The organism is Pseudomonas peli (assembly GCF_050563605.1).
Lineage (GTDB): Bacteria > Pseudomonadota > Gammaproteobacteria > Pseudomonadales > Pseudomonadaceae > Aquipseudomonas > Aquipseudomonas peli_A.
The window spans coordinates 226,322-280,431 of the sequence record NZ_JBNXUH010000001.1; the positions used below are offsets into that span (position 1 = coordinate 226,322).

The 54,110-nt window shown below is 61.8% G+C and carries 56 protein-coding genes (2 of these 56 running past the window's edge); 37 read left to right on the forward strand and 19 right to left on the reverse strand.

Translation table 11 applies throughout. The features are described 5' to 3' along the window. Positions 1-1,109, forward strand: partial view of a M66 family metalloprotease gene (locus ACQ4LH_RS01040; protein ID WP_430695457.1) — the end only. 1,474 nt of this gene lie to the left of the window's left edge; the window shows 1,109 of its 2,583 coding nt (coding positions 1,475-2,583); the start codon falls outside the window, past its left edge; it ends in the stop codon at positions 1,107-1,109. Next, the gene (locus tag ACQ4LH_RS01045) at positions 1,106-1,621 is read left to right on the forward strand and encodes a hypothetical protein (protein ID WP_430695458.1); all 516 of its coding nucleotides are present in this window, start codon (positions 1,106-1,108) and stop codon (positions 1,619-1,621) included. Before ACQ4LH_RS01040 ends, ACQ4LH_RS01045 begins: the two co-directional genes overlap by 4 nt. An 8-nt stretch (positions 1,622-1,629) precedes the next feature. Here ACQ4LH_RS01045 and ACQ4LH_RS01050 read toward each other — a convergent pair whose 3' ends face one another. Both ACQ4LH_RS01050 and norR read right to left on the reverse strand, forming a co-directional pair. Then, positions 1,630-2,865, reverse strand: coding sequence for an HD-GYP domain-containing protein (locus tag ACQ4LH_RS01050; RefSeq protein ID WP_430695459.1), 1,236 nt, complete (start codon positions 2,863-2,865; stop codon positions 1,630-1,632). Between the two features lie 179 nt (positions 2,866-3,044). Further along, positions 3,045-4,598, reverse strand: coding sequence for a nitric oxide reductase transcriptional regulator NorR (norR, locus tag ACQ4LH_RS01055; protein WP_430695460.1), 1,554 nt, complete (start codon positions 4,596-4,598; stop codon positions 3,045-3,047). Positions 4,599-4,772: 174 nt separating this feature from the next. Between norR and hmpA the strand changes: the two genes are divergently transcribed. The 3 genes from hmpA to ACQ4LH_RS01070 are packed head-to-tail and all read left to right on the forward strand — an operon-like array spanning position 4,773 to position 7,416. Beyond that, on the forward strand, positions 4,773-5,954 hold the full coding sequence (gene hmpA, locus ACQ4LH_RS01060; RefSeq protein WP_430695461.1) for an NO-inducible flavohemoprotein: 1,182 nt from the start codon (positions 4,773-4,775) through the stop codon (positions 5,952-5,954). Positions 5,955-5,984: 30 nt separating this feature from the next. After that, complete coding sequence (locus ACQ4LH_RS01065) at positions 5,985-6,239, forward strand: transmembrane sensor/regulator PpyR (protein WP_430695462.1); 255 nt, start codon at positions 5,985-5,987, stop codon at positions 6,237-6,239. Next, a complete protein-coding gene (locus ACQ4LH_RS01070; protein ID WP_430695463.1) occupies positions 6,226-7,416 on the forward strand; it encodes an NnrS family protein in 1,191 nt (396 codons plus the stop codon). The genes ACQ4LH_RS01065 and ACQ4LH_RS01070 overlap by 14 nt, the downstream gene beginning before the upstream one ends. 150 nt (positions 7,417-7,566) lie before the next feature. On the opposite strand, the gene ACQ4LH_RS01075 is transcribed toward ACQ4LH_RS01070, so the two are convergent. Continuing rightward, positions 7,567-8,790: a CaiB/BaiF CoA transferase family protein gene (locus tag ACQ4LH_RS01075; protein ID WP_430695464.1), complete on the reverse strand. Its 1,224-nt coding sequence runs from the start codon at positions 8,788-8,790 to the stop codon at positions 7,567-7,569. Between the two features lie 166 nt (positions 8,791-8,956). Continuing rightward, positions 8,957-10,135: an acyl-CoA dehydrogenase gene (locus ACQ4LH_RS01080; RefSeq protein WP_430695465.1), complete on the reverse strand. Its 1,179-nt coding sequence runs from the start codon at positions 10,133-10,135 to the stop codon at positions 8,957-8,959. A gap of 196 nt (positions 10,136-10,331) precedes the next feature. On the opposite strand from ACQ4LH_RS01080, the gene ACQ4LH_RS01085 reads away from it, so the two are divergent. The 9 genes from ACQ4LH_RS01085 to ACQ4LH_RS01125 all read left to right on the forward strand — a co-directional run bounded on the left by ACQ4LH_RS01085 (position 10,332) and on the right by ACQ4LH_RS01125 (position 18,668). Beyond that, complete coding sequence (locus tag ACQ4LH_RS01085; protein WP_430695466.1) at positions 10,332-11,240, forward strand: LysR family transcriptional regulator; 909 nt, start codon at positions 10,332-10,334, stop codon at positions 11,238-11,240. Positions 11,241-11,794: 554 nt separating this feature from the next. Continuing rightward, on the forward strand, positions 11,795-12,916 hold the full coding sequence (locus tag ACQ4LH_RS01090) for a Re/Si-specific NAD(P)(+) transhydrogenase subunit alpha (RefSeq protein ID WP_430695467.1): 1,122 nt from the start codon (positions 11,795-11,797) through the stop codon (positions 12,914-12,916). 14 nt (positions 12,917-12,930) lie between these two features. Continuing rightward, entirely contained in the window at positions 12,931-13,248 is a 318-nt protein-coding gene (locus tag ACQ4LH_RS01095) for an NAD(P) transhydrogenase subunit alpha (protein ID WP_090378897.1), read from the forward strand. Further along, entirely contained in the window at positions 13,248-14,684 is a 1,437-nt protein-coding gene (locus ACQ4LH_RS01100; RefSeq protein WP_430695469.1) for an NAD(P)(+) transhydrogenase (Re/Si-specific) subunit beta, read from the forward strand. The genes ACQ4LH_RS01095 and ACQ4LH_RS01100 overlap by 1 nt, the downstream gene beginning before the upstream one ends. Before the next feature lie 381 nt (positions 14,685-15,065). Then, positions 15,066-15,281 carry a DUF1127 domain-containing protein gene (locus tag ACQ4LH_RS01105; protein WP_090254359.1) on the forward strand — a complete coding sequence of 72 codons (216 nt, stop codon included), beginning with the start codon at positions 15,066-15,068 and terminating at the stop codon, positions 15,279-15,281. 265 nt (positions 15,282-15,546) lie between these two features. Further along, complete coding sequence (locus tag ACQ4LH_RS01110; protein ID WP_430695471.1) at positions 15,547-15,753, forward strand: DUF1127 domain-containing protein; 207 nt, start codon at positions 15,547-15,549, stop codon at positions 15,751-15,753. A gap of 79 nt (positions 15,754-15,832) precedes the next feature. Further along, complete coding sequence (locus tag ACQ4LH_RS01115) at positions 15,833-16,150, forward strand: DUF2388 domain-containing protein (protein WP_430695473.1); 318 nt, start codon at positions 15,833-15,835, stop codon at positions 16,148-16,150. A gap of 248 nt (positions 16,151-16,398) precedes the next feature. Further along, positions 16,399-16,719 (forward strand): DUF2388 domain-containing protein, encoded by a 321-nt coding sequence (locus ACQ4LH_RS01120; RefSeq protein ID WP_167146067.1) that lies wholly within the window; start codon positions 16,399-16,401, stop codon positions 16,717-16,719. Then, a complete protein-coding gene (locus ACQ4LH_RS01125; RefSeq protein ID WP_430695475.1) occupies positions 16,716-18,668 on the forward strand; it encodes a DUF4105 domain-containing protein in 1,953 nt (650 codons plus the stop codon). Before ACQ4LH_RS01120 ends, ACQ4LH_RS01125 begins: the two co-directional genes overlap by 4 nt. Here the strand turns inward: ACQ4LH_RS01125 and ACQ4LH_RS01130 are convergent. Continuing rightward, complete coding sequence (locus tag ACQ4LH_RS01130; protein ID WP_430695477.1) at positions 18,665-19,069, reverse strand: GFA family protein; 405 nt, start codon at positions 19,067-19,069, stop codon at positions 18,665-18,667. The two genes, ACQ4LH_RS01125 and ACQ4LH_RS01130, sit on opposite strands and share 4 nt — an antisense overlap. 81 nt (positions 19,070-19,150) lie before the next feature. Here ACQ4LH_RS01130 and ACQ4LH_RS01135 point away from each other — a divergent pair, with 81 nt between their 5' ends. The 3 genes from ACQ4LH_RS01135 (at position 19,151) to ACQ4LH_RS01145 (ending at position 22,073) form a co-directional block, all read left to right on the forward strand. Beyond that, on the forward strand, positions 19,151-20,089 hold the full coding sequence (locus ACQ4LH_RS01135; RefSeq protein WP_430695745.1) for an AEC family transporter: 939 nt from the start codon (positions 19,151-19,153) through the stop codon (positions 20,087-20,089). Positions 20,090-20,183: 94 nt separating this feature from the next. Next, positions 20,184-21,242, forward strand: a complete 1,059-nt coding sequence (locus ACQ4LH_RS01140; protein WP_430695479.1) for a PA0069 family radical SAM protein — start codon at positions 20,184-20,186, stop codon at positions 21,240-21,242. Positions 21,243-21,344: 102 nt separating this feature from the next. Continuing rightward, on the forward strand, positions 21,345-22,073 hold the full coding sequence (locus tag ACQ4LH_RS01145; protein WP_430695481.1) for a carbonic anhydrase: 729 nt from the start codon (positions 21,345-21,347) through the stop codon (positions 22,071-22,073). A gap of 31 nt (positions 22,074-22,104) precedes the next feature. Here ACQ4LH_RS01145 and ACQ4LH_RS01150 read toward each other — a convergent pair whose 3' ends face one another. Beyond that, positions 22,105-22,761, reverse strand: coding sequence for a hypothetical protein (locus tag ACQ4LH_RS01150; protein WP_275959939.1), 657 nt, complete (start codon positions 22,759-22,761; stop codon positions 22,105-22,107). Between the two features lie 361 nt (positions 22,762-23,122). On the opposite strand from ACQ4LH_RS01150, the gene coxB reads away from it, so the two are divergent. Genes coxB through ACQ4LH_RS01170 form a run of 4 tightly spaced genes read left to right on the forward strand, consistent with a single transcriptional unit; the run spans position 23,123 to position 27,345 of the window. Next, the gene (gene coxB, locus ACQ4LH_RS01155; protein ID WP_430695483.1) at positions 23,123-24,247 is read left to right on the forward strand and encodes a cytochrome c oxidase subunit II; all 1,125 of its coding nucleotides are present in this window, start codon (positions 23,123-23,125) and stop codon (positions 24,245-24,247) included. Positions 24,248-24,251: 4 nt separating this feature from the next. Beyond that, entirely contained in the window at positions 24,252-25,892 is a 1,641-nt protein-coding gene (ctaD, locus tag ACQ4LH_RS01160; protein ID WP_430695485.1) for a cytochrome c oxidase subunit I, read from the forward strand. Next, positions 25,885-26,436, forward strand: a complete 552-nt coding sequence (locus tag ACQ4LH_RS01165; protein ID WP_430695487.1) for a cytochrome c oxidase assembly protein — start codon at positions 25,885-25,887, stop codon at positions 26,434-26,436. Before ctaD ends, ACQ4LH_RS01165 begins: the two co-directional genes overlap by 8 nt. A gap of 12 nt (positions 26,437-26,448) precedes the next feature. Continuing rightward, positions 26,449-27,345 (forward strand): cytochrome c oxidase subunit 3, encoded by an 897-nt coding sequence (locus ACQ4LH_RS01170; protein ID WP_430695489.1) that lies wholly within the window; start codon positions 26,449-26,451, stop codon positions 27,343-27,345. A gap of 5 nt (positions 27,346-27,350) precedes the next feature. Here the strand turns inward: ACQ4LH_RS01170 and ACQ4LH_RS01175 are convergent, their stop codons facing one another. Continuing rightward, complete coding sequence (locus tag ACQ4LH_RS01175; RefSeq protein ID WP_275959934.1) at positions 27,351-27,554, reverse strand: twin transmembrane helix small protein; 204 nt, start codon at positions 27,552-27,554, stop codon at positions 27,351-27,353. Positions 27,555-27,642: 88 nt separating this feature from the next. Here ACQ4LH_RS01175 and ACQ4LH_RS01180 point away from each other — a divergent pair, with 88 nt between their 5' ends. From ACQ4LH_RS01180 to ACQ4LH_RS01200, 5 genes are read left to right on the forward strand one after another with little or no spacing between them, the layout of a single operon-like run. Further along, complete coding sequence (locus tag ACQ4LH_RS01180; RefSeq protein ID WP_430695490.1) at positions 27,643-28,374, forward strand: SURF1 family protein; 732 nt, start codon at positions 27,643-27,645, stop codon at positions 28,372-28,374. Continuing rightward, the gene (locus ACQ4LH_RS01185; protein WP_430695492.1) at positions 28,349-28,933 is read left to right on the forward strand and encodes a hypothetical protein; all 585 of its coding nucleotides are present in this window, start codon (positions 28,349-28,351) and stop codon (positions 28,931-28,933) included. Before ACQ4LH_RS01180 ends, ACQ4LH_RS01185 begins: the two co-directional genes overlap by 26 nt. A 25-nt stretch (positions 28,934-28,958) precedes the next feature. Beyond that, the gene (locus ACQ4LH_RS01190; RefSeq protein WP_430695494.1) at positions 28,959-29,999 is read left to right on the forward strand and encodes a COX15/CtaA family protein; all 1,041 of its coding nucleotides are present in this window, start codon (positions 28,959-28,961) and stop codon (positions 29,997-29,999) included. A gap of 24 nt (positions 30,000-30,023) precedes the next feature. Next, positions 30,024-30,923 carry a heme o synthase gene (gene cyoE / locus ACQ4LH_RS01195; protein WP_430695496.1) on the forward strand — a complete coding sequence of 300 codons (900 nt, stop codon included), beginning with the start codon at positions 30,024-30,026 and terminating at the stop codon, positions 30,921-30,923. A gap of 11 nt (positions 30,924-30,934) precedes the next feature. After that, positions 30,935-31,567: an SCO family protein gene (locus ACQ4LH_RS01200; protein ID WP_430695498.1), complete on the forward strand. Its 633-nt coding sequence runs from the start codon at positions 30,935-30,937 to the stop codon at positions 31,565-31,567. A gap of 146 nt (positions 31,568-31,713) precedes the next feature. On the opposite strand, the gene ACQ4LH_RS01205 is transcribed toward ACQ4LH_RS01200, so the two are convergent. Continuing rightward, positions 31,714-32,139: a VOC family protein gene (locus ACQ4LH_RS01205; RefSeq protein WP_430695500.1), complete on the reverse strand. Its 426-nt coding sequence runs from the start codon at positions 32,137-32,139 to the stop codon at positions 31,714-31,716. A 110-nt stretch (positions 32,140-32,249) separates the two neighbouring features. Here ACQ4LH_RS01205 and ACQ4LH_RS01210 point away from each other — a divergent pair, with 110 nt between their 5' ends. Beyond that, positions 32,250-33,170 carry a LysR substrate-binding domain-containing protein gene (locus tag ACQ4LH_RS01210; RefSeq protein WP_430695501.1) on the forward strand — a complete coding sequence of 307 codons (921 nt, stop codon included), beginning with the start codon at positions 32,250-32,252 and terminating at the stop codon, positions 33,168-33,170. Positions 33,171-33,309: 139 nt separating this feature from the next. Here ACQ4LH_RS01210 and ACQ4LH_RS01215 read toward each other — a convergent pair whose 3' ends face one another. From ACQ4LH_RS01215 to ACQ4LH_RS01245, 7 genes are all read right to left on the reverse strand, one after another. Further along, positions 33,310-34,080, reverse strand: coding sequence for a MetQ/NlpA family ABC transporter substrate-binding protein (locus ACQ4LH_RS01215; RefSeq protein WP_430695502.1), 771 nt, complete (start codon positions 34,078-34,080; stop codon positions 33,310-33,312). Positions 34,081-34,159: 79 nt separating this feature from the next. Then, on the reverse strand, positions 34,160-34,837 hold the full coding sequence (locus tag ACQ4LH_RS01220) for a methionine ABC transporter permease (protein WP_090254404.1): 678 nt from the start codon (positions 34,835-34,837) through the stop codon (positions 34,160-34,162). Beyond that, entirely contained in the window at positions 34,837-35,844 is a 1,008-nt protein-coding gene (locus ACQ4LH_RS01225) for a methionine ABC transporter ATP-binding protein (protein ID WP_430695504.1), read from the reverse strand. Before ACQ4LH_RS01225 ends, ACQ4LH_RS01220 begins: the two co-directional genes overlap by 1 nt. Before the next feature lie 201 nt (positions 35,845-36,045). Next, complete coding sequence (locus tag ACQ4LH_RS01230; RefSeq protein WP_430695506.1) at positions 36,046-36,900, reverse strand: PA5502 family lipoprotein; 855 nt, start codon at positions 36,898-36,900, stop codon at positions 36,046-36,048. A gap of 159 nt (positions 36,901-37,059) precedes the next feature. Beyond that, positions 37,060-37,848: a zinc ABC transporter permease subunit ZnuB gene (znuB, locus tag ACQ4LH_RS01235; RefSeq protein WP_430695508.1), complete on the reverse strand. Its 789-nt coding sequence runs from the start codon at positions 37,846-37,848 to the stop codon at positions 37,060-37,062. Next, positions 37,841-38,647, reverse strand: coding sequence for a zinc ABC transporter ATP-binding protein ZnuC (gene znuC / locus ACQ4LH_RS01240; protein ID WP_430695509.1), 807 nt, complete (start codon positions 38,645-38,647; stop codon positions 37,841-37,843). Before znuC ends, znuB begins: the two co-directional genes overlap by 8 nt. Further along, a complete protein-coding gene (locus ACQ4LH_RS01245; protein ID WP_305593311.1) occupies positions 38,644-39,129 on the reverse strand; it encodes a Fur family transcriptional regulator in 486 nt (161 codons plus the stop codon). Before ACQ4LH_RS01245 ends, znuC begins: the two co-directional genes overlap by 4 nt. Positions 39,130-39,195: 66 nt before the next feature. On the opposite strand from ACQ4LH_RS01245, the gene znuA reads away from it, so the two are divergent. After that, on the forward strand, positions 39,196-40,173 hold the full coding sequence (gene znuA / locus ACQ4LH_RS01250; RefSeq protein ID WP_430695510.1) for a zinc ABC transporter substrate-binding protein ZnuA: 978 nt from the start codon (positions 39,196-39,198) through the stop codon (positions 40,171-40,173). Between the two features lie 156 nt (positions 40,174-40,329). Here the strand turns inward: znuA and ACQ4LH_RS01255 are convergent, their stop codons facing one another. Both ACQ4LH_RS01255 and ACQ4LH_RS01260 read right to left on the reverse strand, forming a co-directional pair. Next, entirely contained in the window at positions 40,330-41,280 is a 951-nt protein-coding gene (locus tag ACQ4LH_RS01255) for a homoserine kinase (RefSeq protein WP_430695511.1), read from the reverse strand. A 15-nt stretch (positions 41,281-41,295) separates the two neighbouring features. Next, complete coding sequence (locus tag ACQ4LH_RS01260) at positions 41,296-41,580, reverse strand: DUF2782 domain-containing protein (RefSeq protein ID WP_430695512.1); 285 nt, start codon at positions 41,578-41,580, stop codon at positions 41,296-41,298. A 74-nt stretch (positions 41,581-41,654) separates the two neighbouring features. On the opposite strand from ACQ4LH_RS01260, the gene polA reads away from it, so the two are divergent. Further along, positions 41,655-44,510 (forward strand): DNA polymerase I, encoded by a 2,856-nt coding sequence (polA, locus tag ACQ4LH_RS01265; protein WP_430695513.1) that lies wholly within the window; start codon positions 41,655-41,657, stop codon positions 44,508-44,510. A 307-nt stretch (positions 44,511-44,817) separates the two neighbouring features. Here the strand turns inward: polA and yihA are convergent, their stop codons facing one another. Next, positions 44,818-45,471, reverse strand: coding sequence for a ribosome biogenesis GTP-binding protein YihA/YsxC (gene yihA, locus ACQ4LH_RS01270; protein WP_430695514.1), 654 nt, complete (start codon positions 45,469-45,471; stop codon positions 44,818-44,820). A 246-nt stretch (positions 45,472-45,717) separates the two neighbouring features. On the opposite strand from yihA, the gene ACQ4LH_RS01275 reads away from it, so the two are divergent. The 5 genes from ACQ4LH_RS01275 (at position 45,718) to ACQ4LH_RS01295 (ending at position 50,211) form a co-directional block, all read left to right on the forward strand. Beyond that, positions 45,718-46,008 carry a c-type cytochrome gene (locus ACQ4LH_RS01275; protein WP_275959915.1) on the forward strand — a complete coding sequence of 97 codons (291 nt, stop codon included), beginning with the start codon at positions 45,718-45,720 and terminating at the stop codon, positions 46,006-46,008. 46 nt (positions 46,009-46,054) lie between these two features. Further along, the gene (locus ACQ4LH_RS01280) at positions 46,055-46,660 is read left to right on the forward strand and encodes a c-type cytochrome (RefSeq protein WP_430695515.1); all 606 of its coding nucleotides are present in this window, start codon (positions 46,055-46,057) and stop codon (positions 46,658-46,660) included. Between the two features lie 153 nt (positions 46,661-46,813). Further along, positions 46,814-47,443 carry a thiol:disulfide interchange protein DsbA/DsbL gene (locus ACQ4LH_RS01285; RefSeq protein ID WP_430695516.1) on the forward strand — a complete coding sequence of 210 codons (630 nt, stop codon included), beginning with the start codon at positions 46,814-46,816 and terminating at the stop codon, positions 47,441-47,443. Positions 47,444-47,466: 23 nt separating this feature from the next. Continuing rightward, a complete protein-coding gene (locus ACQ4LH_RS01290) occupies positions 47,467-48,330 on the forward strand; it encodes an endonuclease/exonuclease/phosphatase family protein (protein ID WP_430695517.1) in 864 nt (287 codons plus the stop codon). Positions 48,331-48,345: 15 nt separating this feature from the next. Continuing rightward, positions 48,346-50,211, forward strand: a complete 1,866-nt coding sequence (locus ACQ4LH_RS01295) for a diguanylate cyclase (RefSeq protein WP_430695519.1) — start codon at positions 48,346-48,348, stop codon at positions 50,209-50,211. Positions 50,212-50,217: 6 nt separating this feature from the next. Here the strand turns inward: ACQ4LH_RS01295 and ACQ4LH_RS01300 are convergent, their stop codons facing one another. Continuing rightward, the gene (locus ACQ4LH_RS01300; protein WP_430695520.1) at positions 50,218-51,636 is read right to left on the reverse strand and encodes a DASH family cryptochrome; all 1,419 of its coding nucleotides are present in this window, start codon (positions 51,634-51,636) and stop codon (positions 50,218-50,220) included. A 181-nt stretch (positions 51,637-51,817) separates the two neighbouring features. On the opposite strand from ACQ4LH_RS01300, the gene ACQ4LH_RS01305 reads away from it, so the two are divergent. The 3 genes from ACQ4LH_RS01305 to ACQ4LH_RS01315 form a co-directional block, all read left to right on the forward strand. Further along, positions 51,818-52,411, forward strand: coding sequence for a MarC family protein (locus ACQ4LH_RS01305; RefSeq protein ID WP_430695521.1), 594 nt, complete (start codon positions 51,818-51,820; stop codon positions 52,409-52,411). Then, entirely contained in the window at positions 52,408-53,184 is a 777-nt protein-coding gene (locus ACQ4LH_RS01310; protein ID WP_430695522.1) for an N-acetylmuramoyl-L-alanine amidase, read from the forward strand. Before ACQ4LH_RS01305 ends, ACQ4LH_RS01310 begins: the two co-directional genes overlap by 4 nt. Positions 53,185-53,391: 207 nt before the next feature. After that, positions 53,392-54,110, forward strand: partial view of a nucleobase:cation symporter-2 family protein gene (locus ACQ4LH_RS01315; RefSeq protein ID WP_430695523.1) — the beginning only. It continues 817 nt past the right edge of the window; only the first 719 of its 1,536 coding nucleotides appear in the window; the start codon lies at positions 53,392-53,394; its stop codon lies off the right edge, out of view.

Below are 54,110 nucleotides of genomic sequence, written 5' to 3' on the forward strand. Positions count from 1 at the left end.
CCAACAACGGCGTGCTCTACCCGGCGCTGCGCGGCAACTGGGGCCAGGTGTATGTCCTGCCTGCCCCCAATGACGCAGCGGCCAGCAAGCAGTGCTGGCTGAAAGTGGATTTTGTCGGCGGTGCCAGCCAGCGCATAGCCGTTGCCCCACTGCGCATGGGCAGCAACGCCAACAAGCTGCATATCAACCTGGCGCAGGCCGAGCGGCCGCTGGCGGCTACCCTGCAGTGCCGCGAAGCGCCGGGTGACAACCCGGTTGATTTGGCCAGCCTCGCCATTGCCCAGGGCATGCCCGCTATGCCGGCTCCCGTAGTGGTGGGCCGCGAGGAGCGCTTCAAGGCGCTGTTCAACGAAGAGCGGCCGAAGTTGCAAGCGGCGTTGGAGGCGATTGCCAATCAGCCTGTGCTGGCCTTAACCGGCGACGCTCGTCTGCTCTATGACAGCTATGCCGAGCAAACTGATGGGCTGTCGGCGACTGCTCAGCAGGTTATGCAGCGGCTGAAAAGTCAGGAGGAGCGTGCACTACGTTTGAACCGCTGGCTCGATGCCCATGGCGCGCAACTGGCGAGCAGCGATGCCGCACGCAGTGCCCTCGACGCGCTGCTGGTAACCCTGCAGTTTGATCAGCGCCCCCTGCTCCCCGCGCCGCAAAGCTTCACCATGAATAATGGCAACTGTGTACGCGCGGAGCTGAAGGAGGGTGTTTGGAGCCCCTACGTAGCGGCCAAGGCGCAGTGCACCGGTGCTGCGGATGAGCAGTGGTTGGTCGATGCCAGCGGGCGTATTCGCAGCGTTGCACAGCCGAGCAAATGCCTGACGGCAACCAATGACATCAGCCTCAGCGACTGCGATGCGCTGCGCGATACACAAGCCTGGGACTTTGCTGCCTTGCCCCAGTTGAAGTACGCCGGGCGCTGCGTGGACCTGTCCCAAGGCTTCCTCACCAACGGCCGCGGCAAGCTGATCCTGTACGGCTGCACCGGTGGGGTTAATCAGAAGTGGTTTGGTTTATCGCTGAATGACCACGCGTTGCTGCCGCTGCTGAAGAGCCGCAACCTGGTGAGCTTTATCGACTACGCACAACGGCGAGACACCGTGCCGAGCTTATGACCGAGTGCAGCGTAACCACCCGGCGTATCTGGATTGCTATGAGCCGAGCGGTGCTGGGTTTGTGCCTGGCATTTCCGGTGGGCGCGGTGCAGCTGCCGAGTGATCTGCTGCCTGCCGATTCGCTGTGGATACTGCCTTCGTCAAAGCCCCTGACTGGCCTTGAACATTGGCAGCTGCATGGTCTGTTTCGCCAGAGCAGTGGCGGCGGCTGGGCACTGCTCAGCATCGGTCAGGCGGCTGCGCAACGGGTTGAGTTCGGCGCGGTATTGCCGGGTGGCATACGCCTGGCTGCCATCGAGAATGAAGGTGTTTGGCTGCAGCGCGGTCAGACGCGAGCATTTCTGCGACTCGGCGGCACGCTGCAGGCGAGTGTGGCCAGCGAGGTTGTCACCGATGTTTCTCCGCCGCCTGCTGCGCCTTCAGCAGCATGCCAGCAGTACATCTCCGGCGGGGTGCCGCTGGAGGAGCTGGCAGCCCTGGGAGTGTGCCCGGCGGGCATCAGCGATTTTTAGCCATTGCGCTATAAATGCGTTGGGATTACCAGCCCCTTCCTGCGGAAAGCATCGATATCGATACCAAAGGCTCCGCAGCTGTGCACTTCGTGGATCCGGTAGGGTTTGCCGTTGGGGTCTTTGGCCGTGTTGGCCAGGTCGATAATGCTTTCCTTGCAGGTTTTTTTCTCGGCATCCAGTACGCGCAGCACTCTGGGTTTGAGCTTGTTGCCGGGTGGGCAGCCAATGATGATGCCGACTTCGCCGTTGGTGAGTTCGACGATTTCTCCCGGTGGATAGATGCCGATCAGGCGGATAAAGCAGCCAACGATCTCTTCGTCGAAATGGCTGTTGACCGCTTCCAGCAGGATGCGCAGCGATTCCAGGCTGGATTTTCCCTTGCTGTAAACCCGGTCGCTGTTGATCGCGTCGTAGCTGTCAGCTACGGCGATGATCTTGGCGAAGTAAGGGATTTTGCTGGCGTCCAGGCCGCGTGGGTAACCTTGCCCATCCAGGCGCTCGTGGTGTGAATAGGCGACGTCGACCGTGGCGGCAGTCACCTGCTGATTGCTCATTAGCAGCTTGCGCCCTTCGGCCGCGTGGCCCTGCATGATGCACAGCTCTTCGGCGGTGAGGGCGCCGGGTTTGTTGAGGATCTCGTTGGGTACCTTGATCTTGCCGACATCGTGGAGCATGCCGCACACGCCGATCTGCTCGAGCTGATAAGCCGGCAAGCCCAGCTCTTTACCCAGGGCAATCGAAAGGATGGATACGCGCAGTGAGTGCTCGGCGGTGTACTCGTCGCTGTTCTTGATGCGCGCCAGCCAGAGCATGGCTGCCGGGTTGCGCAGGATACTTTCGACACAGTCCTTGATGATCGCTTTGACCGCATCGACATCCAGCTCCTGGCCCAGTTTGACCGCCTGCAGAATTCGCAATGACTCTTCGCGAGCGGCATGCCAGGTGGGAGCGGCCTGGAGCATTTCCAGGTTGAAGTCGACCTTGGCGATAACCGGTTGCAGTGCTTCCGGCTGGGCGATATTGGCCGTGACCTGATCATGCACGGTGACGGATTGCCGCGCATCAACCCAGACGTAACTGCAGACTTCCTGTAGCAGGCGAATGTCCTGCTGCTGGCGAATGCGAAAGCCTTGAAAAAGAAAGGTGGTGTCCGTCCATGGGCGATCCAGTTCGACCACATACATGCCGATGGTCAGTTGCGCTGCGTCGACTTTGATGCGGTCCGGTTTGGCTTCGTCGGCCATGGATGCTCTCCAGAGGGAGTCGCTGAGTGCTGGCCATTAGCTACCCCTGCTGTGTGGGCAGCAAATTGCATTTGCCTATTGATGGAGGGGGATTTCAGCATCGCTCGCAAAGCGAGCGCGATGTGCGGATAGAAGGTTAGCCATGTAACTGCCGTTGTGTAGGGCTGAGTGCTAGGCGGTTACTTTTCCAACCCCAGGCGCTTGGCCAGGCGGATCAGGTTGGCGCGGTCGATGCCCAGTTCGCGGGCGGCGGCGGCCCATTTGTTTTGGTGGCGGGTCAGCGCCTGGCTGATCAGCTGTTTCTGGTAGGCGTCGAGGGCTTCGCGCAGCGGCAGTTCGTTGTGCGGCTCTGCTGTGCTTTGAGTCGCAGGAGCTGCGATGGCTTGGCTGGTCGGCAGATCCAAGTGCGCGCTGTCGATGCTGAGGATGCGCGGGCGCTCGCTGCAACCGGCCAGGGCCTTGAGGGCGGCGCGGCCGATCAGGTGTTCGAGTTCGCGCACGTTGCCCGGCCAGTTGTACGCCAGCAGGCTGGCCTGAGCTTCGGCAGTCAGGCGCAGGCTGCGCAGCCCTAGGCGTGCGCGGTTTTCTTCGAGGAAGTAGCCGGCTAGCAGCAATACATCGCGGCCGCGTTCGCGCAGCGCCGGGACTTTCAGGGGGTAGACGCTGAGGCGGTGATAGAGGTCGGCGCGAAAACGCCCGGCGCGTACTTCCTCGGCCAGGTCGCGGTTGCTGGCGGCCAGCACGCGCACGTTGACCCGCTGCTCCTGGTCGGCGCCGACCCGTTGCAGCTGGCCGCTCTGCAGCACGCGCAACAGCTTGGCTTGCGCGGCCAGCGGCAGTTCACCGATTTCATCGAGAAACAGGCTGCCGCCGTCGGCCAGTTCGAACTTGCCGCGCCGCTCGTTGTGCGCACCGGTAAAGGCGCCGCGTACATGGCCGAACAGTTCGCTTTCCACCAGGTTGTCGGGCAGCGCCGCGCAGTTGAGGCTGATCAATGGCTTGGTCGCGCGGGGCGAGGCGGCGTGCAGGGCTTCGGCAACCAGCTCTTTGCCGACGCCGGTTTCACCGCTGATCAGCACGCTCAATTCACTGTTGCCGACTAGCGCAATCTCCGCCGCCAGACGCTTGTGCACGGCGCTCTGGCCAATCAGCTCACGTGGGCGTTGCTGGCCGGCGGCCTGTTTGTAGGCTTCGGCTAACTGGTGCTGATCCTCGGCGCGTTGCAGCAGCGCGTTGATCCGCTCGCTGGCCATCACGGTAGCGGCGGCCAGGCTGGCGAAGGCCTGCAGGTTGTCCAGATCGACCCGGCCGAAGCTCGCCGGATCGAGCGAGTCGAGGGTCAGCAGGCCCCAGGGCTGGTCCTGCACATACAGCGGGCAGCCGAGGCAGTCGTGCACGGGCAGGTGGCCGCGATGGCCGTCGACCAGGCCGTCGTAGGGGTCGGGCATCTCGCAGTCAGTGGCAAAACGGGTCGGTCCACGCTGCGCCAATATCGCCTGCAGGCGCGGGTGTTCGTCGAGCTTGAAGCGCCGGCCGAGCGTGTCGGCGCTCAGCCCTTCAACGGCCAGTGGAATCAGTACATCGCCGTCGAGTTTGAGCAGCGCCACGGCGTCGCACGGCAGCAACTGCCGCAGCGCTTGCAGCAGGCGGCGATAGCGCTCGACTTCCGGCAGCTCGCGGGACAGATCAGCGACCAAGGGAATCAGCGCGGTAAGCAGTGGATTTGCTGTCATAAGGACACGCTAGTTGTCATTAAGACTCAAAATTATTGCTGTCATAAAGACACAATAATTCGTAAGCCTATGATCTATATAAATAAAATAATTGGCACGCTTCCTGTAATAGTCAGGGTGATATGAACCGAACCGCTGCGCAAGTGCAGCGTGTCGCCCTGACGAGGAAGCGCTATGTTGACCCCTGCCCAATCCGCCCTGATCAAAGCCACCGTACCCCTGCTGGAAAGCGGCGGTGAAGCCCTGACTCGGCACTTCTACCAGATGATGCTCAACGAGTACCCCGAGGTGCGTGCGCTGTTCAACCAGGCGCACCAGGCCAGTGGCGGCCAGCAGCGTGCCCTGGCCAATGCGGTGCTGATGTACGCCCGGCATATCGATCGGCTGGAGGCGCTGGGGCCGTTGGTTGGGCAGATCGTCAACAAACATGTGTCGCTGCAGATCCTGCCGGAGCATTACCCGATTGTCGGCAGCTGCCTGCTGCGGGCGATTCGTGAAGTGCTCGGTGAGGAGATCGCCACCGATGCGGTGATCGAGGCCTGGGCCGTGGCGTATGGGCAGCTGGCTGACATCCTCATGGGTGCCGAAGAGGCCGCGTATAGCGCCAACGCCAATGCCGAGGGTGGCTGGCGCGGGGCGCGCAGTTTCCGCCTGAGCCGCAAGGTGCAGGAAAGCGAGGAGATCGTCTCGCTGTACCTGGTGCCGGCCGACGGTGGCGCGCTGGCGGCATTCCTGCCCGGCCAGTACATCGGCCTGCGCCTGCTGCTGGACGGTGGCGAGCAGCGCCGCAACTACTCGCTGTCGGCCTTAAGCAATGGCCGCGAGTACCGCATCAGCGTCAAGCGCGAGGTCGGCGGCAAGGTCTCCAATTACCTGCATGACCAACTGCAGGTCGGCGACAGCCTGGAGCTGTTCGCGCCGGCAGGGAATTTCGTCCTGCGTGAGTCGGCCAAGCCGCTGGTGCTGATCACTGCCGGCGTCGGCATCACCCCGGCGCTGAGCATGCTGGAAGCGGCGCGCGACACGGGCCGTGATATCCACTTTATCCATTGCGCCCGCCACGCCGGTGTACACGCTTTCCGCGACTGGGTTGAGGCGCAGCGTGCTGAGCGTCCGCAGCTGCGCCATTACGTGTGCTACAGCGAGCCGCGTGCGGGCGATCAGGCCGATGCCGAAGGTTTGCTCAGCCTCGAGCAGTTGGAGCAATGGCTGCCTGAGCAGCGCGATCTGGATGCTTACTTCCTCGGCCCTAAGCCGTTTATGGCGCAGGTTAAAGGGCACCTGCACAGCCTCGGCGTGCCGGCGGCGCAGAGTCATTACGAGTTCTTTGGTCCGGCCAGCGCGCTGGATAGCTAAAACAGAGGCTTAACAGCCTGGGAGGTGATTATGTTGGCGTATCTGTCCTGCCCATCGCGGGCACTGCAACTGGCGAACCGCATGCTGCTGGCCGGCGTGCTGCTGTTGCTTAGCGGCCTGCTGGGCGCCTATGGCCTGGAGGCGCAGCTGAGCATGGGCAGCCTGGTCACGGCGCACTCGCTGACGATCATCGGCCCAGGCCTGCTCAAGCTCGGTTATGTGCTGCGCCTGGCCGCGCAGCAACACCTGCGTAAGCAACAGGAGCCCTGCTGTGTGGCTGCGTGACCGGCAGCGCGAGCTGAGCATTGCGCCGCTCTGGCGGCTGGGCTTTCGCCCGTTCTTTCTCGGTGGCGCGCTGTTTGCCGTATTGGCGATTGGCCTGTGGGCGGCGGCATTGCTGGGTTATCTGCCGGGTTGGCAGCCGGTGGGCGGCAGCCTGGCCTGGCACCGGCATGAGCTGCCGTTCGGCTTTGCCGTGGCGATCATTGCAGGCTTTCTGCTCACCGCCGTGCAGAACTGGACGGGGCGGCCGGGCCTGAGTGGTTGGCCGCTGGCGGCGTTGTTCGGCTTGTGGTTGCTGGCGCGACTGGCCTGGCTGTTCGGTGCGCCGTTGCCACTTTTGCTGGCGCTGCAACTGCCTTTTCTACCGTTGCTGGCGCTGTTGCTTGGGCGACAGCTATGGACGGTGCGCCAGTGGCGCAACTACCCGCTGGTGGTCGTGGTGCTGCTGATGGCCGGCTGCGAGTGGCTGCTGCTGTATGGCCTGGCGTTGGGTGATGATGCCCTGCAGCGGCGCGGTGCCTTGGCCAGCTTATGGCTGATTGCGGCGCTGGTGAGCATTATCGGCGGGCGGGTGATTCCGTTCTTTACCCAACGCGGCCTTAATCGAGCGGAGCCTGCTGCACCGCGGCCGCGCCTGGATCTGCTGGTGCTGCTGTTGTCGCTAAGCCTGGCGCTGCTGTTTGCCAGCGGCCTGGCCATGCAGTCGTCGCTATGGCTGCTGCCGCTGTTGCTGGCTCTGGTTGCGCTGCATGGTTTGCGTTTGTGGCACTGGTACGACGGCGGGATCTGGCGCGTACCGCTGCTCTGGTCGTTGCACCTGGCCTATGCCTGGTTGCCGCTGGCGTTAGTGGGCCTGGCGGCCTGGCATGCGGGCTGGCTGAACAACGTCAGTCTGGCCTACCACGCCCTGGCGCTGGGTACGGTCGGCGGGGTGATTCTGGCGATGCTGGCGCGGGTCAGTCTTGGGCATACCGGTCGGCCGTTGCAGCCGCCGGTCGCGATGGGCTGGGCGTTTGCCAGTCTGCAGCTGGCGGTCGTGGCACGGGTGCTGCTGGTGCCGTTTGCGCCGGCAACGGGGTTGGGCCTGTCCAGTCTGTTGTGGATCGTGGCCTTTGCCCTGTTTGTGCGTCATTACGCGGTGATGTTTTGCACCGCGCGGGTGGATGGGCAGCCGGGTTAGCAGGTCGTTGAAAAACTACCTGCGTTGGCAATACTGCGTTAAAAACGGCCTCGGAATGCTCATTTACAGCCAGTAAACTCCGCTTCCTCGGCCGTTTTTGCCTTGTCTTGCCTGCCTCGCCTACGTTTTTCAACGGCCTGCTAGCTGCCTCTACAACACCCCAGCCTCACGCAGCACGGCGATCTGCTCTGCGCTTAGACCCAGGTGGCGGGTCAGTATTTGCTCGGTGTGTTCGCCGAGCAGCGGCGGTGCGTTGCGGTATTCCACCGGGGTCTCGGACAGGCGCAGTGGGCTGGCGACCTGGGGTGTTGTGCTGCCCAGGCTGTTGGGCAGGTCGAGGCGTAGGCCGCGCGCTTGTACTTGAGGGTCGGCAAATACCTGGGCCAGGTCGTTGATCGGTCCACACGGCACGCCGGCGGCTTCTAGCAGCGTCACCCATTCAGCGGTGGTCTTGAAGACCGTGGCCTGACGCAGCAGCGGGATCAACTCGGCGCGATGGGCGACGCGCGCCTTGTTCGAAGAAAAACGCGGGTCGTCGGCCAACGCCGTCAGGCCGGCGACCTCGCACAGTTTGCGGAATTGCCCGTCGTTACCCACGGCGATAATGAAATTGCCGTCGGCCGAGGGGAAATCCTGATAGGGCACGATATTCGGGTGAGCGTTGCCCAAGCGTTTGGGCGCGACCCCGGTATTCAGGTAGTTCATCGCTTGATTGGCCAGGCAGGCGACCTGCACGTCGAGCAGTGCGACGTCGATATGTTGGCCGAGGCCGGACTGTTCGCGCTGGTTGAGTGCCGCCAGCACGCCGACCGTGGCGTACAGGCCGGTGAGAATGTCGGTGAGGGCGACGCCGACCTTTATCGGCCCTGCGCCCTCCTCGCCGTCGGGTTTGCCGGTCAGGCTCATCAGCCCGCCGAGGCCCTGGATCATAAAGTCATAACCCGCGCGCTTGGCGTAGGGCCCGTTTTGCCCGAAGCCAGTGATGGAGCAATAGATCAGCCGTGGGTTGAGGGCTTTCAGCGATGCGTAGTCGAGGCCGTAAGCCGCCAGGCCGCCGACCTTGAAGTTCTCCAGCAGCACGTCGCAGTTCTGCACTAGCTCGCGCACCAGGCGCTGGCCTTCGGGCTGGGTGAAATCCAGGGTCACCGATTGCTTGTTGCGGTTGGCGCTCTGGAAATAAGCCGCCTCGCGCGAGTCATTCCCTTCGGCATCCTTCACATAGGGCGGACCCCAATGGCGGGTGTCGTCGCCGCTGCCGGGACGTTCGATCTTGATTACCTCGGCACCGAGGTCACCGAGAATCTGCCCAGCCCAAGGCCCTGCGAGTACGCGGGACAGATCGAGAACGCGGAGATGCGATAGGGCGCCGGGCATGGTGAGCCTCGTAAAAAATGAAGGGGGTGAATCGGTTTAAGATCGTCGCGAGCGCAGGTCAGGCAAGGCGAAAACAGGTGAGGAAGCGGAGTTGACTGTAGTCAATGAGCATTCCGAACCTGTTTTCAACGCAGCATTACCAAGCGCAGCAGATCTTCAACCGATTCTAGAAGAACGCCTGCAGGCCGGTCTGAGCTCTGCCCAGGATCAGCGCGTGCACGTCGTGGGTGCCTTCATAGGTATTGACCACTTCCAGGTTGACCAGGTGGCGGGCCACGCCGTACTCGTCGCTGATGCCGTTGCCGCCGAGCATGTCGCGGGCCATGCGCGCGATATCCAGGGACTTGCCGCAGCTGTTGCGTTTCATCATCGAGGTGATTTCCACCGCAGCGGTGCCTTCGTCCTTCATCCGGCCGAGGCGCAGGCAGCCTTGAAGGGCCATGGTGATTTCGGTCTGCATATCGGCCAGCTTTTTCTGGATCAGTTGGGTCTGCGCCAGCGGGCGGCCGAACTGTTTGCGGTCGAGGGTGTACTGGCGCGCGGTGTGCCAGCAGAACTCAGCGGCACCCAGGGCGCCCCAGCTGATGCCATAGCGGGCGGAGTTGAGGCAGGTGAACGGGCCTTTCAGACCGCGCACATCGGGGAAGGCGTTCTCTTCCGGGCAGAACACGTTGTCCATGACGATTTCACCGGTGATCGATGCGCGCAGGCCAACCTTGCCGTGAATCGCCGGGGTGCTCAGGCCCTGCCAGCCTTTTTCCAGCACAAAGCCGCGGATTTCACCCGCATCATCTTTGGCCCAGACCACAAATACATCGGCGATCGGGCTGTTGGTGATCCACATCTTTGCGCCGGTCAGGCGGTAGCCGCCGTCGACCTTCTTCGCGCGGGTGATCATCGAGCCTGGGTCGGAGCCGTGATCCGGCTCCGTGAGGCCGAAGCAGCCGATATATTCGCCGCTGGCCAGTTTGGGCAGGTACTTCTGCTTGGTCGCTTCGTTGCCGAATTCGAAGATCGGCACCATCACCAGAGACGACTGCACGCTCATCATCGAGCGGTAGCCGGAGTCGACGCGCTCGACTTCGCGGGCGATCAGGCCGTAGCACACGTAGTTCAGACCACTGCCGCCGTATTCGGCGGGAATGGTCGCGCCGAGCAGGCCGGTGTCGCCCATCTCACGGAAGATCTTCGGGTCGGTCTGCTCATGGCGGAAGGCTTCGAGCACGCGCGGGGCCAGCTTGTCGGCGGCGAACTGCTGGGCGCTGTCATGCACCATGCGTTCTTCTTCGGTCAGTTGCTGATCGAGCAGCAGCGGGTCGATCCAGTTGAAGCTTGCCTTGGCCATCGCGAAAACCTCGAAATCAGACAGTGGTAGGGCGGGTATCTGCGCAGCCGCGCTGCGTCCGCCGGTGAGTGGATTGATCCTAGGCGGCTTGTGGCAGGCAGGCAAACGAGTATTGCGCACGCAGTTGTGCGGATTGCTCACTTCGAGATAGCTTTAATCGGCCTATTTAATAGCTCTAAGTGAGAGTGACGCACAAATGCGCCGCAAGATCCCCAGCACCGCCGCCCTTATCGCCTTTGAGTCCGCCGCTCGACACCAGAGTTTTACCAAGGCGGCGCAGGAGCTGAGCCTGACCCAGGGCGCGGTATGCCGGCAGATTGCCGCGCTGGAGGCCTTCCTTAATATCGAGCTGTTCCGACGCTCACGGCGTGGCGTGGTGCTCACAGAAGCCGGGCAGTCCTACGCGCGGCGAGTGGCCGGCCAGCTCGATGCAGTGGAGCGCGACACCCTGGCGGTGATGGGCCAGCAGGGCGCGATGAGCATCGAGCTGGCGGTGGTGCCGACCTTCGGTACGCAGTGGTTGCTGCCACGCTTGAAGGATTTTCAGCGCCTGCACCCGGAGATCACGGTCAACCTGACCAACCGCACGCGGCCCTTTCTGTTTGCCGATACCGAGTTCGACGCGGCGGTGTACTTCGGCGATGGCGATTGGTCCGGTACCCAGGCGCACTTGCTAATGCGTGAAAACCCGATGCCGGTGTGCAGCCCGGCACTGCTCGCCGGGCAGGCTGCGCTTAACGCCGAGCAGATTGCCACCCTGCCGCTGTTGCAGCAGACCACGCGGCCTTACGCTTGGCGCCAGTGGTTCAATGCCCAGGGGGTGAGTACCGTGCGAGACATGACCGGGCCGCGTTATGAGCTGTTCTCCATGTTGGCCCAGGCGGCCATGCACGAAATGGGCGTTGCACTGATTCCGCCGTTTCTGATTCGCCGTGAGCTGGATGAGGGGCGGTTGGTGATTGCCGCGCCGCTGAGCCTGCCGACGGACAAGGCGTATTACCTGATGATCCCCGAGCGCAAGCTGGAGTCGGCTGCGCTGTTGCTGCTGCGCGACTGGCTGGTGCGCGAGGCGCATGCCTATGCCCTGGCCCATGGCTTGAAATAGACAACAGCCTGTCAGGCTGTTGGCGGAAAAGGCCGTCAAACCTTCGGCGGCAATCTGTCGGAATTTGCTTTACGTCGCTACACGGGCCGCCTAGAGTGCGCGCCTGAGTTATGTTGACCCCGTAGTCAGCTATCTGGATGGCTACACTTACCCTGTGCCTGGCCAGCCTTGGGTGTTGCATTTTTTGCACACAAATACTGCTACAGCCCAATGAAACAGCGGTTTATTCAGCAAATGGCAGTGTCGCCGTTGATCTGATGGCGCTGTATTTGTCTCAGGAATGAATAAGCCCCGTTTAATCCCGGCGAATGCGCTACAAGCCATGCCCTGCAAGGGCTGTCTGGATTTACCTGGCCGTTAGGTCATGCAGTGACTTGTAGTTATCACAAGGTTTTACTTCATAACGCCTTGAAGGCTATGGCTATCGCCTGCAAAATGCCGCGCCCCGCCATTGTGCAACTGCAGCCTGAGCGGGTTTGTGCTGATCCTCCCCAATGCCCGCGTGCCATCCGCAGTGCGCCGGTTCACCAAAAAGATCACGCAGGAGAATTGAAGTGCACATCGGTGTTCCTCTCGAAACCCATGCTGGTGAGACGCGCGTTGCCGCAACTCCCGAAACCATCAAGAAGCTGATCGGCCAAGGCCATCAGGTGACTGTACAGACCGGTGCTGGCGTTAGCGCAAGCATTCCGGACAGCGCCTATGAAGCGGTTGGCGCGGCTATCGGTAACGATGCTGCTGCCTTTGGTGCCGATCTGGTGCTGAAAGTGGTCGCCCCGACCGATGCTGAACTGGCCCACATGAAAGCCGGTGCCGTATTGGTGGGCATGCTCAACCCGTTCAGCAACGAGACCATCGCGCGCATCAATGCTCGCGGCGTGACCGCCTTCGCCCTGGAAGCTGCCCCGCGCACTTCCCGCGCGCAGAGCCTGGACGTGCTCAGCTCGCAAGCCAACATCGCCGGCTACAAGGCCGTGCTGCTGGCCGCGCACCACTACCCGCGCTTTATGCCGATGCTGATGACTGCTGCCGGTACCGTTAAGGCCGCGCGTATTCTTATCCTCGGCGCCGGTGTTGCCGGTCTGCAGGCCATCGCCACGGCCAAGCGCCTGGGTGCGGTGATCGAGGCCTCGGACGTGCGTCCGGCGGTTAAAGAGCAGATCGAGTCGCTCGGCGCCAAGTTCGTCGACGTACCGTTCGAGACCGATGAAGAGCGTGAATGCGCCCAGGGCGTTGGCGGCTACGCGCGGCCGATGCCGGCTTCGTGGATGGAGCGTCAGGCCAAGGCGGTGCATGAGAAGGCCAAGCAGGCCGATATCGTCATCACCACTGCGCTGATCCCAGGCCGCAAGGCGCCGACCCTGCTGCATGCCGCCACCGTGGCGGAAATGAAGCCAGGCTCGGTGATCATCGACCTGGCTGCAGCGCAAGGCGGCAACTGCCCGCTGACCGTCGCCGAGCAAGTGGTGGTGCAGCATGGCGTGACCATCGTCGGCCACAGCAACCTGGCGGCCCTGGTGCCGGCCGATGCTTCGGCGCTGTACGCACGCAATCTGCTGGACTTCCTCAAGCTGGTTATCGACGGCGAAGGCAAGTTCCACCTCAACCTTGAAGACGACATCGTCGCTGCGTGCCTGATGTGCCGTGACGGCAACGTCGTGCGCACTAACGGCTAAGGGGAGCAACGCTCATGGATATGATTTCCGACGGCATCTACAACCTGATCATCTTCGTGCTGGCCATTTACGTGGGCTACCACGTGGTGTGGAACGTGACTCCGGCCCTGCACACCCCGCTGATGGCGGTAACCAACGCAATTTCCGCCATCGTCATTGTCGGCGCCATGCTGGCTGCTGCCCTGACCGTGACCCCGCTGGGCAAGACCATGGGCACCCTGGCCGTGGCTCTGGCTGCGGTTAACGTGTTCGGTGGCTTCCTGGTAACCCGGCGCATGCTGGAAATGTTCAAGAAGAAAGCGCCGAAAGCCGCTGCAGTGGAGAAGCACTGATGAGCATGAATCTGATCACTGTTCTCTACCTCGTCGCCTCGATCTGCTTTATCCAGGCGCTTAAAGGTCTGTCGCACCCGACCACTTCGCGTCGCGGCAACCTGTTCGGCATGATTGGTATGGGCATCGCTGTGCTCACCACCGTCGGCCTGATCTACAAGCTCGGTGCTGAAATCGCCACTGCCGGTATCGGTTACGTGCTGGTTGGCCTGCTGGTCGGCGGTACTGCCGGTTCGATCATGGCCAAGCGCGTGGAAATGACCAAGATGCCGGAACTGGTCGCGTTCATGCACAGCATGATCGGCCTGGCGGCAGTGTTTATCGCCATTGCTGCAGTCGTCGAGCCACAGTCGCTGGGTATCGTTGCGGCGCTGGGCGATGCGATTCCAGCCGGTAACCGTCTGGAGCTGTTCCTCGGTGCGGCCATCGGTGCCATCACCTTCTCCGGTTCGGTGATCGCCTTCGGCAAGCTTTCGGGCAAGTACAAGTTCCGCCTGTTCCAGGGCGCACCGGTACAGTTCAAGGGCCAACACTGGGTCAACCTGGCCATCGGCCTGGCGATTCTCGGTTTGGGTCTGTACTTCACCTTCACCGGTAACCTGACTGCGTTCGCCATCCTGCTGGCCCTGGCCTTCGTGATCGGCGTGCTGATCATCATCCCGATTGGCGGCGCGGACATGCCGGTCGTCGTGTCGATGCTCAACAGCTACTCGGGTTGGGCGGCGGCCGGTATCGGCTTCTCGCTGAACAACTCGATGCTGATCATCGCCGGTTCGCTGGTGGGTTCGAGCGGTGCGATCCTCTCGTACATCATGTGCAAGGCGATGAACCGCTCGTTCTTCAACGTGATCCTCGGTGGTTTCGGTGGTGCGACCGAAGAAGCCGGCCCGGCTGGCGCCAAGGAAGCTCGTCCGGTTAAGTCCGGCTCGAGCGACGACGCGGCCTTCCTGTTGACCAACGCCGACACCGTGATCATCGTTCCGGGCTACGGCCTGGCGGTAGCCCGTGCCCAGCACGCGCTGATGGAACTGGCTGAGAAGCTGACCCACCGTGGCGTGACCGTAAAGTACGCGATCCACCCGGTTGCCGGTCGTATGCCTGGCCACATGAACGTACTGCTGGCCGAGGCCGAAGTGCCTTACGAGCAGGTGTTCGAGATGGACGACATCAACTCCGAGTTCGGCCAGGCTGACGTGGTGCTGGTGCTCGGCGCCAACGACGTGGTCAACCCGGCCGCGAAGAACGATCCGAAGTCGCCGATCGCTGGCATGCCGATCCTCGAGGCTTATAAAGCCAAGACCGTGATCGTCAACAAGCGCTCGATGGCCAGCGGCTACGCCGGCCTGGACAACGAACTGTTCTACCTGGACAAGACCATGATGGTCTTCGGCGACGCCAAGAAAGTCATCGAAGATATGGTTAAAGCAGTCGACTAAACCTCACCGCTGCGTTGTAGAAAAAGCCCGGCTCGCTAGCCGGGCTTTTTTCTGTCTGTTCGATCAGAAAAGTGTTTTTGCCAGGGAAAAATCTGAAAAACAGGTCAGCTGTCACATAAGTGCAATTTGCAACTGTACCTATATAGATTCACTGAGTTTTAGCCATCTATGTAGGGTTTTTATCTGCTTATAAAAGCTTTTTAGGCTAAAGCACTTATGGCCAGTACAGTTGAGTGCAAAACAGGCTAAACAGTTACAAAGCAAACTATCTATTTGTGCTGCAATTTCATCCAGCTGTGGCTACAGCGAGGCGGGGGCAACGGCAATAATTCTCCCATCGCAACACACCACTGACCCGCCACAAGCGGAAGGATGACCACCATGGAACGTACCCTCAGTTCCGACCTGTTTTTCGATCACAGCCAATCCACCGGCTCCAGCGCTCTGCCGCTGCGCATGCTCGCCTCTGTTCTGCAATGGCAGCGCCGCGTTGTTAGCCGCCGCCAGCTTGCTCGTCTGGACTCCCGTCTGCTCGCAGACGCCGGTATCAGCGAAGCACAGCGTCACGCTGAACTGAGCAAGCCTTTCTGGCGTTAACTGCTGCCAGACACCGATTTCTGCTCCTCCCTTTATGGGATTTTTGAAAGCTCCAGCGCCCTGCGTGCTGGGGCTTTCTTTTTATGCGCGGGCAAAAACTGCTCTAGGCAATCGCGTATCTGCAACAGTCTGCGGCGTTGTCGGCAGTACAGTTCTTATAGAAAGCTAACTGCGCCATAACAATTTCCCAGTGCTGTCTCTGCACCTGCTTCTCGCGTCCGCGCACCCTAGGTTGCCCTCTTCCGTCTCTGACAAGGAATGCGCCATGGAACGTACGCTCAAACAGCAACCCTCGCCCGCTGCCCAGGTGGACCAGTTGTTCTGGTTACGCGCCTATGCCGCGCTGTGCCGTTGGCAGCGCAATCTGCATACCCGCAGCCAACTGGCGCGCCTGAATAGCCGGCAGCTGGCTGATGCTGGCATCACCGAGGCGCAGCGGCAGGCCGAGTTGGAAAAGCCGTTCTGGCGCTGAGCAGTCGGGCAACCAACGGGCACAGCCAGGGTCTACACTGAACCCAGCCTGTCTGTTGGGCCTTTTCAGGAGTGTGGATATGAATGTGATAAAGACGTTGAGCCTTGCGGCATTAATGGCGCTGGCCGGCACAGCTAGCGCCACCAGCTTTGTGGTCACCACTGATGCGGTGGTGGGGGCGGTCGGGGCGACCTCGGAAGCGAGTTCCGATGTGTCCTCGTCCTTTACCGATGACAAGATCGTGCTGGCCGCGCGCGATGACGCTGCCGCGTTTGTTGCCAGCCAGGGCGACATCCGTGGGGTGCGCCTGGAGGCTGCTCTGCAGCATATTCGTCAGCAGGTACCGACCCTACAGGGCGACGATATGCAATTGGCGACGGCCATCCTTAGCCTCTGAGAACCTATTTACGATCTGCTGCGCGTCGGCCCTGCGGCGTTAAAGCAGGCTCGGAATGCTCATGTACAACTCGTACACTCCGCTTCCTCGCCTGCTTTTGCCTTGCATGACTCTAGCTCGCGAGATCCTAAACAGGTTCTGAATATGTGTGCTGCCAGCGCTTGGCCAGAAGCGCTGGCGGAACTGTGTGGCACACTGCCCGTCTAAGCCAGTCCAAACGACGTGATGGCTGATTATTGGAGATGTATATGCGCCCTATCTTGCTCAGTGCCGTAGTTGCAGTTGTTCTGTTCAGTGCCACTGCACAGGCGCAAACCCTGGTGGCGACCAGCAATATCATCGTGCGCGCGCTGGATCGCACCTTCGACTTCACCTCGGATACCACCACCTCGGTGCGCGACTCGAAAGTCGTGCTCGCGGCGCGTGACGATGCTGCCAGTTTCGTCGCCAGCCAAGGGCAGATCCGCGGCGCCCAGCTTGAAGCCGCCATTGGCACCATCCGCAGCCAAGTGCCTGAGGCGCAAGGCGCTTCCGACCTGGTATTGGCCGAAGCCATCCTGGCACTGTGAGTTGGCCGCGTACCTGGCTGCTCGGGCTGGCGTTACTGGCCAGCACCTGCAGCCAGGCTGAGTTGCGCCTGCAGCTAGCGGGCGCCGAACTCAGCCCTGCTGAGCGCCAGGCCAGCCAGCAACTGTTGCAAGACGCGCTGGCCGCCTTGCCGCCACAGCTCAAACAGCAACTCGACCGCAGCGTCCGCGTGCGCTGGCGCAGCCTGCCCGTGCAGGTGTATGGCCGCGCCGGGCGTTTCAGCGGTATCGAATTGAATGCCGCGTTGCTGCCAGGGTTAAGCGACGGCAGCAGCGCCAATACTCTGACCTCTCGTCCCCATGGCAATGTGCGCCGCGAACTGCTGGCGACCGTGCTGCATGAAATCACCCATCTGTATGACCGCGCGCAGCTCTGGCCACAGGCGAGTCGGCAGCTGCAACGTCAGTGCCGTCAACGTGAGCAGAGCCTGGGAGTCGTTGGCCTGCCGGATCACTGCCGCGGGCAGACGGCGCGGCGCTTTACCTTGAGCGATGATCCGCTGCTGCTCGACCTGGCCGGCTGGGCGCAGCAGGTCGGCCGGCGTGGCGCGCGTGATGAGGAGAACCACCAGGTTGCGCGCAGCCCGGACAGCTACGAGCTGAGCAACTCGCGCGAGTTTCTCGCGGTCAATATGGAGTACTTCCTTCTCGACCCCAGTTACGCCTGCCGCCGGCCTTCGCTGGCGCGCTACCTGAGTGCGCATTTCGCCTGGACACCGGCGACCCAGCAGCCCTGCGCCGAAGGTCTGGCTTACCTGAATGCCGGGCGCGACTTTGCCCGCCAGCCGCTGGGCAGCATCGATCCGCAGCGGGTTTACCAGGTGGATTACTTGCTGGCCGAAGCCAACGACGCGCTGGCCAGTCGCTGGGGCCACAGCATGCTGCGTCTGGTCATCTGCGCGCCCGGCCGGCCGCTGGGGCCGGACTGTCGGCTGGATCTGCAGGAGCATCTGGTGCTGTCCTACCGCGCCTTTGTTGGCGACGTGCAGCTGTCCAGCTGGGATGGCCTGACCGGGGTTTATCCGTCGCGGTTGTTCGTGCTGCCGCTGGCCCAGGTGATCGAGGAGTACACCAAGGTTGAGCTGCGCAGCCTGGCCTCGGTGCCGCTCAAGCTGGACCGCACGCAGCTGGAGCAACTGGTGACCCGCGCTGCCGAGCAGCATTGGAGCTACGACGGCGACTACTGGTTTATCTCCAACAACTGCGCCGTGGAAACCCTCAAGCTGCTGCGCAGCGGCAGCCAGCACCCACGCCTGCATGCGCTCGACAGCATCATGCCCAACGGCCTGCTCGACACCCTGGTGGCCCGCGATCTGGCCGATCGCAGCGTACTGGGCGACCCGGTCGAAGCCCTGCGCCTGGGTTATCGCTTCGATTCGTTCCGCGATCGCTATCAGGCCATGTTCAACGTACTGCAGGCGCAGCTGCCGATTGAGCAGGTGCAGGTTGAGGACTGGCTGGCCCAGCCAGCCGAGCAGCGCCAGCCCTGGTTCGCCCGCGCCGACCTGCGCACCAGCGCGGCGTTGCTGCTGCTCGAACAGGCGGCACTGCGCCGGCAACTGTTATTGGCTCAGGATGAGCTTAAGCGCCGCTACCTCAGCGGCCGCGATGGCGTTGATCCCACGGTGAACAAGGCGGGCGGCGCACTGCAGCAGATCCTCGCCAACAGCGGTTTCCTCAGTCGTCCGGCCGAGCTGCTCGAAGGTGGCTATGGCCTGCCGCAGCGCGCTGAATGGCAGCGCCTGGAAACCGAAAGCCAGGCGCGTCAGCAGCAACTGCGCCAGCTCAGCGACAACCTCGATCAGGAAGTGCGCACCCTGCTGGAGCCGGCTCGTTTGGCCGAGCTACAAGCCACTGAAACCAACCTGACGCAACTGGGCAAGCATCTGCGCGTCCTGCACAAAGCCGGCGGCGGCCTGCAGTTGCCCTAGTCCATGACTTCCTGGTCTTCCTCGGGCAGCTGCGGGTCGAGGTGCAGCCAGGGCAGGCGGCTTTGCACCCAGATATGTCTATCCGCCGGGGCCAGTTCAGGCTGGTCGAGGGTGGCGATGGTGATATCCAGGCTGTCCGGGCTGAGGGTGGTGAACAGCGTCAGGTGCGCGCCGCAGGTTGGGCAGAAGCTGCGCGTGCAACTGGGGGACGAGACATATTCGCGCGCTGTGCCGGCCAGCCAGCGAAAGCTCGCCAGCGGTACGCTGATCCAGGTGGTGACAATGCCGCCGCTGCTGCGCCGGCAGATGGTGCAGTGGCAGTGAGCGATGTCGCGCAGCGGTGCTTCGAACTGATAGCGCAAGGCCCCGCACTGGCAACCGCCTTGATGGGTAGCGGACATAAGGCGTTCTCGTCGTGACGGTCAGGTAAAACAGCCTAATACCGACGTCGACCTTGCGTCACCCCCATGCGGCTGCTCAAGATGGCGGCTTGCGTGTGGCGGGAGGTTGCCGTGCTGGAGTTGTTGTTGGCCTTGTGGCCACTGTTTGCCTTGATCGTCGCCGGGTATTACCTGCGCCGCTGGGCGTTCCCCAATGAGGCGTTCTGGCCGGGTGCCGAGCGGCTGAACTACTTCATTCTGTTCCCCGCGCTGCTGTTCAGCAGCCTGGCCACGGCGCCGTTGGATAATCCGGCGTTGCCGCGTCTGGCGTTGGCGGTACTGCTGGCGCTGGGTATTGCCTGGCTGGCGCTATTGTTGGTGCGGCGTCTGCGCGGTTGGCCGGCGGGGCGCTTTGGCGCGTTCAGCCAAGGGATTCTGCGGTTCAACACCTACCTTGGGCTGGCGGCGGTGGGCAGCCTGTTCGGCCAGGAAGGCCTGACCTTGGCGGCCATCATGCTCGCCCTGATGGTGCCGACGGTGAATGTGCTGTCAGTCTGGTCGCTCACTGCCGAGCGTGGCGTCAGTGCGCGCAGCCTGCTGCTGCCGATCCTGAAGAATCCGCTGATCCTTGCCTGCCTCGGCGGCGCGCTGGTCAACCTCAGTGGCCTCGGCTTGCCGGGCGGCAGTGATCGTCTGCTTAGCCTGCTGGCAGCAGCTAGTTTGCCACTTGGCCTGCTCTGTGTTGGCGCGGCGCTGAAACCCGAGCAGCTGGGCGGTGAAGTGCCGGCGCTGCTTAGCAATAGCCTGCTGCGCCTGTTGGCCATGCCGATGTTGGCTTGGATCGTAGCCTATGGTTTGCAACTGCCGGCTATGGAAAGCACGGTGCTGGTGCTGTTCTTTGCTCTGCCAACCGCCCCCACGGCTTATGTACTGACTCGTCAGTTGGGCGGCGACAGCCAGTTGATGGCCGGCATCATCACCCTGCAAACCCTGCTGGCGGCCGCCAGTTTGCCGCTGTTATTGCTGCTGGTGGCAGGCTGATTAAAGTGCCACGTGAGGTGGTCGACTGACGACCGGTACTTGGTGATGAAGGCAAATTACTGTATTTATATACAGTAATTTGTGGAGTCAACCCATGTCCGTTTCTCTGCCGCCGCGCGGTCGCGGTACCGCCAGTAATCCGCATAACCGCTTTGCCCCGCAGCGCATCATCGCCAGCGATGACGGCTGGTTTCAGGAGGTGCCGCCCAGCCGGGCGACCGAGGTGCGCTGCGAAACCGCGAAAAGTATCATCACCCGCAACCAGTCGCCGGACCTGCCGTTTGACCGCTCGCTCAATCCCTATCGTGGCTGTGAACATGGCTGCATTTATTGCTATGCCCGACCGAGCCACGCCTATTGGGATTTGTCCCCCGGGCTGGATTTCGAAACCAAGCTGATCGCCAAGACCAATGCTGTGGCGCTGCTTGAACAGCAGTTGAGCAAGCCGGGCTATGTCTGCGCGCCGATCAATCTCGGCTCCAATACCGATCCCTACCAGCCGATCGAGCGCCAGCATCTGCTGACGCGCAACAGCCTCAAGGTGCTGCTCGACTACCGTCACCCGGTGACCATTGTCACCAAGGGTTCGCTGATCCTGCGCGACCTCGACTTGCTTAGCGAACTGGCGCAGCAACGCCTGGTGGCGGTGATGATCAGCCTGACTACCCTGGATGACGAACTCAAACGCATCATGGAGCCGCGTGCTGCGGCACCGGCGGCGCGTCTGCGGGCGATTCGTGTGCTGCGCGACAACCGTATCCCGGTCGGCGTGCTGTGTTCGCCGATGATCCCGATGATCAACGATATGGAGTTGGAGCACTTGTTGGCTGCGGCCAAGGATGCCGGCGCGCAGAGCGCCAACTACATGCTGCTGCGCCTGCCGCGTGAAGTCACGCCGCTGTTTGAGGAGTGGCTGCAGGCGCATTACCCGCAGCGTGCCGAGCATGTGCTCAGCCTGATTCGCCAGAGCCGTGGCGGCGCGCTGTATGACAGCCGCTTCGGCCAGCGTTTTCGGGGTGAAGGTGCCTTTGCTGAGTTGCTCGCGCAACGCTTTGCCCTGGCCAGCAAACGCCTGGGCCTGAATCGGCGTGATGGCTTCAACCTCGATTGCACCCGCTTCTGTCCGCCAGGTGGCCAGCTGGCACTGCTTTAGGTTGCCGTCAGAGCCATCGACGGTAACACTTGGCATGTGACTCGCTAGCGGCCTTGGCTGTCGTTTTAGCAGCGTTCATTCAGGCTCACAGAGGTCGTAAACATGCCATACAAGCATCAGTTGATTCCGCTGCAGGGGCGCACTGGCACTGAGAGTGCCGAGGAAGCACTGCAGAATATCGTCGATGGTTTCAAGCGCTTTCGCAGCGAGATCTTTCCGCAGCAGGAAGAGCTGTTCAAGAAGCTGGCCACCGCGCAAAACCCGCTCGCCATGTTTATCACCTGCGCCGACTCGCGTGTGGTGCCCGAGCTGATCACCCAGAGCTCGCCGGGCGACCTGTTCGTCAACCGCAACGTCGGCAACGTGGTGCCGCCTTATGGGCAGATGATGGGTGGTGTTTCTACCGCTATCGAGTACGCGGTGGTGGCGCTGGGTGTGCAGCACATCATCATCTGCGGGCATTCCGACTGCGGCGCGATGAAGGCGGTGCTAGACCCGGCAGGCCTGGAGCGCATGCCCACGGTAAAAGCCTGGCTGCGGCATGCCGAAGTGGCAAAAACCGTGGTGGCGGAAAACTGCGGCTGCGCCGACCACAACACCCTGGGTATCCTCACCGAAGAAAACGTGGTGGCGCAGCTTGATCACCTGCGCACCCACCCGTCGGTGGCTTCACGCCTGGCCTGCGGTCAGCTGTTTATCCACGGCTGGGTGTATGACATCGAAACCAGCGATATCAAGGCCTATGACGCAGAGAAGGGCGAGTTCCGTCTGATCGGCGACGGCCCGCTGCCGATGGCCACGCCACGCGCGCGTTACCTGCCGAGCAACTGATCGGCAACCGCGCGCGGGTGTTTAGGCACTGCTAGCCCGCCGCGCGGGTTTCATCCAGCTGCAGCTCAACCCCGAGCTGCCGCGATAGGCACGGCCAGCGCTGCCAGGCGGCGTCGGTCTGTGGGTTGTGCAGCTGTTCGCGATAGGCCTGCACCGAGTCCAGGGCAAAGCTGGCATCGTCGAGCATGCCGTCGACTGCATGGTGTACGGCCTCATCCAGTTGGTTGGCAAAGGCTTCGCCGATCAGCTGGTGGGCGATCAGATTGGCCACCGTGGTATCCAGTGGGATCAACGGCGCGCCCAGATGGGTGATGTAGCGATCATTCACTTCTTCGACCAGGCGATGAGCCAGATAGGCCTCGTCGAGTAATCCCTCCAGCCCTTCATGGCCGGCCATCAGCGCTGGCGGTTGTAGAAAAAACTGTTCGGCAACCTTGAGCACCGGTTTTATCTGCGCCTCGATTCCCGCTTCCTGAGAAACCTGATGGGCGGCTTGCAGCAGCTCCGGCACCTGCTCGATATAGGCGCTGACAAAACGCTGCAGCACGCCTTGGGTGTCTTCGTTGGGTAGGCGGATGGACGGGTGCAGTTGCCCCAGGTGGGCTTGCATCTGGCTGGCCAGGTGACCCGTGCTGGCTTCGTGTTGGTGCGCACGCTGGATCAATGCGTGCAAAGCGGCGATGTTCATGACTGCTCCTGAAATGAGGACATGGGCGAGAACCTTAGCTGGCTGAGCGCATCGGCTAAGACCCGATTGTCATAATTATTAAACAGTTATGCGAGTCGGCTATATGCCGCACTCGCCGCCCCTGCCTATCCCGCGCCAGCCGCGGTCTCTAGCGCGTGCCTTGCAGTCTGTTGCTCATTTCGGCTTTCGCATTGCCAGGTGCAAGTCCGTGTCTATACTCGAATTCGAAAGGCAGTACCTGATAACTCCGAATCGACTGCGGCATGGACAGTTTTTGCAGGCATTTTCACCGTGAAATGTGCGAAGGCTTAGCCACTGAGCGATTCGGCGGGATAACAAGAAAAATTAAGGGGAACCCGCAATGATGCGACATCCACGAGTCTGGATGGGCCTCCTGTTGTGGTTGGTATTCAGCACGGCGCACGCCAGCTGGGGCGTCAATATGACGCCGGGTGCCACCGAGGTCAGCCGCTCAGTATTTGACTTGCACATGACCATCTTCTGGATTTGCGTCGTGATCGGCGTGATCGTGTTCGGCGCGATGTTCTGGTCGATGCTCGTCCACCGCCGCTCCACCGGCCAGCAGCCCGCGCACTTCCATGAAAGCACCACGGTCGAGATTCTCTGGACGGTCGTGCCGTTAGTGATTTTGGTGCTGATGGCGATACCGGCGACCAAGACCCTGATCGAGATCTACGACTCCAGCGAGTCGGAGCTGGATATCCAGGTCACGGGCTATCAATGGAAATGGCACTACAAATACCTGGGTGAAGACGTCGAGTTCTTCAGCAACCTGACCACCCCCCAAGACCAGATCAATAACAAGGCCACCAAAGGTGAGCATTACCTGCTGGAGGTCGATGAGCCGCTGGTGGTGCCGGTCGGCACCAAGGTGCGCTTTCTGATCACCGCCGCCGATGTAATCCACTCCTGGTGGGTGCCGGCCTTGGCGGTGAAGAAGGATGCCATCCCCGGCTTTATCAACGAATCCTGGACGCGCATCGACGAGCCCGGCATCTACCGTGGCCAGTGCACCGAGCTGTGCGGCAAGGATCACGGCTTTATGCCCGTGGTGGTTGAAGCCAAGTCGAAAGAGGACTACGCCGCCTGGCTCGCCGAGCGCAAGCAATTGGCTGCCGCCGAGAAGGAGCTGACCACTAAAGAGTGGACCATGGAAGAGCTGATGACGCGTGGCGAGAAGGCCTACAACACTGCCTGCGTGGCTTGTCACCAGGCCAATGGTGAAGGGCTGCCGCCGATGTTCCCGGCGTTGAAAGGTTCGGCCATCGCCAAGGGTGAGGCCAAAGGGCATATCGATATCGTGGTCAACGGCAAGCCGGGCACTTCGATGGCCGCCTTTGGCAAGCAACTCTCGGAAGTCGATATCGCCGCGATCATCACCTACGAACGCAATGCCTGGGGCAATGCGGTAGGCGACATGGTCACGCCGAAAGACATCCTCGCGTTCAAACAGGCTCAGGAGTAAGGACATGAGTGCAGTGATCGATCCGGGCCACGCTGGCCACGGTCATGCCGGACATGACCATCACCACGGCCCGGCCAAAGGCCTGATGCGCTGGGTGTTGACCACCAACCACAAAGACATCGGCACCATGTACCTGTGGTTCAGCTTCGCCATGTTCCTGCTGGGCGGCAGCATGGCCATGGTGATTCGTGCCGAGCTGTTCCAGCCGGGCCTGCAGATCGTGCAGCCGGAGTTCTTCAACCAGATGACCACCATGCACGGCCTGATTATGGTCTTCGGCGCGGTGATGCCGGCCTTCGTCGGCCTGGCCAACTGGATGATTCCGCTGATGGTCGGCGCGCCGGATATGGCCTTGCCGCGGATGAACAACTTCAGCTTCTGGCTGCTGCCAGCGGCGTTTGGCATGTTGATCAGCACATTGTTTATGGAGGGCGGCGGCCCTAACTTCGGCTGGACCTTCTATGCGCCGCTGTCGACCACCTACGCGCCGGAGTCGGTGACCTTCTTTATCTTCGCCGTGCACCTGATGGGCATCAGTTCGATCATGGGGGCGATCAACGTGGTCGCCACCATCCTCAACCTGCGCGCCCCCGGCATGACCCTGATGAAGATGCCGCTGTTCGTCTGGACCTGGCTGATCACTGCCTTCCTGCTGATCGCGGTAATGCCGGTACTGGCCGGTTGCGTAACCATGATGCTGATGGACATCCACTTCGGCACCAGCTTCTTCAGTGCCGCCGGTGGCGGGGACCCAGTGCTGTTCCAGCACGTGTTCTGGTTCTTCGGTCACCCCGAGGTGTACATCATGATCCTGCCGGCGTTCGGCGCGGTCAGTGCAATCATCCCGGCCTTCGCCCGTAAGCCGCTATTTGGCTACACCTCGATGGTGTATGCGACGGCGAGCATCGCCTTCCTGTCGTTTATCGTCTGGGCGCACCACATGTTTACCGTCGGCATCCCGCTGACCGGTGAGCTGTTCTTTATGTACGCGACCATGCTGATCGCCGTGCCGACCGGGGTGAAGGTGTTCAACTGGGCCAGCACCATGTGGCGCGGCTCGATGACCTTCGAAACGCCGATGCTGTTCTCGGTGGCCTTCGTCATCCTGTTCACCATCGGCGGTTTCTCCGGCCTGATGCTGGCCATCGCTCCTGCGGACTTCCAGTACCACGACACCTACTTCGTGGTGGCGCATTTCCACTACGTGCTGGTGCCTGGGGCGATCTTCGGCATCTTCGCCTCGGCCTACTACTGGCTGCCGAAGTGGACTGGGCATATGTATGACGAGACCCTCGGCAAGCTGCATTTCTGGATGAGTTTTATCGGTATGAACATGGCGTTCTTCCCGATGCACTTTGTCGGCCTGGCCGGCATGCCGCGGCGTATTCCGGACTACAACATGATGTTCGCCAACTTCAACATGGTCTCGAGCATCGGCGCCTTTATGTTCGGCGCCACCCAGTTGCTCTTCCTGTTTATCGTCATCAAGTGCATCCGTGGCGGCAAACCCGCTGCGGCCAAGCCTTGGGATGGTGCCGAAGGGTTGGAGTGGACAGTGCCGTCGCCAGCGCCTTACCACACCTTCAGCACGCCGCCGGATATGAGTGGCGAGCACGAGCATCGCAAAGGTCTGGCTCATGACTGAGGAGCGTCTGACCCGCCGCCTGGTTATCCACCTGTCACTGGTGGTGGTCGGCATGTTCGGCTTCGGCTTCGCTCTGGTGCCGATTTATGACGTGATGTGCCAGGCCTTTGGCATCAACGGCAAGACCGCTGGTGCCTATGAGGCTGGGCTGCAAAGCACCGATCAATCGCGCCAGGTGCGGGTGCAGTTTCTCGCCACCAACGCCGCCGAGATGGTTTGGGAGTTCGGCCCCGAGGCCGACGAGGTACTGGTGCATCCGGGTGACAGCACGCAGATGCTGTTTGTCGCCTACAACCCCACCGACAAGCCGATGACCGCGCAGGCGATCCCCAGCGTGGCGCCGTCTAAAGCGGCAGCGTATTTCCATAAGACTGAATGCTTTTGCTTTACCCAACAGGTACTGCAGCCCGGCGAACGCATCGAAATGCCGGTGCGGTTTATCGTCGATAGAGACTTACCGGCAGATGTTCGCCACCTGACCCTGGCCTACACCTTGTTTGATATCACCGAGCGCAAGCCGCCGGTGGCACAAGCGACTCCATAAGGAGAACAATAAATGTCGAGTCACGAAAGTCACGAAAGCTATTACGTCCCGGCCCAGAGTAAGTGGCCGATCATCGCCACCCTGGGCATGCTGTTCTCGGTGTACGGCGTAGGCACCTGGTTCAACGATATGAAGGCCGATCGCGCCGACTCCAACGGCCCGCTGATCTTCTTCATCGGCGGCCTGTTTCTCGCCTATATGCTGTTCGGCTGGTTTGGCAATGTGATCAAGGAAAGCCGCTCCGGCATGTACAGCCCGCAGATGGACCGCTCGTTCCGCTGGGGCATGAGCTGGTTTATTTTCTCCGAGGTGATGTTCTTCGCCGCCTTCTTCGGCGTGCTGTTCTATGTGCGCACATGGGCTGGCCCTTGGCTCGGCGGCGAGGGCGACAAAGGAGTGAGCAACATGCTCTGGCCGGGCTTCGAATACACCTGGCCGCTGCTCAATACGCCTGACCCGAAACTCTATCCGGCACCGAGTGGCACTATCAGCGCCTGGGGCTTGCCGCTGATCAACACCATCTTGCTGGTGACATCCAGCTTCACCCTGACCTTCGCCCACCATGCGCTACGCAAGAACCACCGCAAACCGCTGACCCTGTGGCTGGCGCTGACGGTGATTCTCGGCATCGCCTTTTTGGTGCTGCAGGTCGAGGAATATATCCACGCCTACACCGAACTGGGCCTGACCTTGGGTTCGGGCATCTATGGCGCGACCTTCTTTATGCTCACCGGCTTTCACGGTGCCCACGTGACCCTGGGCGCGCTGATGCTGAGCATCATGTTGATTCGGGTTATCCGCGGCCATTTCAGCCCCGAGCAGCATTTTGGCTTCGAGGCGGCAGCCTGGTATTGGCACTTTGTCGATGTGGTGTGGATTGGTCTGTTCGTCTTCGTTTATGTGATTTAACGGCATCACCAGGTGACTTGGGAAACCAGTTGGCCGCTATAGAAGCCCCAGGCAATAAGGGCAACGGTTAGCGCGGTAAGGGTCACGCGCACAGTCAGCGCGTTGACCACCCGGGAGGTTTTACCTTCGTCCTTGACCAGAAAGAACAGGCCACTGAATAGGCTGACCAGAGTAGCCAGTAGTAACAGGACGATCGCGGCTTTGAGCATGCGTGACTCCCAAGCGGAACTTCGGGGGAAGGGAAATGCGCTTCAGCTGCAGTATAGCCAGCTTGTACAGGGCTTTAGGGAGGTCGCTATGAGCGCCTTCCGTCCTGGCTGGCTGCCTAGCGTACTGGTGCTGCTGCTATTTCCCTGCCTGGTCGCCCTGGGCTTCTGGCAGTTGGCACGGGCCGAAGAAAAGCGCGAGCTGTTGGCCGCGCATCAAGCCCAGCAACTGGCCGCACCAATCAGCATCGCTGAGCTGGAACGCCACCCCAACCCGGCTTACAAACGCGTGCAGCTGCAGGGCTTCTTCGATGCGCGGCATACCCTGCTGCTGGACAACCGCACCCGCGACGGCAAGGTTGGCGTGGAAGTGCTGCAACCCTTCTATGACCAAACCAGCGGCCTCTGGCTGTTGCTCAATCGCGGCTGGCTGCCTTGGCCGGACCGTCGCATCAGTCCAACCTTCGCCACCCCGGATACGCCGCTGCGCCTGCAGGCCACGGTGTATGTGCCGCTGGGTGAGGCCTTTCAGCTGCAGGGTGCGCAACCGACTGCAGGCTGGCCGCAGGTGGTCAGCGAGGTCAAGCCGGATGACCTGTGGCAGCAACTGGGGCGTGGTGGCCTGAGCTATGAAGTGCGCCTCGAGCCGGGTCCTGCGTCATTTCAAAGCGATTGGCCGGTTATCGCCATGAGCCCCGACAAACACCTTGGCTATGCCGTGCAATGGTTCGCCCTGGCGGCTGCCTTGCTCTGCCTGTTTATCTATTTAGGTCTATCTAACGCGCGGGAGACTCGTCATGAACCCAGCCATCGCCCTGCCTGAAGTGTCACCCAGCCAGCGTCGCCGTGGGCGGCTGCAACTGATCCTGATTCTGGCCGTGGTTATCGGCCCGATGATCCTCGCCAGTGCCATGTATCAGTGGCGTTTCTGGGTGCCGGAAACCCGCAGCTACCACGGTGAGCTGATCGGCACCGGGCAGACTCGCGCCGACCTCGGCGTGGTCGGTGCCGATGAGCAGCGCTGGCAACTGCTGGTGACCGTACCGGATGTCTGCGATACCGCCTGCAAAGAACTGGTGTTTCTCGCCCGCCAGGTGCATATCGGCCTAAACCGTGATGTCGCCCGCGCCGCCCATGGCTTGGCCAGTGCCCAGCCCATCGCTGGCGACTATGACGCCCAGCTACGCCGCGAATACCCGCAGCTGGCGCGTTATCAACTGCAGCTGGAGGCCTACGGAAAAACCGCCGGCTCCACCTCCGGCGCGCAGCTGTGGATCGTCGATCCGCGCGGCAATCTGGTGCTGCGTTATGACGCCACCAGCAAGGGCAAGGAGATTCTCAACGACCTGCGGCACCTGCTGAAAATCTCGCAAATTGGTTAATGCTGCCCACGGCTAAGGACTGATGATGAGCAAGCCCGGTTACCGTTTTGCCCTGTTCGCCACTGCGCTGGCGGTCGTGGTGGTGCTGCTCGGTGCCTATACCCGCTTGACCCACGCCGGCCTCGGTTGTCCGGACTGGCCGGGCTGCTACGGCTTTATCGGCGTGCCGATGAGCGAGCATAAACAGACCCTGGCCGAGGCGCGTTTTCCGGAAGCCCCGGTCGAAGTCGCCAAGGGCTGGTACGAGATGATCCACCGCTATTTTGCCGGCGCCCTGGGTTTGGTGATTCTCGGCTTGGCGGTACAGGCGCTGCGCCGCCGTGGCGAGGTGGATCAGCCACTCAAACTGCCGCTGTTTTTGCTGGGCCTGGTGACGCTGCAGGCAGCCTTCGGCATGTGGACGGTGACCCTGAAACTCTGGCCACAAGTCGTTACCGCGCACCTGCTTGGCGGCTTTGCCACCCTTAGCCTGTTGTTTCTTCTAACGCTGCGGCTATCCGGTAAGGCGGCCGCCTTGGCCAATCTTCCCGCGCGACTGCGCAGCCTTGCGGCGCTTGGTTTGCTGCTGGTTGTTGGGCAGATCGCCCTCGGTGGCTGGGTCAGCAGCAACTATGCGGCAGTGGCCTGCGTCGATCTGCCGACCTGTCATGGCGAATGGTGGCCGGCGATGGACTTCGCCAACGGCTTTCACCTGACCCAGCATATCGGCCCCAATTACCTCGGTGGCCAGCTCGACAGTGACGCACGCACCGCCATTCATATGACCCACCGCATTGGCGCACTGCTGGTGACCCTGGTGCTGCTGCTGTTGGCCTGGCAACTCAAGCGCCATGGCCTGGCGCGGTTGGCCGGGCTGCTGGTGCTGGCGCTGACTGTGCAGATCAGTTTGGGCATCAGCAACGTGGTATTCCATTTGCCGCTGCTGGTGGCGGTAGCGCATAACCTCGGTGGCGCGGCGCTGCTGCTAACCCTGGTGCTGATCAATTATCGGCTGCGCAGCCGCGTACGGCTGGCATCCCCGGTGACAAGCGCGCAGGCTGGTTTCGCCGCGCTGCCCGGCAAATAACAAGAACAATCGAGGAGAGACCCTATGGCTACTCTAGCGCGCGAACATCAAGCCCACGCCAGCTGGCGCGACTACCTGGAGCTGACCAAGCCGCGGGTGGTGGTGCTGATGCTGATCACCTCCTTGGTCGGCATGTTCCTCGCCACCCGTGCGGGCGTGGCTTGGCAGGTGTTGATCTTCGGCAACCTGGGTATCGGCCTGTGTGCGGGGGCCGCCGCAGCGGTCAATCATGTGGTCGATCGGCGCATCGATTCGATTATGGCGCGTACCCACAAACGACCCGTGACGGCCGGGCGTTTGTCGCCGACTGCGGCGCTAGGCTTTGCTCTGTTGCTGGCGGTAGCCGGAATGGCCCTGCTGCTGACCTTTACCAACGAGCTGGCGGCCTGGCTGACTCTGGCTTCCCTGCTCGGTTACGCGGTGCTCTACACCGGCTTCCTCAAGCGCGCTACGCCGCAGAACATTGTGATCGGCGGGCTGGCTGGCGCAGCGCCACCGCTGCTCGGCTGGGTCGCGGTTACCGGGCATATCAGCGCCGAACCGCTGCTGCTGGTGCTGATCATCTTCGCCTGGACGCCACCGCACTTCTGGGCCCTGGCCATCCACCGCAAGGAGGAATACGCCAAGGCCGATATCCCCATGCTGCCGGTGACCCACGGCGAGCACTACACCAAGGTGCATATCCTGCTGTACACCCTGGTGATGTTTGCCGTGACCCTGCTGCCTTACGCAATCCATATGAGCGGACTGCTCTATCTCGCCTGCGCCGTGCTGCTGGGCGGGCGCTTTCTGTACTGGGCGGTGGTGCTGTACCGTGACAGCAAACCGCATGCTGCGATCAGCACCTTCAAGTACAGCATCTGGTATCTTTTCGCGCTGTTTATCGCCCTGCTGGTCGACCACTATCTGCTGTTAAACCTGTAATCGTTGGTGCCATGACCCGAACCCAGATCACCGTTTTTGTTCTCGTTGCCATCGTCGCCCTGGTGCTGGGCCTGACCGTCAACAAGGTGCTGACCAGCAAGGGCCAGGGTGACCCCACCGTTCTGCTCGATGCCGGCATCGTGCTGCTGCCACAAAGCCGCAGCCTACCGGAGTTGAACCTGACCAATCAGGATGGCCAGACAGTGGCGGTCGATCAGCTCAAGGATCAGTGGAGCCTGCTGTTCTTCGGCTACACCTTCTGCCCGGATATCTGTCCGGCCACCCTTGCCCAGCTGCGCCAGCTGCAGGGCCAGCTACCGCCGGAAACCCTGGCCAAGTTGCGTATCGTGCTGGTCACGGTTGACCCCAATCGCGACACGCCGGAGCAGTTGAAGAAGTACCTGGATTATTTCGACGCCGGCTTTATCGGCCTGACTGGCGAGCAGGCGACTCTGCAGAAGCTCGCCAACGGCGTAAGCATTCCGTATATCCCGGCTGATACCAGCAAGGAAAACTACACCGTCGATCACAGCGGCAACCTGGTGATCATCGGCCCGGACGGCAAGCAGCGCGGCTTTATCCGCGCACCGATCAACAACGCCAAGCTGGCCGCGCAGCTGCCCGGCCTGCTTGAGCGCCCCTAAGAACCTGTTTAATGTCTGCTGCGCGTCGGCCCTGCTGCGTTAAAAACAGGCTCGGAATGCTCATTTACACCAGTAAACTCCGCTTCCTCGCCTGTTTTTGCCTTGCATGACTCTAGCTCGCGAGACTTTAAACAAGTTCTGACGCGCTATTTGGCGAATAGCTGGCTGATGTCCTTGAACGCCTTGAATTCCAGGGCGTTGCCGCACGGGTCGAGCATGAACAACGTGGCCTGCTCGCCGACCTGGCCGGCGAAGCGCACATAAGGCTCGATCACGAATTGCGTGCCCTTGGCCTGTAGCCGCGCCGCCAATACCTGCCAATCATCCCAGCCCAACACCACACCGAAATGCGGTACCGGCACGTCGTGGCCGTCCACCGGGTTGCTGTGCGCTGCTTCCTGATAGGCCATCTTCGGCGCCTGGTGGATCACCAGTTGGTGGCCGAAGAAGTCGAAATCCACCCAGTGCGCACTGCTGCGACCCTCCGCGCAGCCGAACACCTCGCCATAGAAATGCCTTGCGGCAGCCAGGTCGTAGACGGGAATAGCCAGGTGAAAGGGTGCGAGAGCCATGCTGAGATTCCTTGAAAGGGCGGTCTGCAGATTCTCAGCAACAGCGATTCTGATTAAAAGCGAATATCCTTGCTCGCAAGCACAAACAAAATTGATCAGTCGAGGCGTCGATGCTGCGCGAATTGAAAACCTTTGTAGCGGTGGCGCGGCATGGCACCTTCGCTGCGGCTGGCCAGCAGGTCGGTTTGACTCAGTCTGCGGTGAGCGCGCAGATGCGTGTGCTGGAGCAGGGCCTGGGTGTGAGACTGTTCGAGCGTAGCGGGCGTTCGGCGGTGCTCAACGCTGCCGGCCGACATGCCTTGCCATTGGCGGAACAGATGCTTGGGCTGTATGCGCAGATGGCCCTGCCGACCAGCGCGGCCGAGTGGCAGGGTGAGCTCAAGGTCGGCGCGATTGCCACCCTGCAGACCGGTTTGCTGCCCGAGGCCTTGCCGCGATTTCGTGCAGCCGCGCCACGCGTCGAGCTGAAGCTGGTGCCGGGGGTGTCGCTGAACTTGTTGAGTCAGATCGATGCCGGCGAGCTGGACCTGGCGCTGCTGATCAAGCCGCCGTTTGAGCTGCCCAAGGAGCTGTTGCAGATCAGCCTGGCGCGCGAGCCGTTTGTGCTGATCACCCCGCTCGGCGTGACGGGGGATGATCCGCTGCAGATCCTCGCCGAGCATCCTTTCGTGCGTTACGACCGGCGCTCGTTTGGCGGGCGACGGGTCAACCAGTTCCTCCGCGAGCAGCGCCTGACTGTGCACGAAGCGCTGGAGCTGGATGAGCTGGAGGCCATCGTACGCATGGTCGAGTGCGGGCTTGGTGTGTCGCTGATTCCGCGTGCAGGTCTGTGGCTGCAGCGGCCAACCCAGTTGCGGGTGATCGAGCTGGGCGAGCTGACTTTCCACCGCGAGCTGGTGGCGATATTGCGCCGCGCTCAGCGTCAGCCGGCTCTGGACTGCCTGCTGAACTGTCTGCGCGAGGCCGCCTTAAACGACAAACCCCGCACGGGGCGGGGTTTGGCAGAGGTGGCAGCTAACGCCGGTGCATAGAATCTGTTTCGGAGCTCGCGAGCTAGAGCCAAACAAGGCGAAAGCGGTTGAGGAAGCGCAGTTTACGAGCGGTAAATGAGCATTCCGAAGCCGTTTTCAACGCAGTTTGGCCGACGCGCAGCAGATCCGAGGCAGGTTCTTAGAACGCCGGAACTACAGCGCCCTGATACTTCTCAGCGATAAAGGCTTTCACTTCGGCGCTGTTCAGCGCCTTGGCCAGTTTCTGCAGGGCCGCGTTGTTCTTGTTGTCGGCACGCGCAACCAGGATGTTGACGTACGGCGAGTCGTTACCTTCGATGATCAGCGCATCCTTGGTCGGGTTGAGCTTGGCTTCCAGGGCGTAGTTGGTGTTGATCAGCGCCAGGTCGACCTGGGTCAGCACGCGCGGCAGGGTGGCCGCTTCCAGTTCACGCACCTTGATGGTTTTCGGGTTCTCGACGATGTCTTTCGGCGTGGCGAGGATGCCGGCTTCCGGCTTGAGGGTGATAAGCCCGGCCTTTTGCAGCAGCAGCAGGGCACGGCCGCCGTTGGTGGCGTCGTTAGGGATCACCACGTTGGCGCCTTGCGGCAGGTCGGCGAGGGTTTTGTGCTGGCTGGAGTAGGCGCCGAAGGGCTCGACGTGCACGCCGGCAACGCTGACCAGCTCGGTGCCACGGCTCTTGTTGAATTCATCCAGGTACGGCTGGTGCTGGAAGAAGTTGGCATCCAGGCGCTGTTCGGCAACTTGCACGTTCGGCTGCACGTAGTCGGTGAAGACCTTGATGTTCAGCTCAACGCCTTCTTTGGCCAGGGCCGGCTTAACGAACTCGAGGATTTCCGCGTGCGGTACGGCAGTGGCCGCGACGCTTAGGCTTTCGGCCTGGGCAGAAAAAGCTGCCAGGGCAGCGAATGCAGCGATCAGTTTTTTCATCGTAAAGCTCCTTGTGGGATGTGCGCGGAGGCCGGCAGGTAACCGGTATCCCGCTGTCTTGTGCGCCCCGTGGGGCACGCTATTTTCTGGAAAAGTGCACCACCAGCTTGTCGCCGACGGTTTGTAGAATCTGTACCAGCACCAGCAGGAGGATCACCGTCACCGCCATCACGTCCGGCTGATAACGCTGATAGCCGTAACGCACGGCCAGGTCGCCGAGGCCGCCGCCGCCAATCAGGCCGCTCATGGCGGTGTAGGACACCAAGGTGATCGCCGTTACGGTGATGGCTGCGATGATCCCAGGCAACGCCTCGGGCAGCAGGGCGTTGACCACGATCTGCCGGGTGGTCGCGCCCATGGCCTGGGTCGCTTCGATAATGCCGCGGTCGACTTCACGCAGCGCGGTTTCCACCAGGCGCGCGAAGAACGGCGTGGCCCCGACTACCAGCGGCGGGATGGCCCCGGCGACGCCCAGCGAGGTGCCGGTAACGATCACCGTGAAGGGGATCATCACGATCAGCAGGATCACGAACGGCACCGAGCGCAGGATATTCACCAGCAGCGACAGGAAGCCGTAGAAGGCCTTCTGTTCGAACATCTGCCGCGGGCTGGTGAGAAACAGCAGCACGCCCAGCGGCAGGCCGAGCAGCACGGTAAACAGCATGGAGCCGCCGAGCATGCTCAGGGTGTCCAGGCTGGCGTAGCCAATTTCCGCCCAATCAACGTTGGGTAGCAGGCGAGTCAGTAAGGCTTCCATTAGCGCAGCACCTCCAGATGCACGTCGGCAGCGGCAAAGCGCGCCAGCGCGGCGTCCAGATCGCCGCCGGTCAGGGCCAGGGTCAGCTGGCCGTAGGGGGTGTCCTTGATGCGGTCGATACGCCCGGCGAGGATGCTGTAATCCACCCCGGTCTCCCGCGCCACGGTACCCAGCAGCGGCGCGTAGGTGGCCTCGCCCTGGAAGGTCAGGCGCAGGATACGTCCGGCGACATGGGCAAAGTCGTCACGCTGTTCGTTCTCGTCGATCTGCTCGGCTTCCTGCACGAAGCGCTTGGTGGTGGCGTGCTGCGGGTGCAGAAACACCTCGGCCACCGGGCCGGATTCGACAATTACCCCGGCATCCATCACCGCTACGCGGTCGCAAACGCGGCGGATCACGTCCATCTCGTGGGTGATCAGCACGATGGTCAGGTTTAGCTCGCGGTTGATCTCGGCCAGTAGCTGCAACACCGAGGCGGTGGTCTGCGGATCAAGGGCGCTGGTGGCCTCGTCACACAGCAGAATCTTCGGCTCGGTGGCCAGGGCGCGGGCGATACCGACGCGCTGTTTCTGCCCGCCGGAGAGCTGCGCCGGGTATTTGTTGGCGTGATCCTGCAGGCCAACCCGGGCCAGCAACTTGGTGACGCGGGCATTGATCGCGCTGCGCGGCAGCTCGCCGGCCAGCTTCAGCGGCAGAGCGACGTTGTCGGCGACGGTTTTCGACGAGAGCAGATTGAAGTGCTGGAAGATCATTCCGACCTGTTGGCGGAAGCGCCGCAGACCGCTGGCGTCGAGTGCGGTGACATCTTCGCCGTCGATCTCGATACGCCCGCCGGAAGGCTGCTCCAGGCGGTTGATCAGACGCAGCAGGGTGCTTTTGCCGGCGCCGGAGTGACCGATGATGCCGAACACTTCGCCCCGGGCAATCTGCAGATCGCTCGGTTGCAACGCGGGGATGTCCTGACCACTGACGCGATACGCCTTGTGGACCTGATGAAAGTTGATCACGGGATAAACCTTTTGGGTTTTTCGGGCTGCCGGGTAGGCCGAAACGGCGGCTAGTCTACCCGGCGCTGTTTAGGCCGCAAAAATCTTTGTAGACCTATGGTTATAGCTAAATTGCATTAGATGCCTGGCCGCTCTCGGCAGTGTAGCCAGCGCCAATGCAAACGACCGGGCAAGCCCGGTCGTTATGCTGCCCAAGCCGTCTCAGCGCTTGGGCGTGAGCACCAGCTGCGGCACCTGAGCGGGCTTGATCACCTGGCTCATGCGCGGGCTGAAACTCGGGTCGAGGCGCTTGATCCGCGCATTGAGCAGGGACGCGACCCAAGGGAAATCCTTGGCCTGGCGTACTTCGATACGCACCGCGCAATTGAACGCGACCATATCTGCCGCGACGCCGTCGAGCAGGCTGCGCAGGCGCTCGTTGTCCTGGTTATCCAGCATCGGCATGCCGATCACGCTGTTGGCGGCGGCTGGGTCGATCAGCTGGGCCTGCGGCTTGGCCGGTGCAGGCGCTTCGGCTGGCGGGGTAGTCGGCAGCTGAGTCGCTTGAATCGCGGCGGCCTGGCGTTCGGCAGCCAGACGCAGCTGGCGAGCCTGCTCGAGGCGGGCGGCTTCGGCGCGTGCGGCCGCCTGTGCGCTGGCCTGGCGCTGCTGTTCTGCGGCGGCCAGTTCGGCTTCACGGGCCTGGGCGATTGCACCATCCAGACCGGTGGTCAGTGCCGGTGCCTGCGGCATCAGGCTGCGGGCGCGGCTAAGGGCCTTGGTGGCGTTATCCAGATCACCAGCCTGCAGGGCTTTCTGGCCCTGTTGCAGATGCGCTTCGGCGAGCTGGCGCTGGTATTGCTCCAGGCGCGTATCGCCGGCGGCGCGTTGCTGCAGGCTGCCGAGCTGGCTTTCGGCGCCGCTCAGGTCGCCACTGGCAAGGCTCTGGTCGAGCTGGCGAAAGGCGCTAACCAGATCATCCACCGGCAGGTTGGCCGGCTGCTGTGGCGCGCTTTGGCAGCCGGCCAGTAGCAGAACCAGAATCAGGGGAAATCCACGGAAAACGAACGATTTCATTACTGCGCGTCTCGAATTGTGCAAAAAACGCGCAAGTCTACACTGCGCTGCTTGGCATCACCAACCTTTCAGAACCTGCTCACGATCTGCTGCGCGTCGGCCCTACTGCGTTAAAAACAGGCTCGTATGGCTCTAGCTCGCGAGATCGTGAGCAGGTTCTTAGGCTGTGCGTCTGGGTAGGGCAAAACTCAGTAAAAACAGGGTTGCCGCGCTGACCACGATGGATGGGCCGGCCGGAGTGTCCTGAAACCACGACAGGCTTAGCCCGCCGCATACCGCGACGATGCCCAGCAGGCTGGCACCGAAGGCCATCTGCTCCGGGGTGCGCGCATGGCGCTGGGCGGCAGCGGCGGGAATGATCAGCAGTGAGGTGATTAGCAGCACGCCGACGATCTTCATCGCCACGGCGATCACCACGGCGATCAGCAGCATCAGGCTCAGGCGAATCGTCGCCACCGGCAGGCCTTCGACCTTGGCCAACTCTTCGTGCACGGTAATCGCCAGCAGCGGCCGCCACAGCAGCGCCAACAGCACCAGCACCAGGGCGCTGCCGCCGATGATCCAGGCGAGATCAGTGGGGCCCACTGCCAGCAGGTCGCCGAACAGATAGCCCATCAGGTCGATGCGCACATCTTGCATAAAACTCAGCACTACCAGGCCCAGCGACAGGGTGCTGTGGGCGAGGATGCCAAGCAGGGTGTCCGAGGCCAGCGGCTGGCGACTTTGCAGGGTGACCAGCAGCACCGCCAGGAGCACGCAGCCGACGGTTACCGCCAGGGTCGGGCTGACGTCGAGCATCAGACCCAGGGCGACGCCGAGCAGTGCGGCATGCGACAGGGTGTCGCCGAAATAGGCCATGCGCCGCCACACCACAAAGGAACCCAGCGGGCCGGCGACCAGCGCCAGGGCGAGGCCGGCGAGCAGGGCATTGAGCAGAAAATCAGCCATGCTTGCAGTCATCTCCGTGGATATGCGGTTTTACCGGGCCTTTGATGCTTAGACCGGTAGGCGTTTCGGTAACTACAGCGCCGTGCAGGTCGTGCTCATGGTCATGGTGGTGGGTGTAGACGGCCAGGCTCTTGGCGTCCTCGCCGAATAGCTCGACAAAGGCCGGATCGAAACTGACCTGCTCTGGATGGCCGGAACAGCAGACGTGCCGGTTGAGGCAGACCACCTGATCGGTGGTGCTCATCACCAGATGCAGATCGTGGGACACCATCAGCACGCCACAGCCATGGCGGTCACGCAGCTGGGTGATCAGGCGGTACAGCTCGGCCTGGCCGGCGACATCGACACCCTGCACCGGTTCATCCAGCACCAGCAGTTCCGGCTCGCGCAGCAGGGCGCGGGCCAGCAGCACGCGCTGCAGCTCTCCGCCGGAAATGCTTTGCAGCGGGCTGTCGATCACCTGTTCGGCGCCCACTTCAGCCAGCGCAGACTGCACATGGCTGCGTGTCACGCCCGGCACCAGCCGCAGAAAACGCAGCACCGAGAGCGGCAACGTGGCATCGACATGCAGCTTCTGCGGCATATAGCCGACGCGCAGCTTGGGCTTGCGCCAGACGCTACCAGTGTCGGGCTTAAGCAGGCCAAGCACGACGCGCACCAGGGTGGTTTTGCCGGCGCCGTTGGGGCCGATCAGGGTGACGATTTCTCCAGGCTTCACGCTGAGCTGCACATCCTGCAGCACGCTCTGCCCGGCGAAGGTCACACCGACCCCGGCTAGGCGGATCAGGGCGTCGCTCATGCGGGCTCCCGGCAGCCTGCGCAGAGGCCGACTACTTCCACCGTCTGGCTTTCCACGGCGAAGCCGACACCGGCTGCGCTGCTGATGATGGCGTCGCTGATCGTCGCCTGCTCCAGTTCGATGGCCGCATGGCAGCCCCGGCAGATCAGGAACTGGCCCTGGTGGGCGTGCTCCGGATGGCTGCAGCCGACAAAGGCGTTAAGCGAGGCGATGCGGTGCACCAGGCCGTTTTCCAGGAGGAAATCCAGGGCGCGGTATACCGTCGGCGGGGCGGCGCGGCGGCCGTCTTCATCGCTCAATACGCCGAGGATGTCGTAGGCGCCCAGCGGCTTGTGGCTGGCCCAGACCAGCTCCAGCACGCGTTTGCGCAAGGTGGTCAGGCGCAGCCCCTGGCGCGTGCAGATGCTTTCCGCCTCGGCCAGGGCATGGCTGACGCAATGAGAATGGTCGTGTGGGCGTGAAGCCAGGGGCGCTTGAGTCATGGGCAACGACGAATAAGGTGAGAGACGTTATTATATTACCCGTTCCTTCCCGTTTGAGTGCTCCCCGTGTTGCGTCTTTTTCCGGCTTTTGCCCTGTTGTTTATCACTTTTCCCCTGAGTTTCGCGGCCCAGGCCGATGTGCGCGTGCTGACCAGCATCAAGCCGCTGCAGCTGATTGCCGCTGCCGTGCAGGATGGCGTCGGCCAGCCGGATGTACTGCTGCCGCCGGGCGCTTCACCACACCACTACGCGCTGCGCCCCTCCGATGTGCGCAGCGTGCGCGAAGCCGACTTGCTGTACTGGATCGGCCCGGACCTGGAAAGCTTTCTGCCGCGCGTGCTGGCCGGCCGCGACAAGCCGAGCGTGGCCGTGCAGGATTTGCCGGGTATGTACCTGCGCCATTTTGGCGATAGCTCTGAGCAACACGCCGAGCATCAGGATGATCACGCAGATCACGCAGATCACGCAGATCACGCCGACGCCGACGCCGACGCCGACCAGCATGACCACGCGCATCGCCCCGGCAGCCTGGATGCGCACCTCTGGCTGCTGCCGGCCAATGCTCGGGTGATTGCAGGCAAGATCGCCACCGACCTGGCGCTGGCCGACCCCGCCAATGCCGCGCGTTATCAGGCCAATGCCCAGGCATTCGGCGAGCGTCTGGATGCTCTGGATCAACGCCTGAAAACCCGCCTGAACGGCCTGGCTGGCAAGCCCTACTTCGTTTTCCACGAAGCCTACGACTACTTCGAGGCCGCCTACGGCCTTAAGCACGCCGGCGTGTTCAGCGTGCTCGGTGAGGTGCAACCGGGTGCCCAGCATGTTGCCGCCATGCGCGAGCGCTTGCAGCAGGCCGGCCCGAGTTGTGTATTCAGCGAACCGCCGTTCCGCCCGCGCCTGGCGCAAACCCTGACCGCCGGCCTGCCGGTCACCTTGGCTGAGCTGGACGCCATGGGCGGCGCCTTGCCAGTGGATGCAAAGGGCTATGAAGCCTTGCTGGAAAACATGGCGGGCGAATTGGCGGGATGTCTCGAGGCGCTGTAATCAGCGCTCGGGGCTAAGAATCTGCCTACGATCTCGCGAGCTAGAGCCATGCAAGGCAAAAACAGGCGAGGAAGCGGAGTGTACGAGCTGTACATGAGCATTCCGAGCCTGTTTTTAACGCAGCAGGGCCGACGCGCAGCAGATCGTAGACAGGTTCTAGAAGGCGAACGGCAGCGCTAGATCCACCTGCTGGCGCTGTGCCAGGCGCCGCTGGAATTCCGCGGGGTCATGGATCAGCACTTCCTGGCCGGCGAAGGATTCGGCGGCAATCAGGCGAGATAGCCAGAAGCGCACGCAAGCGATGCGCAGCATGGCCGGCCACAGCTCGGCTTCTGCCGCCGTAAAGGGCCGCAAACCTGCGTAGGCACCCAGCAGCGCTTGCGCGCGTTTGCTGTCGAGGCTGCCGTCTGCGCCAGAGCACCAGTCGTTCAGGGCAATCGCCAGGTCGTAGAGCATCGGCCCCGAGCAGGCGTTGTAAAAGTCGATCACCCCGGCCAGGTGGTTGCCGTCGAACAGCACGTTGTCGCGGAACAGGTCGGCATGCAGGTTGGCCTGCGGCAAGGTGAGGATGCGCGGTTTGAGCGTGTGAATTTCTGCCAGCGCGTCGCGCAGCAGCGGCAACTGCTCATCGGGCAGCTGCAAGGCCAGGCTCGGCCCTTCGGCGAGCATCCAGTCCAGACCCCGATCACTTTTGCGCGGCAGCGGCTGATTGCGCGTGGCTAGGTGAATGCGCGCCAGCAGTGCACCGACTTCCTGACAGTGATGCGGATTAGCCTCGTGCACATGTTTGCCGGCCAGGCGCGGCTGTAGCAGCGCCGGCTTTTCCGCCAGGCTGCGCAGCGCCTCACCGCTGGCCGTTCGCAGGGCATAGGGCACCGGCAGGCCGGCGTCGTGCAGCACGTCGAGCAGTTCAATAAAGAACGGCAAGTCGGCGCTCGGGCCGCGCTCGATTAGGGTCAGAACGAATTCGCCCTGCTCCAGGCTAACGAAGAAATTGCTGTTCTCGCTGCCCGCAGCAATGCCCTGGAAGTCGCGCAAGCGACCCAGGCCATAGGGGGCGAGAAACTCCTCGAGCTCGTGGCGCTCAAGCGGGGTAAACACCGACATTGCAGAACTGCCTTCTTACCAGCTGAAAATTTCCCAGGCCGGAATCAACATATCCGGGCTGTCCGAACGGACGAAGTTGCCATCGCTGCCATCGGCGCGTACCAGGAAGTACGGTTTGCCGCCTTTAGGGATGACCTTGACCGCGTAGAGAAAACCGTTGACCCGGTATTCATGGATGGTCTTGTCGCCGTCCTGGCGAATGGTTACATCCGGATCGGCCGAAACCGGGTCTTCGGCGTGGGCGATCAGGGTGGTGAATGCCAGCAGGCTGGCGAGCAACAGGCGATTGAGTGCGCGCATGATAACCTTGTCCCTTTGATTCCAATGGTGCGGCCATTCTACCGCCGCCCCCGCCGAAAAGGTTGATCCTGCTCATGAGCCAAGCCCCTCTCGTTCTGGTTGACGGTTCTTCTTACCTTTACCGAGCCTTCCACGCGCTGCCGCCGCTGACCACCTCCAAGGGCTTGCCCACCGGCGCGGTCAAGGGCGTGCTGAACATGCTTAAGAGCCTGCGCAAGCAGTACCCGAAAAGCCCGTTTGCTGTGGTGTTCGACGCCAAGGGCGGGACTTTCCGCGATGAAATGTTCGCCGAGTACAAGGCCAATCGCCCGTCGATGCCGGATGAGTTGCGCGTGCAGGTCGAGCCGCTGCATGCCAGCGTCAAGGCCATGGGCTACCCGCTGCTGTGCGTCGAGGGCGTTGAGGCCGATGATGTGATCGGCACCCTGGCCCGCCAGTGCGCAGCCGAGGGCCGCGACGTGGTGATCTCCACCGGCGACAAGGACATGGCCCAGCTGGTCTGCCCGCACGTTACGCTGGTCAACACCATGACCGGTAGCGTCTACGACATCGATGGCGTGAAAGCGAAATTCGGTGTCGGTCCTGAGCTGATCATCGATTACTTGGCGCTGATGGGCGACAAGGTCGACAACATTCCCGGCGTGCCGGGCGTGGGCGAAAAGACTGCGCTGGGCCTGCTGGTCGGGGTCGGTGGCGGTCTGGATGTGCTCTACGCCAACCTCGATAAAGTCCCGGAACTGCCGATTCGTGGGGCCAAGACCCTGCCGGCCAAGCTCGCCGAACACCGCGATATGGCCTACCTGTCCTATGCGCTGGCGACCATCAAATTGGATGTGCCGCTGAACATCGCCATCGACTCGCTGCACCCAGGCGAGATGGATGTCCCTGCACTGGTCGACTTGTACGCCGAGCTGGAATTCAAAACCTGGCGTGATGAACTGCTGCGCAGCAATCCGGCCCCGGCGGTCAAGGCCCCGGTCGCAGCGCCTGCCGATGACCTGTTTGCTCTGGCCCCTAGCGCCAGTGCTGTCGCTGTAGTCGCGCCAGCTCCAGCGGCCGCTGATGCACCGAATGCCGACGCGGTAGTTAGCGAATTGCCAGCCGCGACAGCCCTGGGTGATTACCAGTGCGTGCTGACGCAGGCGCAGTTCGACGTCTGGCTGGAGAAATTGCGCAATGCCGAGCTGATCGCCTTCGATACCGAGACCACCGGCCTGGATGCACAAAAGGCCCAGTTGGTCGGCCTGTCCTTTGCGGTCAAGGCCGGCGAAGCGGCGTATATCCCGGTCGCGCATTCCTATATGGGTGTGCCGACCCAACTGGATCGCGATGCGGTACTCAAGGCGCTGAAGCCGATTCTCGAAGACCCGAACAAAGCCAAGGTCGGTCAGCACGCCAAGTACGACATCAATATCCTCGCCAATGCCAGCACGCCCATCGAGGTGCAGGGCGTGGCCTTCGACACCATGCTCGAATCCTATGTGCTGGACTCCACCGCCACCCGTCACGATATGGACAGCCTGGCGCTCAAGTACCTGGATCACAGCAACATTCGTTTCGAGGATATCGCCGGCAAAGGCGCCAAGCAGCTGACCTTCGACCAGATTGACCTGGCCCAGGCCGCGCCCTATGCCGCCGAGGATGCCGATGTGACCCTGCGTCTGCACCAGCACCTGTGGGCCAAACTGTCGGCCGAGCCGAGCCTGGCCAAGGTGCTGCAGGAAATCGAAATGCCGCTGGTGCCGGTGCTGGCGCGCATCGAGCGCCAGGGTGCGCTGGTGGATGCCAAGCTGCTCGGCCTGCAAAGCAACGAGCTGGGCGAGAAGCTGGTGGCGCTGGAGCGTCAGGCTTTCGAGATTGCTGGTGAGGAGTTCAACCTGGCTTCACCCAAGCAGCTCGGCGTGATCCTCTACGAGAAACTCGGCCTGCCGATCATCAGCAAGACCGCCAAGGGTCAGGCCTCCACCGCCGAAGCGGTGCTGGCCGAATTGGCCGAGCAGGACTTCGAATTGCCCAAGGTGCTGATGCAGTACCGCACCTTAAGCAAGCTCAAGAGCACCTACACCGACCGCCTGCCGGAGCAGATCAACCCGCGCACCGGGCGTATCCACACCAGCTATCACCAGGCCGTAGCGGCCACTGGGCGTTTGTCGTCCACCGATCCGAATCTGCAGAACATTCCGATTCGCACCGCCGAAGGTCGGCGTATTCGCCAGGCGTTTGTCGCGCCCAAGGGTTACAAGCTGCTGGCGGCGGACTACTCGCAGATCGAGCTGCGCATCATGGCCCATCTGGCCAAGGACGAAAGCCTGCTGGATGCCTTCCGTCACGGCCGCGACGTGCACAAGGCCACCGCCGCCGAAGTCTTCGGCGTGCCGCTGGACGAGGTCACCGGTGATCAGCGCCGCAGCGCCAAGGCGATCAACTTTGGCCTGATCTACGGCATGAGCGCCTTCGGCTTGGCCAAGCAGATCGGCTGCGACCGCAAGCAGGCGCAGGCTTATATCGATGTGTACTTCGCCCGTTACCCCGGCGTGCTGGCCTATATGGAGCGCACCCGCGAGCAAGCATCCGAACAGGGCTTTGTCGAAACGCTGTTCGGCCGCCGTCTGTACCTGCCGGATATCCACGCGAAGAACCAGGCGCTGCGCAAAGGCGCCGAGCGCACCGCGATCAACGCGCCCATGCAAGGCACGGCAGCGGACATCATCAAACGCGCGATGGTCACGGTGGACAACTGGCTGAGCGAATCCGGCCTGGATGCCAAAGTCATCCTGCAGGTACACGATGAACTGGTGCTGGAGGTACGCGAGGATTTGGTCGAGCAGGTGCGCGAGCAGATCAGGCCGCTGATGGGCAATGCCGCCACGTTGGATGTGCCGCTGCTGGTGGAAGTGGGTGTGGGCGATAACTGGGATGAAGCCCATTGATTCGCGCACCGCAACTTGGCGGCAGCGCCCGGATGGCGGGCGCTAAAGGCGCATGAGTATCAATACGGGCCCGCTTATAACTAATTAATTACGCCACGATCCTGAACTTTGCCTCGGCTTAACCACTCAGAGTTTATGAATGGCCTAGACAACCATTCGATGCTCCTTTGTTGTGTTAAGTGTTGGCAGATTCTGGACCCCGCCCTAGCGGTTCAGATGTTGAACCCCGAAACTTCCCTCCCCCATAAGAAGTTTCGGGGTTTTTTTATGGCTGCTATCCGGGGTGGCTACCCTTCGGCCGTCTGGATCAGGCTTCGGTTTCTTCGTCATCCGGCAGGGCAAACTCACCCAGTTGCATCCATTGCGCCAGTACTTCCTGAGCGTCTTCGATGCCAATGCGCTTGGGCGCAGAGAACAACTGGATGCTGACGCGATCACCCCAGCCCTTGTGAATATCCTGGCGCACTTTCAGCAAGGTGGTTTTCGCTGCGCCAAAGGCCAGCTTGTCAGCCTTGGTCAGCAGGATATGCATGGGCATTTCGCTGGCAACGGACCAATCCAGCATGAGGATATCGAACTCTGTCAGTGGCTTGCGGATGTCCATCATCAGCATCAGGCCGCGCAAGCATTCGCGGCTGCCCAGGTAGGCTTCCAGGTGTTTCTGCCAGTGCAGCTTCAACGGGATCGGCACCTTGGCATAGCCGTAACCCGGCAAGTCGACCAGGCGGCGCTCTTCGTCCAGTTTGAAGAAATTGAGCAGCTGAGTACGCCCCGGCGTCTTCGAGGTGCGTGCCAGGCTGGCGTGGGTCAGGGTATTCAGGGCGCTGGATTTACCGGCGTTGGAGCGCCCGGCAAAGGCCACTTCATGGCCGAAATCCTCTGGGCACTGATCGACTTTGGCCGCGCTGATAAGGAAAGTAGCCTGTTGGCACAGGCCGATAATGGGGTTCTTGGCTTGCATCTGGGTATCCGTGAGGGCGAGCGTAGGGTGGCGTTACAGGCGCGATGCCCTTGCGACATTTGCGCGCAGCCTGCCTGTTGCCGCGTAGCGGGCAAGCTGCGTCGTTTCCGTTTCAATGACGCCAGTATATAATGGCGCAGATTTTGTGTGCGCTTTCTCCCGCTGTTGGATAAGTGTTCACGGGAACGATTTAGATCATCTGCCCCTAGAAAGCAGTACGTTCCCCTCCCTGATGAGGTTGATCTGATGAAAAACTTGCTGATTGCAGCCAGTGTATTGATGCTGTCGTTGAGTGCTCAGGCTGCACAGGACCCAGAAGCCGTTTACGCGCGCTCTTGTGGGGTGTGCCATAACGGGGCGATCCCCACCGCGCCGCTGAAAGGCGACAAGGCTGCCTGGGAACCGCGCCTGGCCAAAGGCACCGATGCACTGGTACAGAGCGTCACCAATGGTTTGGGTGCCATGCCGCCACGTGGGTTGTGCATGGACTGCTCGGCCGAGGATTACCAAGCTGTCATCAAGTTGATGACTGAGTAAGCCCGGCTTATAAACTCTTTCTCTTAGCCGTAAATTGGATTAGCTGATGAACAAAGTACTCGTGAGTCTGCTGTTGACCCTGGGCATCACCGGCCTGGCACATGCCGCAGGCAATGCTGAAGCCGGTCAGGGTAAGGTTGTTGTGTGTGGTGCTTGCCATGCTGCCGATGGTAATAGCGCTGCGCCGAACTTCCCGAAACTGGCTGGTCAAGGCGAGCGTTACTTGCTCAAGCAGCTGAAGGACATCAAGTCCGGCGCGCGCCCTGTGGTGGAAATGACCGGAATGCTTGATGGTCTGAGCGACCAGGATCTGGAAGACATCTCCGCCTACTTTGCCAGCCAGCAGATGAGCGTTGGCGCAGCCGACCCGAAACTGGTCGAGCGTGGCGGCGAGCTGTTCCGCGGCGGCAAACTGGCTGAAGGCATGCCTTCCTGCACTGGCTGCCATTCGCCGAACGGCGCTGGCCTGGATGCCGCCGGTTATCCGCAACTGGGTGGCCAGCACGCAACCTACATCGCCAAGCAGCTGACTGACTTCCGCGAAGGCAACCGCACCAATGACGGCGACAGCATGATCATGCGGTCGATCGCAGCCAAGCTGAGCAACAAGGATATCGAAGCGGTATCCAGCTTTATCCAGGGCCTGCATTGATCCGCTAACACTGCGACATGCAGTAATGAAATAGGGTGGCTCAGGCCACCCTTTTTCGTTGTGGGCATCGCTACAATGCACGGAACCCTAGTTTGCCTCGCTGGTCGAACCTCGGTTCGTCATCACGCACCGTTTATAGCCAAGGAGTAACGCATGCGTAACCTGATCCTCAGTGCCACTCTCGTCACCGCCAGCCTGTTTGGCCTGAGCGCCCACGCCGAGCCAATCGAAGCGGGCAAGCAGTACGTCGAGCTGAACAACCCGGTTGCGGTTGCCAAACCGGGCAAGATCGAAGTGGTCGAGCTGTTCTGGTACGGCTGTGGCCATTGCTACAAGTTTGAAGAAACCATCAACCCGTGGATCGACACCCTGCCGGAAGATGTCAATTTCGTGCGCATCCCGGCCATGTTCGGCGGTATGTGGAACGTCCACGGCCAGCTGTTTATCACCCTTGAAGCGATGAAAGCCGAGCACAAGGTGCATGCCGCAGTGTTCGACGCCATCCACGTGCAGGGCAAGAAGCTCGCCACCCCGGAAGAAATGGCCGACTTCCTGGCTGCAGAAGGCATCGACAAGGACGCCTTCCTCAAGACCTACAACTCCTTCGGCGTGAAGAGCCAGCTGGAAAAGGCCAAGAAACTGGCCATGGCTTACCAGATCACTGGCGTGCCAGTGATGATCGTAAACGGCAAATACCGTTTCGACATCAGCAGTTCGGGCGGCCCACAGCAGGCCCTGCAGGTGGCCGATCACCTGATCGCCAAAGAACGCGCCGCGCAGTAATTGGCGTACGCGGATAACGCGTAATGCTCAAGCGCTGGCCGGCCAGACGGGCGATTGACCTGTGCGATCCACAGGTCAATCCACGTTGTGCGCCAGCGGCTGACTGGCCGCAGAATGGCAGCCTGCGGCTGCTCAGTTTCAATATCCAGGTGGGCATCAGCACCCAGCGTTACCACCACTACCTGACGCGCAGCTGGCAGCATCTGCTGCCGCATGCCGGGCGCAGCGGCAATCTGCAACGGATTGGCGATCTGCTCGGTGATTTCGATCTGGTCGCGCTGCAGGAAGTCGATGGCGGCAGCCTGCGTTCGGGCTACGTCAATCAGGTCGAGCACCTCGCGCACCTCGGTGCTTTCCCCTACTGGTATCAGCAACTCAACCGCAACCTCGGCCGCCTGGCGCAGCACAGCAACGGCGTGCTCAGCCGCTTGAGGCCAAGCCTGCTGGAAGACCACCCGCTACCCGGTCCGCCCGGCCGCGGTGCGATGTTACTGCGCCTGGGCGAGGGCCCAGATGCGGTTGCCGTGGTGATGATGCACCTGTCCCTTGGCGCGCGTACCCGCACGCGCCAGTTGGCCTATATTCGCGAACTGCTGAGCGACTATCGGCACATGGTGCTGATGGGTGATATGAACACCCATGCCAATGACCTGCTGCTGCATTCGCCGCTTCGCGATCTTGGCCTGCTGGCTCCGCAGATCGAGGCAACCTTTCCCAGCTGGCGGCCGCAGCGTTGCCTTGACCACATTCTGCTCAGTCCCGGCTTACCGCTGGAGCGCTGTGAGGTGCTGTCGCAGCCGATTTCCGATCACCTGCCGGTGGCGGTGCAAATTCGTCTGCCCACTTCACTCTACGGGCCCGCAACGCCTATGCTGATTGAGCCTTGAACGTGGACTGCAACCATGACCGATGATGCCCAGCGCTGGAAAAGCAAGTACCTGGAAAGCCTGGAACAGCAAGAGAAACTCGAACGCAGCTGGGATGCCCGACTCGACCTGCTAAGACGCGGCTTGGTGCGCAGCTCGCTGGCTGCCGAGGGCAGCGACAAGTCGGTCGATCAGTGCATGCAGGAACTGCGCGATATTCTGCGCCGCGACGATATCGACGCCGGCCTGTCGGCGCTGATTCCGCGCCTGGAAAAGGCCGTGCTGGACTCGGAAAAGCGCCGGCAGGATCGCGTCGAGCAGAACATCTCCGGAGTCACCAGCCTGACCGATCAACTGCTCGCCCTGGAGCCGCCGCGCGAGGTGCGCAAGGCGCTCAAGCAGTTTGCCAAACGTATCGAGGAGCGTGCCAGCCAACCGCGCGAACTGCCGGCGCTACTAAGCGAATTAAGCAGCCTGCAGCAACAGGCCCTGGCTGCGCTTGAGGCTGAACCCAGCCAGGCGCGTCCGGGGTTTCTCCAGCGTTTGTTTGGCGGCAAGGAAGCTGCGCCTGGCAGCCCCGCTGGCGACGAATCGGTACAGGTCGATCAACCGCAACCGGCAGCGTCTGCCTCAGCTGGTGTCGCGCAACCTCAAGTCGCCCCTCCGGTTGCTGAAGCGGAGGTAAAGCCGAACAATGAGGCGTCTGCGTCAGTCGCACCTGTCACGCCAAGCTCTGTGTCAGAACCACAGCCTGTGTCGGCCGAAGTGCCCAGCGCAGCAGCGGCGGCTGCAATAGTTGCAGTAGCCCAGGGTTCCGCTGATCCGGCCTACGCCCTGCCGGAGATTCCTGAGCCAGGTTATAGCGCGGTTGCCCCACATATCGGCGACAGCCTGATGGGCCTGCTCGATGAGCTGGAGTTGCCGGAGCGTCATCAGCCCCAGGGCGATGCCTTGCGCCAGCGCGTGCAGGGCGGCCTGAACTGGTACGAGCTGGTGTCGGTGCTGGACGATCTGGCGGTACTGGTGCTGGCCGTTACCGACAGCGGTCAGCGCGAGTTTGCCAGTTACCTGAAGCAGCTTAACGAGCGCCTGGCGTCATTTCTCACCACCCTCAGCGAGGCCCATGAGGGCTACAGCGAGTCGGTGGAAAGCGCACGAACCTTTAACCAGGAACTGCGCGAACAGGTCAGCGGCTTGCAGGCCAGCGTGCAGGATGCGGTCGATCTGCCGACCCTTAAGCAATCACTGGAGGCACGCCTGGATGGCTTGCTCAGCACAGTCAGCGAGCATCAGAAGCACCGCGACGGCCATGAGGAAGAAGTGGCGCAGCGCCTGCAAAGCCTGACCCAGAAGGTCGCCGATATGGAGCAGGAAGCGCAGAGCTTCCGCGATCACCTCGAAGAGCAGCGGCAAAAAGCCCTGATTGATCCGCTTACCGGTCTGCCCAATCGTGCCGGCTGGAGCGAGCGTCTGGAGCTGGAGATGGCGCGCTGGAAGCGCTACGGCGGCGAGCTACTGCTGGCGGTGCTGGATATTGATCACTTCAAGCGGATCAACGACGGCTACGGCCACCTGGCCGGCGACAAGGTGTTGAAGATCATTGCCGGCGAGCTGGCCAAGCGCCTTCGCAAGACCGATTTTATTGCCCGTTTTGGCGGCGAGGAATTTGTTCTGCTGATTCCCTCGACGCCCATGGAGGGCGGTCACCAGCTGCTGCAGACCCTGCTCGATGGCGTCGAGCAGTGCCCGTTCCACTTTCGTGGCGAACGCGTGACCATCACCCTGTCGGCCGGCCTGACCGCATTTACCGGCGATGAGGGCAGCGACAAGGTGTTCGAGCGCGCCGACCAGGCGCTGTACCGCGCCAAGAGCGGCGGCCGCAATCGGGTCGAACTGAGCTAGCTCGACTCAGGCCACTGCATGCAGATAGGGCTTCCAGCTCTCCGGAATGCTGTCCAGCTGCGGGTAACCGAGGCTGCGCAAATGCCCGCCGGCGAGCAGGAAGGGCGTATGCCGCAGCGCCTGCGGCACATCGCGTAGTTCCGGTAGCCAGAGGCTGACGTACTGCGCATCAGGGTCGTATTCACGGGCCTGGCGCAGGGCATTGAACACTCGGTTATGCCGTGGATCGTTGCCCACGCCAGCCAGGTAAGCCCAGTTGCCCCAGTTGCTGGCCGGGTCGTAATCAATCAGATGTTCCTCGAACCAGGCCGCGCCATGGCGCCAGTCCTGTTGCAGGTCATTGATCAGATAGCTAGCGACCACCTGCCGGCCGCGGTTGGACATAAAGCCGGTGGCGGCCAGTTCGCGCATATTGGCGTCGATCAGCGGCATGCCGGTGCGCCCGCGTGACCAATCCTGAAAGCGTTGATCCAGCTGCTGCGGTGCGCGTTCGGTGGCCTTCAGGCCACCCGCCTTGAACAGTGCGCTGCCATGGCGAATCAGAGTCCAGCGGAAGAAATCACGCCAGAGCATCTCCACCCACAGCCACTGGGTCGAATCGTTGCGTTTGTACTGCGCTTCATGGCGGCGTAGCTCTGCCACCACGCGGCGTGCAGACAGGCTGCCGTTAGCCAGCCAGGGCGAGAATTTCGATGAGTATTCGCTACCGATCATGCCGTTGCGGGTGTCCTTGTACTGCCGAACGCCCTGGGTTTTCCACAGGTAGTCGCGCAGCCTGCCCAGCGCAGCAGGTTCGCCACCGGAGAACGGAAAGGCACTGGCCGGTACGCTAAGCGGCTCACCCAGGCCCAGCTGGGACAGCGTCGGCAGCGGTTGCATCAGCGCCAGCGCGCCATCTGGCAGCCCCGGCAGACGATCCGGCGCATGCCGCGGCTGGAACACCTGTAGGCGTTCTTCCACCATGCTGCGGAAGCGGCTGAACACATGCGGCAGTTGTTCGATGCTGAAGGGCAGTTCATCTGCGCGCAGCAGGTTGTTGGCCGGCGCCTGTTGCAGGGGGATATCACCGAGACGCCGGGCCACGCGGGCCACCTGGGCGCGTTCGTCGGGCGCTACTTCCTCCAGGGTCAACACCTGGTCCAGATTGAACTGGGCAACCAGCTGGGCAATCGCCTGTTCCGCCGAGCCGATAACTACCAGCAGGTGTGAGCCACGCTGGCGCAATTCACCTTCCAGTGCCACCAGGCTTTCCAGCAGAAAGCGCGCGCGGTGCACGCCCATGCGACGCATGCCAAATTCGTTGAGTTGTAGCAGTGCCGGGTCCAACACGTATACCGGCAGCAGGCATTCGGCGGTCAGGCCCGCCTGCAGGGCGGGGTGGTCATCAAGGCGTAGATCCTGTTTGAACCACAGCAGTGCGCGCATTGTGCTGATCTCCTAATCAATACAAAAACTGTACAAAAAATCCATATCTGTACAAATTTCTAGTCTAGCAGCGTCCGTCGCACCTTGCCCAGGCAACAGACCGGCGTGGCGTTTCTGCCAGATCAAAGGCGTTTTCTATGTCGATAGACACTAAACTCTGCCGATCTGTTGAGGAGTAGCTATGGAAATTTTCGGCATCGCCGCGTTGATCTTTCTGGTCACTGACCCCTTCGGCAATATCGCCATCTTTATCGCCGCGCTGAAGAACGTACCGGCCAAGCGCCGCCTGTGGGTCGCCGCGCGTGAGCTGTTGTTCGCCCTGGCGCTGTTGCTGCTGTTTCTTACCTTTGGTGACAAAGTGCTCAGCGCCCTGGGCCTGTCGCGGGAGGCAACCGCGATTGCCGGCGGTATCATCCTGTTCGTGATCGCCATGCGCCTGATCTTCCCCGGCCCGCAAGGGGTGTTGGGTGATGTGCCGGATGGCGAGCCGATGCTGGTGCCATTGGCCACCCCGGCGGTGGCCGGGCCTTCAGCCCTGGCGGTGTTGATGACCCTGCGCAATACCCACGACGGGCCGCTCTGGGAACTCTACGCCGCCGTACTGCTGGCCTGGGCGGCGACCGCATTTATTCTGTTGCAGGCCTCGTTGCTGCAGCGTTTTCTCGGACCTCGCGGGTTGACCGCAGTGGAGCGGCTGATGGGCATGCTGTTGATCATGCTCAGCGTCGACATGCTGCTGGATAACCTGCAAAGCGTGTTGCATATCAACCCATGAAAGTTCTGTGTCTAAGTTTTCTGGTTTTGTTGCTGGCCGGTTGCAGCAGTGGTTTACGCATTGATGACAGCCATATCGCCAGCGGACAGAACAGCCGCGTGCAGTACATCGTGCTGCACTACACCTCCACCGATATGGCGCGCTCGCTGCAACTGCTGACCGAGACTGAAGTCAGCAGCCATTACCTGATCGGCGAAGCGCCCGCGACCATCTACCGATTGGTCGATGAAAACCGCCGCGCCTGGCATGCCGGCGACAGCCAGTGGCAGGGCCGCACCTGGCTCAATGGCACTTCGATTGGTATCGAGCTGGTCAACCAGGGCTTCTACGACACTCCCAACGGTCGCTACTGGCAGCCCTTTGCGCCCGCGCAGATCGATGCACTGATCGTGCTGCTCAAGGACATCATGCAGCGTCACCAACTGGCCCCCGGCAGCATCCTGGCGCACAGCGATGTTGCCCCGCAGCGCAAGGTTGATCCCGGTCCGCTGTTCCCCTGGAAGCGTCTGGCCGACGCCGGCCTGATGGCCTGGCCGGATGCCGCCGAGGTGGCGCGTGAGCAGGCGCTGTTCAGCGCCAGCCTGCCGAGCGTGCAGTGGTTCCAGGAGCAACTGGCGCGTCAGGGCTACGTGGTGCCTAGCCATGGCGAGCTGGACCAGGCCACGCGCAACGTGATCGCCGCCTTGCAGATGAAATACCGCCCGGCCCGCTACGACGGCGAGCCGGACGCCGAGACTGCGGCGCTGCTGATGGTGTTGAACAGCATGCGCTGAAACCTGCTGTCGAGCGCCGCTGATAAACAACCGCCGGAACAGAGTCTGTTTCGGCGGTTTTTTATGTGTACGCGTTCGTTTGTAGACTGCTCATTCAGAAATCGTTCTGGTGATGCTCTTTTATCTGAAAATGTATACAAAGTTGTAGCCAAGAAGCTTTTTGTTTGTCTACATTGCTCGCACAAGAACAACAGCGAGTAACTCAGCATGACGATTTCACCTGTTACGCCGTCGTCCGCGCAGCGCCCGGAAGACGAAAACCTCGGTATCGGTGCCAACCTCGCCTATGGTCTGCAGCATGTGCTGACCATGTATGGCGGTATCGTGGCGGTGCCACTGATCATTGGCCAGGCGGCGGGATTGTCACCGGCGGATATCGGCCTGCTGATCGCCGCCTCGCTGTTTGCCGGCGGCCTGGCAACCCTGTTGCAAACCCTTGGTTTGCCGTTCTTCGGCTCGCAATTGCCGCTGGTGCAGGGCGTGTCTTTTGCGGGCGTGGCAACCATGATTGCGATCATCGGCAGCGATGGTGCCGGCGGTCTTCCGGCAGTGTTCGGTGCGGTGATAGCGGCGTCACTGATCGGGCTACTGATCACCCCGGTGTTCTCGCGAATCACTAAATTCTTTCCGCCGCTGGTCAATGGCATCGTCATCGCCATCATCGGCCTGACCCTGATGCCGGTGGCGGCGCGCTGGGCCATGGGTGGTAACAGCGAGGCGGCGGATTTTGGCAGCATGGCCAATATCGGCCTGGCCGCGTTGACCCTGGTGACTGTGCTGCTGTTGAGCAAGCTGGGCAGTGCGAGCATCTCGCGTCTGTCGATCCTGCTGGCCATGATCATCGGCACCCTGGTGGCCGTTGCCCTGGGCATGGCGGATTTTTCCAAGGTGGCTGAGGGGCCGATGGTGGCGCTGCCCAGCCCGTT

What these genes read in the sequence shown, in the direction of transcription:
- norR (WP_430695460.1), bottom strand. Translation starts at nt 4,598, where the DNA reads ATGACAGCAAATCCACTGCTTACCGCGCTGATTCCCTTGGTCGCTGAT.
- ACQ4LH_RS01185 (WP_430695492.1), top strand. Translation starts at nt 28,349, where the DNA reads ATGAACCCAGCCATCGCCCTGCCTGAAGTGTCACCCAGCCAGCGTCGC.
- ACQ4LH_RS01245 (WP_305593311.1), bottom strand. Translation starts at nt 39,129, where the DNA reads ATGACTCAAGCGCCCCTGGCTTCACGCCCACACGACCATTCTCATTGC.
- ACQ4LH_RS01285 (WP_430695516.1), top strand. Translation starts at nt 46,814, where the DNA reads ATGCGTAACCTGATCCTCAGTGCCACTCTCGTCACCGCCAGCCTGTTT.
- ACQ4LH_RS01095 (WP_090378897.1), top strand. Translation starts at nt 12,931, where the DNA reads ATGGATATGATTTCCGACGGCATCTACAACCTGATCATCTTCGTGCTG.
- ctaD (WP_430695485.1), top strand. Translation starts at nt 24,252, where the DNA reads ATGAGTGCAGTGATCGATCCGGGCCACGCTGGCCACGGTCATGCCGGA.
- ACQ4LH_RS01210 (WP_430695501.1), top strand. Translation starts at nt 32,250, where the DNA reads ATGCTGCGCGAATTGAAAACCTTTGTAGCGGTGGCGCGGCATGGCACC.
- ACQ4LH_RS01045 (WP_430695458.1), top strand. Translation starts at nt 1,106, where the DNA reads ATGACCGAGTGCAGCGTAACCACCCGGCGTATCTGGATTGCTATGAGC.
- ACQ4LH_RS01295 (WP_430695519.1), top strand. Translation starts at nt 48,346, where the DNA reads ATGACCGATGATGCCCAGCGCTGGAAAAGCAAGTACCTGGAAAGCCTG.
- ACQ4LH_RS01170 (WP_430695489.1), top strand. Translation starts at nt 26,449, where the DNA reads ATGTCGAGTCACGAAAGTCACGAAAGCTATTACGTCCCGGCCCAGAGT.
- znuB (WP_430695508.1), bottom strand. Translation starts at nt 37,848, where the DNA reads ATGGCTGATTTTCTGCTCAATGCCCTGCTCGCCGGCCTCGCCCTGGCG.
- ACQ4LH_RS01085 (WP_430695466.1), top strand. Translation starts at nt 10,332, where the DNA reads ATGCGCCGCAAGATCCCCAGCACCGCCGCCCTTATCGCCTTTGAGTCC.
- ACQ4LH_RS01140 (WP_430695479.1), top strand. Translation starts at nt 20,184, where the DNA reads ATGTCCGTTTCTCTGCCGCCGCGCGGTCGCGGTACCGCCAGTAATCCG.
- ACQ4LH_RS01205 (WP_430695500.1), bottom strand. Translation starts at nt 32,139, where the DNA reads ATGGCTCTCGCACCCTTTCACCTGGCTATTCCCGTCTACGACCTGGCT.
- coxB (WP_430695483.1), top strand. Translation starts at nt 23,123, where the DNA reads ATGATGCGACATCCACGAGTCTGGATGGGCCTCCTGTTGTGGTTGGTA.
- ACQ4LH_RS01135 (WP_430695745.1), top strand. Translation starts at nt 19,151, where the DNA reads ATGGCGGCTTGCGTGTGGCGGGAGGTTGCCGTGCTGGAGTTGTTGTTG.
- ACQ4LH_RS01115 (WP_430695473.1), top strand. Translation starts at nt 15,833, where the DNA reads ATGAATGTGATAAAGACGTTGAGCCTTGCGGCATTAATGGCGCTGGCC.
- ACQ4LH_RS01300 (WP_430695520.1), bottom strand. Translation starts at nt 51,636, where the DNA reads ATGCGCGCACTGCTGTGGTTCAAACAGGATCTACGCCTTGATGACCAC.
- ACQ4LH_RS01200 (WP_430695498.1), top strand. Translation starts at nt 30,935, where the DNA reads ATGACCCGAACCCAGATCACCGTTTTTGTTCTCGTTGCCATCGTCGCC.
- ACQ4LH_RS01215 (WP_430695502.1), bottom strand. Translation starts at nt 34,080, where the DNA reads ATGAAAAAACTGATCGCTGCATTCGCTGCCCTGGCAGCTTTTTCTGCC.
- cyoE (WP_430695496.1), top strand. Translation starts at nt 30,024, where the DNA reads ATGGCTACTCTAGCGCGCGAACATCAAGCCCACGCCAGCTGGCGCGAC.
- ACQ4LH_RS01080 (WP_430695465.1), bottom strand. Translation starts at nt 10,135, where the DNA reads ATGGCCAAGGCAAGCTTCAACTGGATCGACCCGCTGCTGCTCGATCAG.
- ACQ4LH_RS01190 (WP_430695494.1), top strand. Translation starts at nt 28,959, where the DNA reads ATGAGCAAGCCCGGTTACCGTTTTGCCCTGTTCGCCACTGCGCTGGCG.
- ACQ4LH_RS01290 (WP_430695517.1), top strand. Translation starts at nt 47,467, where the DNA reads ATGCTCAAGCGCTGGCCGGCCAGACGGGCGATTGACCTGTGCGATCCA.
- ACQ4LH_RS01105 (WP_090254359.1), top strand. Translation starts at nt 15,066, where the DNA reads ATGGAACGTACCCTCAGTTCCGACCTGTTTTTCGATCACAGCCAATCC.
- ACQ4LH_RS01230 (WP_430695506.1), bottom strand. Translation starts at nt 36,900, where the DNA reads ATGAAATCGTTCGTTTTCCGTGGATTTCCCCTGATTCTGGTTCTGCTA.
- hmpA (WP_430695461.1), top strand. Translation starts at nt 4,773, where the DNA reads ATGTTGACCCCTGCCCAATCCGCCCTGATCAAAGCCACCGTACCCCTG.
- ACQ4LH_RS01175 (WP_275959934.1), bottom strand. Translation starts at nt 27,554, where the DNA reads ATGCTCAAAGCCGCGATCGTCCTGTTACTACTGGCTACTCTGGTCAGC.
- ACQ4LH_RS01165 (WP_430695487.1), top strand. Translation starts at nt 25,885, where the DNA reads ATGACTGAGGAGCGTCTGACCCGCCGCCTGGTTATCCACCTGTCACTG.
- polA (WP_430695513.1), top strand. Translation starts at nt 41,655, where the DNA reads ATGAGCCAAGCCCCTCTCGTTCTGGTTGACGGTTCTTCTTACCTTTAC.
- ACQ4LH_RS01280 (WP_430695515.1), top strand. Translation starts at nt 46,055, where the DNA reads ATGAACAAAGTACTCGTGAGTCTGCTGTTGACCCTGGGCATCACCGGC.
- znuC (WP_430695509.1), bottom strand. Translation starts at nt 38,647, where the DNA reads ATGAGCGACGCCCTGATCCGCCTAGCCGGGGTCGGTGTGACCTTCGCC.
- ACQ4LH_RS01145 (WP_430695481.1), top strand. Translation starts at nt 21,345, where the DNA reads ATGCCATACAAGCATCAGTTGATTCCGCTGCAGGGGCGCACTGGCACT.
- ACQ4LH_RS01050 (WP_430695459.1), bottom strand. Translation starts at nt 2,865, where the DNA reads ATGGCCGACGAAGCCAAACCGGACCGCATCAAAGTCGACGCAGCGCAA.
- ACQ4LH_RS01130 (WP_430695477.1), bottom strand. Translation starts at nt 19,069, where the DNA reads ATGTCCGCTACCCATCAAGGCGGTTGCCAGTGCGGGGCCTTGCGCTAT.
- ACQ4LH_RS01110 (WP_430695471.1), top strand. Translation starts at nt 15,547, where the DNA reads ATGGAACGTACGCTCAAACAGCAACCCTCGCCCGCTGCCCAGGTGGAC.
- ACQ4LH_RS01100 (WP_430695469.1), top strand. Translation starts at nt 13,248, where the DNA reads ATGAGCATGAATCTGATCACTGTTCTCTACCTCGTCGCCTCGATCTGC.
- ACQ4LH_RS01120 (WP_167146067.1), top strand. Translation starts at nt 16,399, where the DNA reads ATGCGCCCTATCTTGCTCAGTGCCGTAGTTGCAGTTGTTCTGTTCAGT.
- ACQ4LH_RS01255 (WP_430695511.1), bottom strand. Translation starts at nt 41,280, where the DNA reads ATGTCGGTGTTTACCCCGCTTGAGCGCCACGAGCTCGAGGAGTTTCTC.
- yihA (WP_430695514.1), bottom strand. Translation starts at nt 45,471, where the DNA reads ATGCAAGCCAAGAACCCCATTATCGGCCTGTGCCAACAGGCTACTTTC.
- ACQ4LH_RS01305 (WP_430695521.1), top strand. Translation starts at nt 51,818, where the DNA reads ATGGAAATTTTCGGCATCGCCGCGTTGATCTTTCTGGTCACTGACCCC.
- ACQ4LH_RS01180 (WP_430695490.1), top strand. Translation starts at nt 27,643, where the DNA reads ATGAGCGCCTTCCGTCCTGGCTGGCTGCCTAGCGTACTGGTGCTGCTG.
- ACQ4LH_RS01275 (WP_275959915.1), top strand. Translation starts at nt 45,718, where the DNA reads ATGAAAAACTTGCTGATTGCAGCCAGTGTATTGATGCTGTCGTTGAGT.
- ACQ4LH_RS01310 (WP_430695522.1), top strand. Translation starts at nt 52,408, where the DNA reads ATGAAAGTTCTGTGTCTAAGTTTTCTGGTTTTGTTGCTGGCCGGTTGC.
- ACQ4LH_RS01150 (WP_275959939.1), bottom strand. Translation starts at nt 22,761, where the DNA reads ATGAACATCGCCGCTTTGCACGCATTGATCCAGCGTGCGCACCAACAC.
- ACQ4LH_RS01075 (WP_430695464.1), bottom strand. Translation starts at nt 8,790, where the DNA reads ATGCCCGGCGCCCTATCGCATCTCCGCGTTCTCGATCTGTCCCGCGTA.
- ACQ4LH_RS01065 (WP_430695462.1), top strand. Translation starts at nt 5,985, where the DNA reads ATGTTGGCGTATCTGTCCTGCCCATCGCGGGCACTGCAACTGGCGAAC.
- ACQ4LH_RS01220 (WP_090254404.1), bottom strand. Translation starts at nt 34,837, where the DNA reads ATGGAAGCCTTACTGACTCGCCTGCTACCCAACGTTGATTGGGCGGAA.
- ACQ4LH_RS01260 (WP_430695512.1), bottom strand. Translation starts at nt 41,580, where the DNA reads ATGCGCGCACTCAATCGCCTGTTGCTCGCCAGCCTGCTGGCATTCACC.